Raw genomic sequence first — 56679 nt, forward strand, 5'->3', positions numbered from 1 at the left:
CAATGGCGTTTATCGTGATTCCCCTCACGATCGCCCTTTCTCGACTTGTCGCGAGGGGCGGCCCATCGTTGTTCGTACCGTTGCCGGCGACGTCGATGACCTTTCTGCTGGCTGTTCCGTTGAACGCGGCAAGCAACCGGAGCGATTGCTCGATGGCAAAGGAAATCGAGGTGTCGCCTCCATGGCCTTCAACCCTGCCGTTTCCCGCGATGATCGCAGACGCACCGGCTGCGTCACTCATTCCACAAACCTTTGTCCACGGAAGGATGGTTCGCCCCCGACCGTTGCTCGACCACTCGAAATAGAGAATGCCGATGCAGCCTGCATGGTTGGCGACGATCGCACGAACAACGTCATCGGATTGCAGCGCCCAGGCATGGCTCTCCCGTTGCAGCTTTGCCGTGTCGAGGTCGACTGATGACGAGATGTCCACCGCGAACACGAGCGCAAGGTCTACATCAACATGGGTGGCCGAAGCCGGTACAACGGTCCCGACGCAGACCGCGCAAGTGGCCATCAGACGGGCCAGGCACAACGTCATGATACCGCCCCCCATTGCTTGTGGCCCGGTTGCGGCGGGCAGATGCTGGGTCCACAACCGGGCCTAGCCGGTTCCTCGTCCCCCGGCCAAGTATTAGCATCTTCATATTTGCGATGAATGCAAACGATCGGGACTTGCCAGTTTCGTCGGTGTGAGGAGTAACTGCGTCCAACCTCGCGGCCGAGGAGCAATCGAATGGAATTGGGCTGGCGTCGGGCGTGGGAAGATGTTGAGGACGACTTCGTCTACTGCGACGACACCGGACGGCAGCTAGGCCGGGTGTATCTCGGTCATATGCGCCATTGGCTTTGGTTCTTCGGGGGCTTCGCTCTAGGGCCGCTGGTTGCGGCCAGGCGGGGCAGTGCTATCGTGTCATCAACCTGGCACTGCAAAGGGGTCCAGGTGACGAAATGGGGTACTTTCGAGTGGTGGAGAACTCCGTTCAGCGCCGTCTGGCTGCCATACTTGCAGCCGACGTAGTCGGCTACAGTCGCCTGATGGGCGTCGACGAGGACGGCACTCTGACCCGCATGCGGAACCTCCGCGCCGAAGTGATCGAAACCAGGATCGCCGAGCACCAAGGTCGGCTGTTTAAATCGATGGGGGACGGCTTTCTCGCCGAATTCGCCAGCGTCGTGATGGCCGTTGCCTGCGCAGTTGCATTGCAGAGGGATATGGCAGCACGAAACGCAGAGCTGCCAGAGGACCGAGCCATCCAACTACGCATTGGTGTCAACCTGGGGGATGTGATTGCTGAGGATGGCGATGTTTTCGGTGAAGGCGTGAACGTCGCTGCGCGGATCGAGGGGCTTGCCCCGGCGGGCGGCATTACGGTCACTGGCATGGTTCATGACAACGTGGGAAGTCGCCTCGATCTCTCGTTTGAAGACCTAGGTGATAAGTACCTGAAGAATATCGCCCTGCCGGTCCGAGTCTATCGTATCGGAGCGCCCTTAGGAATATCGTTGCGACCAAAAGCGGTAGCACAAATCAAGCCGTCCATAGCGGTACTGCCATTTACCAACATGAGTGGTGATCCAGGGCAGCAGTACTTATCTGACGGTATCACCGAGGATATCATTACAGAACTTGCCCGCTTTCGCGGCCTTTCCGTCATCGCTCGCCACGCGTCGTTCCATTTTGCCAATACGGGAAAGAGTCACATCGAAGTAGCACGGGAACTGGGGGTTCCCTATGTAGTCGAAGGCAGTCTGCGTAAACTGGGCGAACGTATTCGCATAACAGTTCAATTGATCGATGCCAGAACCGGCAATCACGTCTGGGCCGACCGCTACGATCGCGATGTTCAGGATATCTTCGCCATCCAAGACCTCGTCGTGGCCGCTATCGTAACGATGCTCGAGGGTCGCATGCACGCTGCGGAAGCGGCAATAGCGCGTGCAAAACCCACTACCAGCTGGTCGGCTTATGACTGTCTGCTACAGGGTCGCGATCTATGTGACCATCAGCGTGATGCCGAAGCCGTACCGCTACTTGGGCGCGCTGTTGCCATCGATCCGCATTTTGCGGTTGCCCATGCCTGGCTGGCGATAGCTCTTACCATGAGCAATGTCATTCTCCGCGATGACGATCAGATGGCCAAGGCTGAGAACGCTTCTAAACAAGCTCTGGAACTAGATGCCAACGATGCCACCTGTCATTGGGCAAGAGCGTTATACTACCTTTGGACGGGCAACCATGATCGCGCACGATTCCATTTTGAAAGGGCTCTAACACTCAATCCGGCCGATATTCAGATAAAGGGCGACTACGCGAACTGGCAGCGCGCCAGTGGCAAGCCGGTCGATGCGTTAGCCACCATCGATGCTGCGCTAGGCTTGGGCCCGTTCGTGCCCGAGTGGTTTGCATCGGTTCGCGGCCTGACGCTCTTTGACCTCGCTCGATATGCTGAGGCAGTCGAAGCGCTTGAGAGTGTACCAGTAGAGCGCTCTAGTGGTTACTTGTACTTAGCGGCTGCGCGCGCGCAGTTAGGCGACTTAACTGGAGCCAGTGAGGTGATCGCGAAGGTGAAGCTGCTGAAGCCTGATTTCTCGCTTCGGAATGTTATCAAGGTACTGCACTACTCGCGCCCTGAAGCGCAGCAACACTTGATCGACGCCCTCCGGAAGGCTGGTCTGCCGTAGCAATATCTACGCCCTTACTGGCAAGTTGAGTGAACTTCCGCTGGTGGCCCATTGTTTCGCTTACCCTCACTGCAAGCGTTGTTCGCTTTCGGTGTATAGCGAACGCCGGCAAGTCGTCAGCTCGGCGGACCAATGGGTTCGAGACCTAAACTGACGGCTCCCATATGCCATTCAACTGGGACGCCTCGTGGTCACCAGGCCAAGGCGGCATTGCGATACATATGAACGTGAGTGGATGGTCGCCGATATTTCGATACTGAAAGGCCGTTCCGACTGGTATGTCGATAGAAACCCCCGAAACAAGGCGCGTGACGCGTTCTTCTGCTTGGTCCTTTCTCCAGATTTCCCCTTCGCCCTCAAGCACGTACCAGAATTCACTAACTGTGGAATGAATCGTTGCCCTGTTTATTTGCATCGGTGGAACCGTGCTGTGGATCATGTTCCCCGCTTCACCATCCACGAGGTATCGGATATCCGCACCAGCAGGGGATCTTGCATCAGGCTCTTTGGGCAATCGCGCTTCTTTCATGGCTACCTCCAAAATGCTCCGTTGCAGACTTTCGGCGACGATGCTGTTGTGCCCGATAAATGCGAACTCGTTGACTCCCCGGCGGTCGCAGCCTCAATATTAGCTGAGCGGAATATTTCCTGCGGTGTCAGCCATGCCAGTTCGAAAAGCAGGCGAGACCCTTTCGGCAAGCACTCCCGACTACGACCTGATCATCGTTGGCGGCGGACTTGGTGGCGCTTCGCTCGCCATCTCGCTGGCTGGTTGCGGCGCAAGAATACTTATAGTCGAACGCCAAGGAGAATTCAGAGACCGCATTCGCGGCGAGGTTCTCATGCCGTGGGGCAGTCTAGAAGCCCAACGCCTGGGTATCTACGACGTGCTTCTCAGCAGTTGCGCTATCGAATTGCCATACTATTCGAGGTTCAGGAGCGGCGCACCACCCGCAGTCCGGGACCTGCATGCGACGACGCCCTGCCAGACCTGCTGCATGACATTTCCGCATCCTCAGATGCAAACGGTATTGCTGCTCCATGCAGAACGTCTGGGTGCCACGATCCGGCGAGGCGATATCGTCTCCGCGGCGATCCCAGGAGACGTGCCGCAGGTCTACATCGGCGGCGACAGCAAGGGCGTTTCTGCGCGCCTTGTCGTTCTTGCCGACGGCCGGGATTCGCGGCTCCGCTCACTAGTTGGCTTTGAAGTCAGGCATGACCCCGAGCAACTCATCACAGCCGGCATGGTCTTGGAGGGGGACGTCGATTGCTCCCAGTTTCTGGCCGACGGCGCGCCGTCACCTGCGGGGACGGTCAATCTTTTCTACGATCCCAGAGCCGGTCGGATGGCAATCGCGATGCGCATTGCGCCAGGCAGGAACCGGATCTACCTGATCTATCACAGGGACGTGCTGCAGAAGCGTTTGTCTGGTCGCCATCAGGTCGACGAAATGATCAGACAGCTTCAGGCGACGGGCGCACCGGGCCATTGGTTCGATCAGGCGACACAGGCGGGTCCATTTGCCAGTTTCGACGGATCACACCGGTGGGTTGAAAGACCGTATCGCGACGGCATCGTACTGGTCGGTGACGCCGCCGCTGCAACCGATCCAGCGTGGGGCAGAGGGCTGTCGCGCACGCTTCGTGATGTCCGGCTGCTGCGGGACCGTCTGCTTACGAATACCGATTGGAGATCGGCGGCGGACGCCTACGCCGCTGACCACGACGAGTTCTACCACCGAATGCGTCGCTTGGAAGCCATGGAAACCGCACTTCTGTTCGAACGAGGTGAAGCGGCTGACCGGCGGCGTGACCATGCTTTCGCACTTTTCGCCACCGATCCGACCCGAATTCCCGACGCAACGGGGTTGGGACCCGAGGCGCCCTCGGACGACCGCGCGCGCGCCCGATACTTCGGGGAAGATTGAGTGCTGATCACCCTGCCAGCTTGCTGACAAGTTTGATTGCCGCATTCTCAGAGAGACCCCGACGATGAACCAGCAAGTGCCACGTCTCGAAGTCAAGCGCTAGGGCGAGCCCGGCCTCCAGTACCGGGCGTTCTCCACGAGGTGGATCAAAAGGCCGTGCCAAAACCTCTGCCGCGCGGCGCCAGTGGGGCACGAGACCCGGTTTGGACAGCTAGACGACCTTAGGCAGCCGGCCGGATGTTCTGGTTCAGACTAAAGAAGTTCTTTGGATCATAGCGCGCCTTGAGTTCTCTTAGTCGCTGCAAATTGGGACCGAAAGCCGCCTGGATTGCCTCCTCCTCCCCTGCAGATAGGTAATTCAGCAGATATCCGTCAGACGCAAATGGTTGGATCGCTTGCCACGCCGACTGGGCCCAGGCAATCTGTGCCTGGTCTTCTGCCGGGTCTTTCCATTGCGGCATGAAGCCAATGCAGAAATCGGACTGCCGCTGTGCAAAGGCGTTCTGGTGCGCATCCTTTCGGCCGCCGGCACCGCCGTAGTATTCGACCAGAAGCCCCGACAGCGGCGATGTCATTCCCTTGGCCTGCTCTTCGATTACGTCGATGGCTTTGTCCGGCAGTCCTTTGACAAATGCCGATTTCCAGTAGTTGCGCGTTCCAGAAGGAAACGCGTCGTCGAGGATCGATTGCATAGCGGGAAATGGCATCGGTTGCACCGCTACCATCATCGGCACGTCAAGGCTCATCAGTGGCTCGATGAGCATTTCACCTTTTTTCAGATCGGCTCCGCTCCAACATGGGATAATAGCGGTTGCTGGCGTCCCATCAGGGGTGCAGATCAGTCCGGCATAGACCGTGAGGTCTTCCGGCGCCGAGGCCATGAATTCCCTGTAGCCTCTGAGGACCTTCCCGGCCGCAGAACGGGGATATACGATCAGGCCCCCCAGGACCTGCGAAATCGGATAGGCTTGGTATAAGAACGACGTAACAATTCCGAAGTTGCCGCCACCACCGCACAGGGCCCAATAAAGGTCTGGATTCTCTTCACTGTTTGCCGTTTTTACCGTGCCGTCAGCTTGAATCACCTCCATTTCGAGAACGTTGTCGCAGGTGGGACCGTACTTTCGCACCAACCAGCCGACGCCGCCTCCCAAGGTCAGCCCTCCAACACCAGTCTTCGAAATAACGCCCAACGGAACCGCGAGCCCGAACAAATGCGTTTCGCGGTCGACGTCTCCCAAGGTGGCGCCTCCCTGTACCCGGACAGTGCGTGTGTTGGGATCAACGTGAACTCCGCGCATTTCGGAAAGATCGACGACGAGACCATCGTCGCAAATTGCGCGGCCCCCAACGTTGTGCCCGCCACCGCGTACAGCAAGGATCAGATCGTTCTCCCGCGCAAAATTCACCGCTTCGACCACATCCGCCGCCCCACTGCACTTGACGATGAGACCAGGCTTCTTGTCGATGAGGGCATTCCAGATATGTCGGGCGTCTTCATAGGCGGCGCCCGATGGTTGAATCATCTCGCCGCGAAGGTTCTTGCCCAGAGTCTCGATCTTGTCGTGAGGAATGCTTTTTCCCGCGCGATCTTTCAACGTGGTGGATGCCATGTCGATGTTCTCCCATTTCCCGTTGCGGCCGAAGAGACGACATCGATGCTTCGACACACAATGTGGTGACAGGCACGATCAAGAGCTGCCACTATTTCAGGAGCATGTCGCCGAAACGCCCCGTACGTTGCTGTTGAAGCACACGAATGCCAAGTAGCTTCGCTAGATCGCCGCAGAACCTCGAGCGGAAGAAGGAAAAGGGGGAACAATGCAACCATTGCGCCTAACGCGTGAGTTGGTCGAGCGCGTGGTTCAGGCAGCCGGTGATATTTCACCCGCTCCGTTCCCCGCAGGTCGAAGACCGGCAACCGATGCGGACTATGACGCCGCCGTTCGCCAGATCATGGCCGGAGCGCCGTCGGTTAACGAGGTGTGGGTCTTTGCTTATGGCTCACTGATCTGGAATCCAGCATTCGATTTCGCGGAGCGGCAAATGGCGCTTCTAAACGGCTGGCATCGCTCTTTCTGCCTCGGCTGGGACCGGTGGTTTCGGGGGTCAGCGCAAAAGCCGGGTTTGATGTTGGCGCTGGATCGCGGCGGACGATGCAAGGGAGTCGCCTTCAAGCTGCCGCCCTCGGACGTGGAGGCCAATCTCGCGACACTGGTTCGTCGGGAGATTCAAATCATCCCGCATGCGTTTCCTGCCCGATGGGTCAATATCCGAAGCGAAACAGGCCCGGTCCGAGCGGTGACATTTGTCATCGATCGGACGTCCAGCGCCTATGTCAAAGGCTTGTCGCGCGATGAAGTGGCAGACGTGCTGGCATGTGCCGTTGGGCGACTGGGGTCAATGGCTGAATATCTTTACAGCACTGTGGAGCAGCTTGAGGCTCTTGGCCTGCACGACAGTTCGCTTTGGCAGTTGCAGCACATGGTTGCCGAACGCATAGAAAATGCGAGCCCCTAGGCTCAGGAAGCCTGTTCTCTTCGCCACAGCAACGCGCCGAACGCTTGTCGATACCTACGCGCTGATCCGATCGGTAGCCGAAGCGTTGATTCGTGATGACGGACAGTCACGCAGCCTCGTCCCATGAGGCGCGGGCCTTATCGGGACCGATACCGAAGGATCAGGGCCAAGTCGTCCGAATGCGCGTGACCCTCCTTGTCATACATCTTGATTTCGCTTGACCTAGCCTCGCCGATGCGTCCGTCGCGAACCATGGCTGCAAGCACGGCCGCAAAATTCAGCGCTTCATAGTGAACCTTGTTGACACCGATCACAAATAGGGCACCGGGTCGGCAGATGCTCGGCAGCCTTGATAATATCTCGGGTCCCAGGTGCCCATGAGTAAATGTCCCGGCTGACAACAATGCGCCGTAGCCTTTGGCAATCGTTGACAAGTCACCTGTGAGATCAATTTCGTAGAGGGAACCATAGAGCCGCTTCGTGCGGGCAAGGTCGAGCATCTCAGCAGATATGTCCATTCCGTCGATTTGGTTCGGCGGCAATCCCAGTTCGGCCGCTACGGCCCCCGTACCGCAACCAATGTCCGCGATCGGCACGTCGCCGGGTTCGGCTGCCTCTCGAAATACTTCTGCTATCGAGCGTGGATAGGTCCAGCCAAGGCCTTCGGCGAAATCCGTATCGTATCGGTCAGCAACCGCAGCGTAGTAACGAACATTGTCCTCAGGAGTTGATATGCGGTAGGCGTTTTCCAGCAACGCCTTCCCCTTGCTCTGGTCTACCAAGGCGGTCCTCCTGGAAATTGATCTTCTGAAGTTTGCCGCGACAGGCTTGTTGAAGCAATGCGTGCCGCCCAGATGTTCTAAGATTCAGAATCGCAGGTGCAATGCCGCCGATCCCGCCCGATTAGGCGGCCACCTACAGAAGCCCGTCAGGTCCGCCCTGGCGGGCTTTCTTTCGGCGCAGTTGCAAAAATGTTGCCGCTGCGGTGAGGTTTCTCAACGTGAGGGTTTGATGGCCCGGTAGCGGAAACGCGGTCGGTCGGGCTTCGGTCTTTGGCGGCTTTCTGGGAATAATTGAGGACTTCTCGGCGTTGTTCTTGTTGGTCCCAATCAGGGACATTGATGGGAGGTTTCCACGATGATCAGCAAGACCCTTGCCGCTGTCGCAGCGGTTGCCCTGATGGGCACTCCTGCTCTCGCGGCTCACTGCCCGAAGGATGCCGCGGCCATTGACCATGCTTTGACAAAAACCAGCCTCAGCGCGGCAGACAAGGCCGAGGTCGAGAGATTGAAGAACGAGGGGATGGCGCAGCACGAGGCTGGCAATCATCGGGAGTCTGAGGCGCTGCTTGCTGATGCCATGCGACGGCTGCTGCTGGCTGAATAACCAGTTCGCCAGCAAAAAGCCATTCATCGGAATTGTCGCGATCGGCGGTCCGGCTGGGAAACTGGTCGGACTGTTTGTTGTCCCCGAAAATTGGCAGCCCAAAAAGGCCTCTTGCAATGCCCAAAACGCGGTCGCTCGGAGCGCATATTTGACTGTTATTTGACGGGTTTCCCGCCAAGTCCGCTAAGTGTTTGAAAAGAGTGGTACGCCCAAGGGGAATCGAACCCCTGTTACCGCCGTGAAAGGGCGGTGTCCTAACCGCTAGACGATGGGCGCGCCTTGGACGAAGCGCCTTATAGTTGGGTTGCCTCCGGGCGGCAACCCGTCAAACGCACGCCTCACCAACTTTTTGCGGCTGGGGTCCGAAGTCAGCTTCGCGCCGATGGTTGCGGGGCCGGCGTCAGGTCTTGCGGCCGCCGCACTTCCAGTTCCAGTCGCGCTCGGGGCCGATGTCGATGTGGATCGACTGGTGGCAATAGGTTCCGACGCCGCCGCGACCGGGCATCGCGCGAACGTAGCGCGCCAGTTCCCACTTGTTGACGCCGGGCATCTGCACGTCGACGGCGGCGCAATACATGTGCTGCGACTTTTCGGCGCCTCTGACGCGCTTGTTGTAGGCGGGGCTGCGATAGCCGGACGTCACCACCAGCCGCTTGCCGAAATGGCGTTCCACCTGCTTCAGCATGCGCACCAGTTTTGGCTTCAGGCAGGCGGTGTCGACGCTTTCGCGCTGCTTGAGCAGGCCGTTCGGCGCGAGACGGGCGAGCCCTGCCGCCGAGGCGACGTCGTAGGTGCCGACATCCTCGTAGACGTCGATGTCGCTGTCATCGTCGATGCCCGACTTGCGCTTGATCTCGAAAAGATTGGTCTTGCGCACGCCGGGCAGGGCAAAGTCGCCGTCGCCGCTATCGACTCCGTCGTCGGCTGCGCCGAGCGAGGCGAAGCGGACGGCCGCATCCTTCTTGCGTTTTTCCTCGTTCGGGTCCGGCAGCGCGATGACCGGCTTGGCCTGGCGCGGGGCGGCGGCCACGACCGGCTTGGCGTCCGCCGGCGTCGACCCGAAGAAGGAGGACAGGAAACTCTTCTTCTTGGGGGCGATGGGCTGCGACGGCATGGTGCCCGCGGTCAGGATTGGGCCGCCGTTCTCCAGCACCTGGCCGGTCGGCGAGGGCGCCAGCGCGGCGGCTGCCGTTGCAGTCGGCTCCGGCTTTGCCTTGGCGGCGGCAAGCGTGGCCTCGACCGGCTTAGCCTCCTCTTTCGGCGGTTGCGCCGAAGCGGCCGGCTTTGCGTCGGGCTTGGTCTCCGGGACCGTCGCAGCGGCGCTTGCGCCCGTCTTGGCGGCGCCTGTCTCCGACGCTGCAACTGCTTCCAGATCCACCGCCGGCGCACCGGCATCCGTCTGGGCGAATTCCATCGAGGGTTCGGTCGTCGACGAGCAGGAGGCAACGAGCACGGCAAGCAGCGCAGCCAGTGCGGCTGTGCTGCGTCTTCCGCCGGTGAGGCGTGCCCGTGCCTTCAAAACGCTGTCCCCTGCTTGCCCGCGCCGCGCCCCGTCCCGGCTGCGTTGTGCCCCGTGGCGGGGTGGCTTTCGAATGGCCGGCGGCGGTTCGCCGCGCTTGCGCCAAATCGGGCCGTGGTCTGCCCAGTCGAGACCTTTTCGCCCGCTTCGCCCGGGTAGGTCAATCCTCCGGGCATCAAACAATGTTACACGCGCACCTTCACATAGGTGCCGGGCGCATCGCCCAGAACCTTGACGCCCTTGCCCGGCTTCCTCGCCTTCACGCGCCGGGCGTCCTGCGCCAGGAGCCATGTCTGCCAGTGCGGCCACCAGGAACCGGGGGTTTCCGTCGCCGACGCGAGCCAGTCCTCGAGCGTCCCGGTCGGCGGCCCGCCGGTCCAGTACTGGTACTTTTTCGACTTCGGCGGATTGACCACGCCGGCGATGTGCCCGGAGCCGGTCAGCACATACTCGACCTTGCCGCCGAAATAGCCGGAACCGACGAACACCGAACGCGCCGGCGCGATGTGGTCGTCCTTGGTGGCGAGGTTGTAGACGGGGATGGTGACGTCGGCCAGCGAAAGCGTCCTTCCGGCCAGTTCCATCCTGCCCTGGGAAAGCGTGTTCTGCAGGTAGCAGTTGCGCAGGTAGTAGGAATGGTTGGCCGCCGCCATGCGGGTCGAATCGGCGTTCCAGTAGAGCAGGTCGAAGGGCAGGGGGTCCTTGCCGCGCATGTAGTTGTTGACGACGTAGGGCCAGATCAGGTCGCCCGAGCGCAGCATGTTGAACGCCGTCGCCATGCGCGTTCCTTCGAGATAGCCCCGCTCGTTCATCGAGCGCTCGACGGCTGCCACCTGGTCCTCGTCGACGAAGACCTTGAGGTCGCCGGCATAGGTGAAGTCGACCTGGGTCGCGAAGAAGGTGGCGGAGCGGATGCGGTCGTCGCGTTCCTGCGCCATCAGGGCGAGCGCGGCGGCCAGAAGCGTTCCGCCGACACAGTAGCCCACCGCGTTCACCTCGTGCTCGCCGGTCGTCCTCTCGATCGTGTCGAGGCCGTACTGCAGCCCCTCGCGGATATAGGCCTCCCAGTTCTTGGCGCCGTGGCGCTCGTCGGGATTGACCCAGGAGACGACGAACACAGTATGGCCTTGCTCGACGGCCCAGCGGATGAACGATTTTTCCGGGTTGAGGTCGAGGATGTAGAACTTGTTGATCCAGGGCGGGCAGATCAGCAGCGGTCGCTTCAGCACCTTGTCGGTGGCGGGTTCGTACTGGATGATCTCGGCGACGTCGCTCCTGCCGACGACCTTGCCCGGCGTCGTGGCGATGTTCCTGCCGACCTCGAAGCTCGTGTTGTCCGCCTGGCGCAGCTTCAGGTCGCCGTGCCCGGCGGCGATGTCCTCGGCCAGCATCTTCATGCCGCGCACGAGGTTCTCGCCGTTCGAGGCGACCGTCTCGCGGAACAGTTCCGGATTGGTCAGGATGAAGTTCGACGGCGAGATCGCGTTGGAGATCTGCTTGACGTAGAAACTCGCCTTGTGTCGCGTGTGGTCGTCCAGTCCGTCGGCGCGCTCGACGAGGTCGTTGGCCCAGCGCGATGTGACGAGATAGGCCTGCTTCAGGAAGTCGAAGAACGCGTTCCGGCCCCAGTCCGGATCCTGGAAACGCCTGTCGCCCTGGTCGGGCACGATCGCGTCGGGCGGCGGCTCGCCGGTGCGGGCATGGCTGATCGCGTTGCCCCACACGGTCAGATAGCCGGCGAAAAGGCGGGTCTGCGCCTCGAGCGCGCGAGATGGGTCCGACAGCCAGTATTCGGTGACTTTCGAGAAGGTCTTCACCATGTCCGCCATCGGCTCGGCGACGGCGTCGCGGCGCTCGCCCTTCTCGCGCGGCTCGACCCAGGCCGAGGCGGCCTTTCCGGCCTGCTCGACCATGCGGGCGAGGTTCAGCGCAAACCGCTCCGGGTCCTTGACGAGGTACTGGGCGACATCGGGCGCGTCGCCGGTCTCGTCCTTGCCTGGCCCGGTTGCCTTGGCCATGATCGAAGCACTCCTCCCTTTATGCGATATGCTTACAGGCGTTTTCTTGACATATTAACATGGGACGTCCAATGCGTTCCATGTCTCAGCGGTGGACGAAGATATGACAAGTGGTAAACGCAGACGGCTTTTTCCGGGCAGGGTCGCCGCTGCCCTGGCCGGCACCCTGATCGTCGCCGCCTGCTCCACGACCGAGGATGTCGCGGAAGCGCCCGGGCGGTCCGGCCAGCCCGTCAGCACCGACTCCTATCCCAACCTGAACATTCCGCCGAAGGCCGCGACGTCGCAACTGACGCAGGAAGAGACGCAGGCGAAGCTCGCGCACCTGACGGCGCTGCAGCACCGCCAGGACCCCGGCTCGGCAGCGTCGGCGGAAGCGGCGCGCAAGCGTCTGAAGCTCGCGGCCGACGAGCAGGAAGAGACACTGAAGATCATCGAAGGGCAGTAGCCCCCGGCGGCTCAGCTCTCCTGAATTTCGATTGGTCCGGCCGCCAAACCGGTATATATGGCGCGCCGCCAACATCCTCCAGCGCCTGGATTTCGAGATGGAAGAGTTTCACAAGGTCCGCCGCCTTCCGCCCTATGTCTTCGAGCAGGTCAACCGGCTGAAGGCCAGCGCCCGCTCGGCCGGCGCCGACATCATCGATCTGGGCATGGGCAATCCCGACCTACCGACGCCGAAGTCCATCGTCGACAAGCTCTGCGAAGTGGTCCGCGACCCGCGCACCCACCGCTATTCCTCGTCGCGCGGCATTCCCGGCCTGCGCCGCGCCCAGGCCAGCTATTACGCGCGCCGCTTCGGCGTGAAGCTCAACCCGGACACGCAGGTCGTTGCGACCCTGGGCTCGAAGGAGGGCTTCGCCAACATGGCGCAGGCGATTACCGCGCCCGGCGACGTCATCCTGTGCCCTAACCCGACCTATCCGATCCACGCCTTCGGCTTCATCATGTCCGGCGGCGTGATCCGTTCGCTGCAGGCCGAGCCGGACGACGGCTTCATCCCGGCGCTGGAGCGCGGCATCCGTCATTCCATCCCGAAGCCGCTGGCGCTGATCCTGAACTATCCGTCCAACCCGACGGCGCTGGTGGCCAGCCTCGACTTCTACAAGGACGTCGTCGCCTTCGCGAAGAAGAACGACCTCATCATCCTGTCCGACCTCGCCTATTCGGAGATCTATTTCGACGGGAACCCGCCGCCCTCGGTGCTGCAGGTGCCGGGCGCGATGGACGTGACGGTCGAATTCACCTCGATGTCCAAGACCTTCTCGATGCCGGGATGGCGCATGGGCTTCGCCGTCGGCAACGAGCGGCTGATCTCCGCGCTGACGCGCGTGAAATCCTATCTGGACTACGGCGCGTTCACGCCTATCCAGGTGGCGGCATCGGCCGCCCTCAACGGCGACGGTTCCGACATCGCGGAAGTCCGCGAGGTCTATCACAGGCGCCGCGACGTGATGGTGGATTCCTTCGGCCGCGCCGGCTGGGATATCCCGCCACCTGCCGCCTCGATGTTCGCCTGGGCTCCGATTCCCGAACCGTTCCGCCATCTCGGCTCGCTGGAATTCTCCAAGCTGCTGATCGAGCACGCCGATGTGGCGGTGGCGCCGGGCATCGGCTTTGGCGAGCATGGCGACGATTTCGTGCGCCTGGCCTTCGTGGAGAACGAGCACCGCATCCGGCAGGCAGCGCGCAACATCAAGCGGTTCCTTGCCAGTTCGGCGAAACAGCCGAACAACGTTGTGTCGCTCGCCACCAGGCGGTGATTCAACGTCGCGCCGCAACTATCTGACATAAAGGACTTTTCGGCATATGGCTGAGGCATTGCGTGTGGGGATTGCTGGGCTCGGAACGGTTGGCGCGTCGGTGGCGCGCGTGCTCGCGCACAAGACCGCCGAACTGACCCGCCAGTGCGGCCGGCCGATCGAGGTCGCGGCGGTTTCCGCACGCAGCCGCGGCAAGGACCGGCAGGTCGACCTTTCCGCCGCCGCGTGGTTCGACGATCCGGTGGCGCTTGCCGAACAGGCTGAAATCGACGTCTTCGTCGAGCTGATCGGCGGCGACGAGGGGCCGGCGCTGGCGTCGGTGAAGGCTGCGCTCGCGCGTGGCCGGCATGTCGTGACCGCGAACAAGGCGCTGCTGTCGCGGCACGGAGTCGCGCTGGCCGAGATGGCCGAGCAGAAGGGTGTGCTGCTCAATTACGAGGCCGCCGTCGCCGGCGGCATCCCCGTGATCAAGACGATGCGCGAGGCCTTGGCCGGCAACTCGGTGACCCGCGTCTTCGGCATCCTGAACGGCACCTGCAACTACATCCTGACCCGGATGGAAGCCGAAGGCATTTCGTTCGATGATTGCCTGAAGGACGCGCAGCGGCTCGGCTATGCCGAGGCGGATCCGACCTTCGACATCGAGGGACACGACACCGCGCACAAGCTGTCCATCCTGACTGCGCTGGCCTTCGGCACCAGGATTTCCGCCGGCGACATCTACATGGAGGGCATCTCCAACATCAGCCAGGCCGATATCCGCGCGGCGGCGGAGCTCGGCTACCGCATCAAGCTGCTCGGCGTCGCCCAGCGCACCGAAAGCGGCATCGAGCAGCGCGTGCATCCGACCATGGTGCCGACCGCGTCGGTGATCGCGCAGGTGCACGGTGTCACGAACGCCGTGGCGATCGAGACCGACATCCTCGGCGAACTGCTGCTCTCCGGCCCCGGCGCCGGCGGCAACGCCACCGCATCGGCGGTGGTCGGCGACATCGCCGACATCGCCAAGAGCCGGCCCGGCTTCCAGCATGGCCCGGTCTTCGGCTGGCCGGCGAAGCAGCTGAAGCCCTACAAGCGCGCGCTGATGCGCAGCCATGCCGGCGGCTATTTCATCCGCCTGACCGTTCTCGATCGCACCGGCGTCTTCGCCGCGATCGCCAAGCGCATGGCCGACAACGACATTTCCCTGGAGTCGATCGTCCAGCATTCCGCCGGGGCGGACGGCCAGAAGACCGTGATTCTCGTGACGCACGAGACCACGGAGGCGGCGGTCCGCAAGGCGACCGACGGCATCACCAAGGATGGGCACCTGACCGACAAGCCGCAGGTCATCCGCATCGAACGGGCCGGGTGAGCCAGGACTGCCCAGCTTGTTGTCAGTAATGGCTGCAGAGGTCGTTTTCCCGGTTTCAGCCTTTCCGGCGGTCGCCTATCGTCGCCGGGTGGCTGACGGGCGAACATCGACGTGACGGACAAGCGGACCTTTCTCGGCGTCAGGAAATCGGCGACCGGTCTCACCTGGGAACACCGGCTGACCGAGCGCCAGGAAATGGCGGCGCTGACCATTGCGCAGACGTATGGCGTGCCCGACATCGTCGCCCGCGTGCTGGCCGGGCGTGGGGTGACGCCCGAGGAAACCGAACGCTTCCTCGACCCGACGATCCGCAACCTGCTGCCGGACCCGGCTTCGCTGACGGACATGGAGCGCGCCGCCCAGCGCATCGCCGCGGCGATCGGCAACCGCGAGAAGGTCGCCATCTTCGGCGACTACGATGTCGACGGGGCAGCGTCTTCGGCATTGCTCAAGCGTTTCCTGGCCTTCTACGGCGTCGATGCCGAGATCTACATTCCCGACCGCATCTTCGAGGGCTACGGCCCGAACCCTGAAGCCATGCGCGAACTTGCCGGCAGGGGCGCGTCGCTCATCGTCACCGTCGATTGCGGCACCAACAGCGGCCCGTCGATCGACGCCGCCAGGCTCGCCGGGGCGGACGTGGTCGTGCTCGACCATCACCAGGTCGGGGGGCCGCTGCCGGACGCCGTGGCGGTGGTCAATCCCAATCGCGAGGACGACCTTTCCGGACAGGGGCATCTGTGCGCCGCCGGAGTTGTATTCCTGACCCTGGTCCAGACGGCGCGCGTGCTGAGGATCGAGCGGCAGGAGGCGGCGCAGCCCGACCTGCTCGACCTGCTCGATCTTGTGGCCCTGGCGACCGTCTGCGACGTGGTGCCGCTTACCGGCGTCAACCGCGCCTTCGTGGTGAAGGGGCTGGTCGTGGCGCGCCAGCAGAAGAACGTCGGACTGGCCGCGCTGGCGCGGGTGGCGCGCATCGGCGAGCCCATCAACACCTTCCTCCTGTCCTTCCTGATCGGCCCCCGGATCAATGCCGGCGGCCGCATCGGCGATGCGGCCCTGGGGAGCCGGCTGCTTGCCACCGACGATCCCATGGAAGCCGGACAGATCGCCGACACGCTGGATCGCCTGAACCAGGAGCGGCAGGCGATGGAACAGCAGATGCTGGCCGAAGCGCGCGCCGAAGCGGACGCGGAGCTTGCCGGCGGGGCAGGGCCCGCGATCGTCGTAACGGCCAGCAGGGACTGGCACCCGGGCATTGTCGGCCTGCTCGCGTCGCGACTGAAGGAGCATGCGCGTCGTCCTGCCTTCGCAATCGCCTTCAACGCCAACGACGTCGGTACGGGATCGGGTCGGTCGATCGCCGGCTTCAATCTCGGGCGGCTTGTTCGGGAGGCCGCGAGCGAGGGCCTGATCGTCAAGGGCGGCGGGCACGCGATGGCCGCCGGCATCACGGTCGAGCGGGCCAAGCTTGGAGCGTTGCGCGCCTTCTTCGAGGAACGCGCCGCCTCCGACGTCTTCCGCCTGCAGGACGAGGAGGTCCTCGACATCGACGCCGCGCTGTCTGCCGACGGCGCCACGCTTTCGCTGCTCGAAACGCTGGAAAAGGCCGGTCCGTTCGGGGCAGGCCATGTTGCGCCGGTCTTCGTCCTGCCGCGCCACCGCCTCGAGGATGCCAGGCAGGTCGGCGCCAACCATGTGCGGGCGGACCTGCGGTCGGACGGCGGCGGGCGCATCCAGGCCATCGCCTTCCGCGCGGTGGATACGGCGCTCGGCGATTTTCTTTTCGCCAACCGCGGCCAGACGGTGCACGTGGCCGGATCGCTGTCGGGAAGCTACTGGAACGGCAACCGCAAGGTGGATTTCCGCATCGTCGACGCGGCGCTGGCCGTCTAGGCGAGCACGGTCTGCAGGCGCTGCAGGTCGGAAAGTTGCGCCATCGTCGTCTCGTAGCCCACCCGGATCGCCTCGTCGGCGCGGTGGAACTCGGTCAGGCCGATGTGGCCGAGCCGGGGCTGCAGCGACAGGTCCGGCGGGTCGCCGGCAAGGCGCGCGCGCGATATGCGGTCCTGGATGATGTTGAACGCCTCGACCATGACGCCGGTCAGGCCGATGCGTGCTTCCTTCGACCGCGAGTCGGCGTTGAAGCGCGAGGCCGGCGTGGCATCCTGCTCGATCATCAGTTCGCCTGCGCTGTGCTTGATGACGGCGGCCCGCCCGAACAGGTCGTAGTGCAGGTTGACGGCGACGACGAGCGGTTGTTCGTGGGCTCGGCAGACCGATACCGGCACCGGGTTGACCAGCGCCCCGTCAACCAGCGCCCGCCCATTGGCCGAGATCGGCTCGAAGACGCCGGGCAGGGCATACGACGCCCGCATGGCGGTGATCAGGAGGCCGCTCGACAGCCATATCTCATGACCGGTGCGCAACTCCGAGGCGACGCAGACGAAGGGCTTCGGCAGGTCTTCGAACCGCGTACCGTTGAGGTGCTGGCGCAGCTTGGCGTCGAGCTTCAGGCCGCCAAACAGGCCGTTGCCGCCGAAATTGATGTCGAGAAGTCCGAAGATGCGGCGCTTGGTCAGGCTGCGCGCGAACTCCTCGAGTTCATCGAGCTTGCCGGCCAGGTAGCAGCCGCCGACCAGCGCGCCGATCGAGGTGCCGGCGATCATCGAGACCTCGATGCCGGCCTCGTCAAGCGCCCGGAGAACCCCGATATGGGCCCATCCGCGCGCGCAGCCACCGCCGAGCGCAAGCGAGATGGCGGTCCGCTTGGGGGCTGCAGGATCGCCGACGCCGCCCGAAGACGACGGGCCGTTGGCTTCGCGCACGTCGGGCCTGCTGCGAAATGACGCCCAGTCGAGCATCACGATCTCCGTGGTCCCGCGCCCAGCTTATCCGGGCGCCCGTATCGAAATGATGAATCTTTGTGCGGGCAGGGTCAAATTAGGTTCACGTCGCGGTTTGGGTGAATGTCATGCGGCGGACGGCGGCGCGCTGCCGTCGATGGCAAGATAAGCGTTGCCGTCGCTGAACTCCACCGTCCGATAGAAACAGGAACGCCGCCCGGTGTGACAGGTTGCATCGTCGCCGGCGACATTTACACGCAGCCACACCGCATCCTGGTCGCAGTCGGTGCGCATCTCGACAACGTACTGGAAATTGCCGGATGTCTCGCCCTTCTTCCAGAGCGTCCGGCGCGAGCGCGACCAGTAGTGCGCGATGCCGGTCTCAAGCGTCAGGGCAAGAGCCTCGGAGTTCATGTGCGCGACCATCAGGACCGTGCCGTCGCCGGCGTCGGTCACCACCGCGGTCAGCAGGCCGGCGGCGTCGAAGCGGGGCGAAAAGGCGCGACCTTCCTCCAGCACCTTCTTGTCCGGCGAAGGGGTTACGAACTCGATTGGCGTCATCGTTGCTTCCTAGCGCGTGGGGCAGGCCCGGCCGGTGGACGGCCGGACACGCGTGTCAGCTTCCGCCACCGGCCCGAACCATGGTGACGAACCGCACCTGCTCCTCGGGATTGTCCTTGAAGCTGCCGGTGAAGGTCGAGGTGAGGGTGGTCGAGCCCTGCTTGCGGATACCCCGCATGGCCATGCACATGTGCTCGGCCTCGATCATGACGGCCACGCCGCGCGGGTTGAGCACGTCCTGGATGACGCCGGCGACCTGGGCGGTCATCGCCTCCTGGGTCTGCAGGCGGTGGGCGAAGATGTCGACCACGCGCGCGATCTTCGACAGCCCGACCACCTTGCCGTCCGGCAGGTAGCCGACATGCGCCCTGCCGATGATCGGCACCATGTGGTGCTCGCAGTGCGAGTGGAACTTGATGTCGCGCACGATGACGAGGTCGTCATAGCCGGCGACCTCTTCGAAGGTGCGCCCGAGTTCTTCGGCCGGGCACATGTCGTAGCCGTTGAACATCTCGCGATAGGCCTTGGCCACGCGCTGCGGCGTGTCGACAAGTCCCTCGCGGGTCGGATCGTCGCCGGTCCAGCGCAGCAGGACGCTCACCGCCGCCTCTACCTCGGCCTGGGTCGGCCGGTCGGTCACCGGCTTCTCCATGTAGGCCGCGGGCGGCATGATTTTCTTGATGACGGCGTCCATAAGGTGTCTCCCGTAGTTCCCCGCGGAGGAGGAACGAGTTGAACGGATCACAGCCTTGCCTGGGATACGCCAACAGCTGCGAATCGCTGCCGCCCCTGAAGGCGTTGCCTTGTCGAGAGCGGAACCGGAGCATTATATATGCTCGGCTAGTGCGAAAGGAAGGTGCGTCTGCGGCATCCAGTTCCTGACGAGCGGCGACGGGACGAAAAAGAATGATCGACGACGTCTACAACGCGAAAATTCTTGGCTTTGCCGGCAACATCGCGCGGATCGGCCGGCTGGACCGCCCGGACGCGACCGCCACGGCGCACTCCAAGCTCTGCGGCTCCACGGTCACGATCGACCTAAAGATGGACGGAGGCGTCGTCACGGACTTCGCCCATGAGGTGAAGGCCTGCGCGCTCGGCCAGGCCTCGTCCTCCATCATGGCGCAGCACGTGGTCGGCGCGTCCGCCGAGGAACTCCGGGCCGTGCGCGAGACCATGCGCAGGATGCTGAAGGAGAGCGGCGCGCCGCCGGAAGGTCGTTTCGCTGACCTGAAATACCTGGAGCCGGTGCGCGACTACAAGGCGCGCCACGCCTCGACGATGCTGACCTTCGACGCTGTCGTCGACGCTATCGGCCAGATCGAGAAGAATCGGGCAGGGCAGGCGGCGTAGGTTTCCCGGTCCCAGTCCCCGCCTCCGAAAGCAACCAGTCGATGAATGCCTGCGCTGGCTCGCCCATGCGTTCGAAATCGGGGGCAACGAGCCAGTACGTTCCCAGGGGGATGGCAAGCTCGAACGGGCGGAGCAGCCGTCCTGCTTCCAGTTCGAGCGAGTCGAGAAGCGGGTCGCCCAGCGTAACGCCTTGTCCGAGCACCGCCGCACGCGTAGCCATCGCTCCGTCCGGGAACAGCGGCCCGCGCTGAGCCGCGACGCCGACGACGCCCGCCGCCTGGAACCATTGGGGCCAGTAGTCGCGGTTCTCCAGGTGTAGCAGCGTGTAGTGCCCGAGGTCGGCTGGATCCTGCAAGGGCGGGCCGGAGGCCATCAGGGACGGCGCAATCAGCGGCGAGGCGCGACTGTCGAACAGGTATCGCGACTGCGTGCCCGGCCAGGACGACCGCGTGAAGCTGTGTCGAATCGCGAGTTCGTTGCCGGCTCGACGGAGATCGGCGACATTGGTGCCGACGTCGACCGAAACATCGACATCCGGCCTGATCGCATGAAAACGGTTGAGGCGCGGCAACAGCCAGGAATTGGCTAGAAACGGTTCCGTGCTGACCACGACCATGTCGGACGGCGGCCCGGCGATGATCTCCGTGATGCGCCGGTCAATTTCGTCAAAGCTCTGCGTGAGTTGCGACAGCAGCGCCTGCCCGGCGCCGGTCAGTTCGACATTGCGATGCAGGCGCGTGAAGAGCGTCCGGCCGACCAGTGTCTCCAGTTCCCTGATCTGCCGGCTGATCGCGGCTTGCGACACATAAAGTTCTTGGGCGGCCCGGCTGAAGCTCAAGTGCCTGCCGGCAGCCTCGAAGCTGCGCAATGCGGTCAGGGGCAACCGGCCGCGCTTCATTTTTCGCATAACCTCAAGTCATTCGACGTCGAAATTATACTCGTTTGAAGCGAGGCGCCAGCCGCGGTCTACTCCTGCCAACAAGGAGATACGGCCATGAACAACTACCTCGAAATCTTCAGCGACGTCGTCCTGCTCGCCACCTTCCAGCCGAGGCATCGCGAACGGCATCCTTCGCCTCCGGCTATCGACGGCAGCGCGCGCGACCGGCAGCGGACGGTCACTGCCGCGGACAGGCGCTTCCGGGGTCGCATGGGCGCATGAAGGGCATCTGCGGGCGGTGCGTCACGCCAGGAGGTCGCGCACCAGCGGCATGACGCGGGTTCCGTAGAGTTCGATGCTCTTCATCATGTGATCGTGCGGCAGCGTGCCCGACGAGTACTTCATGTCGAAGCGGCTGACGCCGAGCGCCTTGACGGTCTTCGCAATCTTCTTCGCAACCGTCTCCGGCGAGCCGACGTAAAGCGAACCCATGTCGGCCTCGGCGTTGAAGCGGGCGATGCTGGTCGGCCCCCAGCCGCGCTCGCCGCCGATGCGGTCGTGGATCGCCTTGTAGCCCGGCCAAAGCTGTGCGCGGGCTTCTTCGTCGGTCTCCGCCACGTGCCCAGGCGAATGGACGCCCATCGGCAGGACCGGCTTCTGCAACTGGTCGGCGGCGCGGTGATAGAGATCGACGAACTGGCGGAAGCGCGCGGGGTCGCCACCGATGATGGCAAGCATCATCGGCAGTTCGTACTGCACAGCGCGCACCACCGATTCCGGGCTGCCGCCGACGCCGATCCAGGTTTTCAGGAGGCCGCCTTCGACCTGGGGGTAGACCATCTGATCCTTGAGGCCCGGATGGATCGAACCCTTCCAGGTCACCGGTCCCTGCTTGAGGAGGGTCGAGAACAGGTCGAGCTTCTCGGAGAACAGCCGCTCGTAGTCGCCAAGCGAATAGCCGAAGAGCGGGAAGGATTCAGTGAACGAGCCGCGCCCGAGGATAACCTCGGCGCGACCGCTGGAGAGCGCGTCGAGCGTCGAAAAGCGCTGGAACACGCGGATCGGGTCGTCCGAACTCAGCACAGTCACCGCAGAACCCAGATGAATGCGCTTGGTGCGCGAGGCGATGGCGGCGAGCACCACGTCGGGCGCGGAAACCGCAAAATCGTCGCGATGATGCTCGCCGACGCCGATGAAGTCGATTCCGACCTCGTCGGCCAGGATGCCCTCCGCCACGACGTTGCGCAGCACCTCGGACTGCGACAGGAGCTTGCCGTCCTTGTCGACGGTCACGTCGCCGAAAGTGTCTAGTCCGAGTTCTATGTGCTTGTCTGGCATGGGCTCGCTTCGGCTCGAATTCGAGATCGGGGCTTGGGAAGATGAGGCGCGACACTTAGGTAAGGCGCGGTGGTCGATCAATCGGCCATGAAGTGAACAGTCTGTCGGCGAAGTTCAAGAAGGCACCGCGAAGTAACCAAGTGACCGAGCCTGCACCCAGGAAACAGATTCGAAGCGCCGGCCGCAACTGGCCGGGTCCATGGCGCAAGACGCCCGGGCGCGTGCTCGGCACGTCGCTCGTCCGCGTCTACCAGCTGACGCTGTCGGGCTTCGTCGGTAACACCTGCCGGCACCTGCCGACCTGTTCGGAATATACGCATGAAGCCATCGCAAGGCACGGCCTGTGGGCCGGCGGCTGGCTCGGTCTGTTCAGGGTGATGCGTTGCGGCCCCTGGGGAACGCACGGGATCGACCGGGTCCCGGAGGCTTTTGATGGCCGGTACCGCTGGTTCATGCCGTGGCGGTTGTGGTTGGTCGGGCGGCAAAGCTAGGCCGGCGCTACTCCCGTCTTGCAGCCGCCTCGACCTAGTGGCTTCGCGCCATCATGCGAAGAGCCCGTTCCGAAGCGGGCTTCAATGACTTCCATTGGAGATAGGTCGTCTCGACGTCGAGATCGTCCGCCCAGGCCTGAGTCAGCACCGCGCGTTCGAGCCCGGTCGAAAGGCTCGACTTTCCTGCTTTCATCGGCCACTTCGACTTGGTTTCGGAGGGTACGACCAGCCCGCCTGCAACAGCTATGGCGTATTCGCACGAGTTCGGATCACAGTGTTCGTCGACCAACGCAACCAACGCAATGACGGACAGTGACACGAAGAGCCCCACGACTTCATGGTCGGCTGACTTTCGTACAAAATAGGCTTTCAACGACAAAGGGACCGAACCCAAAAATTTTTTGTGGTTGACGGGTGGAGCGCCATCAGGTCGGGAGCATGCTTTGATTTGGATTCCGAAAGCGCGCGCCGCGAGATTCCAATTCCCCTATATTAGCCATCTCGCTAACACAGTCCACCTGCGATGTGGCCAAAATTCAGGCGGACGAGGCGAGACTACAGCAGGGCTCGGTCCGTTCATGCTGTCATTGAACTTTTGCTTGTCGGGGGAGGCTCGGGCTGGCAGGTTCGCGACTCTATTGACGCGCACAGGAGAGGGAGGCCCGGACATGGCTCACAAGTTCGAGATCTGGAAGGACAAGAAAGGCGAGTTTCGCGTCCGCTTCAAGTACAACGAAGAGGTCATGTTCTCGACGGAAGGATACACCTCCAAGGCGAGCGCGCAGAACGCCATCGACTCGATCAAGAAGAACGGCCCCAAGGCCGAGGTCGAAGACAACAGCTGACGCCTGCGGCCGGCGCCTGGCCGGCTGGCAGAACGGACTTTACCCGCAGCGGCCCGGAGCTTATGAAGCGGCCGGCCGTTGCGTTGGCGACAGATTGCCCGGCGGCCAGATCCAAATCACCACCCGCGCTCGTTTGCGGGACTGGATAGGAGCAGACGCTTGGCACAGGTATCCCTGAAATTCCCCGATGGTTCCGCGCGCGACTACGACGCCGCCTTGACTGGCGCCGCGCTGGCGGAATCGATCTCCAGATCGCTGGCGAAGAAGGCCGTTGCCTACACGATGGACGGCGTCCTGCGCGACCTGTCCGACGAACTCGGGCGGTCCGGCAGCATCGAGATCGTGACCCGCGACGACCCGCGCGCGCTGGAACTCATCCGCCACGACACGGCCCATGTGCTGGCCGAAGCGGTGCAGGAACTCTGGCCGGGCACGCAGGTGACGATCGGCCCCGTGATCGAGAACGGTTTCTACTACGACTTCGCCCGCAACGAGCCGTTCACGCCCGACGACTTTCCCGTCATCGAGAAGAAGATGCGGGAGATCATCGGGCGCAGCAGGCCGTTTACCAGGGAAGTGTGGGATCGCGACCGCGCCAGGAAGGTGTTCCGCGAGAAGGGCGAGGCCTACAAGGTCGAGCTGATCGACGCGATCCCCGAGGACCAGGACCTCAAGATCTATTTCCAGGGCGACTGGTTCGACCTCTGCCGGGGGCCGCACATGGCTTCGACGGGCCAGATCGGTTCGGCGTTCAAGCTGATGAAGGTGGCCGGCGCCTACTGGCGCGGCGATAGCAACAACGCGATGCTGACGCGCATCTACGGCACCGCCTGGGCCACTCAGGAACAGCTCGACAACTACCTGCACATGCTCGAGGAGGCCGAGAAGCGCGACCACCGCAGGCTCGGCCGCGAGATGGACCTGTTCCATTTCCAGGAAGAGGGGCCGGGCGTCGTGTTCTGGCACGCCAAGGGCTGGAAGATGTTCCAGAACCTGATCTCCTACATGCGCCGCCGCCTCGGCGACGACTACCAGGAGGTCAACGCGCCGCAGATCCTGGACAAGTCGCTGTGGGAGACGTCGGGCCACTGGGGCTGGTATCAGGAGAACATGTTCGCGGTTAAGTCCGCGCATGCCTTCACGCATCCCGACGATCCCGAGGCCGACCAGCGCATCTTCGCGCTGAAGCCGATGAACTGTCCGGGGCACGTGCAGATCTTCAAGCACGGGCTGAAGTCCTACCGCGACCTGCCGATCCGGCTCGCCGAGTTCGGCAACGTGCACCGCTACGAGGCGTCGGGCGCGCTGCACGGACTGATGCGCGTGCGCGGCTTCACGCAGGACGACGCGCACGTGTTCTGCACCGAGGACCAGCTCGAGGCGGAGATCCTCAAGATCAACGACCTGATGATGTCGGTCTATGCCGATTTCGGCTTCGACGAGGTCGTGGTCAAGCTGGCCACCCGCCCCGAGAAGCGCGTCGGCACCGATGCTGCCTGGGATCACGCCGAGGACATCCTGCGGCGCGCGCTCGACCGCATGGCGCGCGAGGACAGCCGCATCAAGACCGGGATCAACGAGGGCGAGGGCACCTTCTACGGCCCGAAGTTCGAGTACACTCTGAAGGACGCCATCGGCCGCGAATGGCAGTGCGGCACGACGCAGGTCGACTTCAACCTGCCCGAGCGGTTCGGCGCCTTCTACATCGGCTCGGATTCTGAGAAGAAGCAGCCGGTCATGGTGCATCGCGCGATCGCCGGCTCGCTCGAGCGCTTCCTCGGCATCCTGATCGAGAGCCATGCCGGCCAGATGCCGCTATGGTTCGCGCCGGTGCAGGCCGTGGTGACGACGATCACCTCGGATGCCGACGACTACGCGCGCGAGGTCGCCTCGAAGCTGAAGGCTGCCGGGCTGGGCGTCGAGACGGACCTGCGCAACGAGAAGATCAACTACAAGGTTCGCGAGCACAGCCTTGCCAAGGTGCCCGTGATCCTCGTCTGCGGCAAGCGCGAGGCGGAGGAGGGAACCGTCAACCTGCGCCGCCTGGGTTCGCGCGACCAGCAGTCGATGACGTTGGACGCGGCGATCGCAGCGCTTGTCGACGAGGCCACGCCGCCCGACGTCAGGCGAAACCGCGCCGGCAATTGACGGAACGCGCCAGGGCGCGTTCCACCCACGGCGCAGGCGTCAGCAGCCTGTGCCGTACTGCTGCGGGCGGCACCTGGGCTTCAACACCGGCACCTCGATGCGGGGCTGGCGCTGGATCGCCAGGCTGTCGAGCTCGCGATTGAGCTGCTGGCGCTGCTGGAAGTTCTCCCGCTGCCTCTGGCTTTGCAGCGTCTGGTAGTCGCCGGGACGGAGCTGTGGCACGATCAGCTTGGTGTCGTTTGCCAAAGCGGATCCTGCCGCAAGCAGCGCGAGCGTCAGCGCGGCTGCTGTAGGCAAACGGCGTCGAACCTGTTGCGTGTATCCGGTCATGTCGCTCAGGTAATGCGCCTCGGGTCAAAACCCAAGAGGTGCCCGATCGGCCGTCGGGCCGCGCCTCGCCCAGCTCAGCACTTGCCGGCGTCCTGCAGCCTTGCCGTGCAGCTGATCGGGTTGCCGTAGCGGCGCGCATAGTAGCCGTCGCGATAGCCGTCACGATATCCCGCCCGGTAGTTTGAGCCCGGCGGATAGTAGATCCGTTCCGGCTCATAATATCGAGGCTCGTAGTAGCGCGGCTCATCGTAGCGCGGGTAGTAGCCGGGGCCGTAGTAGGCGCCGCTGTAGGCGATCGCGCCGCCGATCAGGGCGCCGGCGACGAAGGCGCCGCCCGGGTACCACCAGCCGTCATAGTAGCTGTAGCCCGGCCGATAGCGGGGGTAGCCCCGGTACCCGTTGTACCAGCCGCGGCGCCAGCGCACGCCGTCGCGAACCTGCACGACGCCGCTCTGGCCGGCCACGGCCGCCGCCTGCGGAACCATGGGCGGCGCGGCGTCGGCCGGCGCTATGCCCGTCGATGCGAGTGCCGCAACGGCGAGGGTGGCGGCAAGAGCAATCCGAACCCTGTGCATGGCGAAATCCTTTCCGGTCCCGCGCCCTGCAATAGAACGACGCAAGGGCGTGCGTTGTTCCCGAGGCCGATCGCCCGCAGCGCGGTCCTTCGCGACCGCGGAGCAGGGCACTGCCTCCGACGGGAGCATGCGCCCGATGGCGCGCGGCCGCAAGGGTTCGCCGACCGGCGCTCAGGCCGGTTCGAATGGAGCGACGATCTCCATCTGCGGCACCAGCACCAACCCCTTGTCGGTGATGCGGATCTCCGGGATGACGGAGAGCGGGATGAGGTTGAAGCCCATGTATGGGATGGAGCAGCCCGCCGCCTCCCACTCCTTCTTCAGCGCCTTGACCTCGTCTGCCACTGCCGTCACGCGCTTGTCCGAGAGCAGGCCGGCGATCGGCAGTTCGACCATCGCCGTGACGGCGCCGTCGACCACCACGCAGACGCCGCCCTGCGTCTTCTCGATGGCCTCCAGCGCCACCTGCATGTCGGCCTCGTTGACGCCGGCGATGATGATGTTGTGGCTGTCGTGCCCGACGGACGAGGCCACCGCGCCGCGCTTCAGTGTGAAGTTGCTGAGCAGGCCGTGTGCGACGTTGCCCGCCGACTTGCCGTGCCGCTCGACGACGGTGACGAAGCAGAGCCCGTGGCGGTCGAAATGGGTCTGCCAGTCGTTGGCGGGCTCGAGCGTGATCTTCTCGTGGCCGAGCGTGATGCCGGGCAGTTCGGTGCGGATCGTGTTCGCGACCACCTTTTCGGTCGGCAGGTCGGGTGTGAGCTTGACTTGCCTTGGCAGCTTGACCGTGCGGTAGGCGGCGTCCGGGTACCGGTACCGGTCGGACAGCGCGGCGTCGAGCTGGGGCGTGATCTTCCTGTCGTCCACGACAAGCTCGCCGCCATACCATGTGCTCAAGGGCTTCAGGCTATCGTCGAGCAGCACGAGGTCGGCGCGGCGGCCGCCGCCCATGCCGCCGATCTCGCCCTCGACGCCGAAGCGCGTCGCCCCGTGCAGTGAGCCCATCGCCCATGCCTCTTGCGGGCTCATGCCCGCCGCGACCGCTTCGCGAACGACCCAGTCGAGCCCGAAGGTGAGGAGATCGTCCGCGTCGCGGTCGTCGGTGCAGACGGCGATGCGCTTGTGCGAGGCGCCGAGTTCGGTGACTGTCCTGATTGCCTGCGGCAGGCTGTGCCAGGGGGTCGTCGGGGGGCCGCCGCGCAGGAACAGCCAGATGCCGGCCTCGAGCAGGTCGTCGGCGATGTCGCGGTCGATCGCCTCATGCGTGTCGGTGACGCCGGACGCCGCGTAGGCGGAGACGAACTCGCGTCCGTAGACGTGGCCGGATACGGGCCGTCCCCGCTGCAGCGCCGCGGCGAGGATCGCGTGGCTGCGCTCGTCGCCCATCGCCACCTGCACGAAGTCCATCTTCTCGCCGAGCGCCAGGGCTTCCGGCCATTTGTCGAAAAGCGCGCCGATCTTCTCGGCGGTCAAGTCGCCGCCGGCCGTTTCCAGTTGCGGCGACGTCGCGGGCACGGTGCTCGGCACCGTCAGGAAGATCGACAGCGGCGCGCGCCGCGCATCCTCCAGCATCGCCTCGATGCCGGCGACATCCATGACGTTGCCGATCTCGTGACTGTCGCAGAAGATCGTGGTCGTGCCGTTGAGGAGGGCCGCCTCGGCATAGGCGCAGGCAGTGACCATGCTGGATTCGATGTGGATGTGCGGATCGACGAGGCCCGGCGCGATGATGCCGCCTTTGGCGTCATAGGTCTTTGCCGAGCTGCCGCGATAGCTGCCGGCCGGCTTCACCGCCGCGATGCGGCCGCCGGACACCCAGACCTCGCGGCCGGGCAGGACACGCTCCGAATAGGTGGACAGGACGCGGGCGTCGCGAATGACCAGGTCGGGTTCGGCGCGCCCCGAGGCGACGCCGGCCAGGCGCTGCGTCATTGTCGAAAGCGGCTTTACCGAGAAGCGTGTGAGCGTGCCCATGTTCGAATTCCTTCATTGCCGCGCGTCGACGGTTGCCGAATCGCCCGGCCTGTCGTGGCCGGAAAGGGGGGTAGTGGTGTTGTGGCCGGCCGGAAAATGCGCGCCGACGCGCGGCCTGGCCAGTCGGTGGAGTCGCGATGATGGCCACAAGAATCGGCCGACCGCAAGCCACCGCCGCGCTGCAACCACAACGCGATCGGCCGGGTGAACTTTTCAATCGATCTTATTCCGCCGCGGCTTTGCAGGGCCGGTGGAAAGGCCGGCCGATCCGCGGAAAACCGGGCAAAAACCGAACATTATCTTGACGTTCGCCGGGGTCTTTCGCATAAGCCGCATCCGAGAGGCCGGAATCCGTCCAGCGGTGCCGGTCTCCTTCCATCGGTCCGGGAGGGGAACACATCGGACCATCAATCGGGGAATTTGGCATGACCATGCTTTACGTCGTCATCGCCTGCGGCCTGCTTTCAGTCCTGTACGCCATCTGGGCGACGCAGTCGGTCCTTGCGGCCGACCAGGGCAATCAGCGCATGCAGGAAATCTCAGCCGCCATCCGCGAGGGGGCCCAGGCCTATCTCGCCCGCCAGTACACCACGATCGCCATCGTCGGCATCGTCGTGCTGCTGCTTGCCTGGTGGCTTCTCTCCTTCACCGCCGCCCTCGGCTTCCTGATCGGCGCGGTGCTGTCGGGCGTGGCGGGCTTCATTGGCATGCACGTGTCGGTCCGCGCCAATGTGCGCACCGCGCAGGCCGCTTCGAACAGCCTCGCGGCCGGGCTCGACATCGCCTTCAAGTCGGGCGCGATCACCGGCATGCTGGTGGCCGGCCTGGCGCTGCTCGGCGTCGCCGTCTACTACTGGGTCCTGATCGGACCTATGGGCTACGCGCCCGCTGACCGCGCCGTCATCGACGCCCTGGTGGCGCTCGGCTTCGGCGCATCGCTGATCTCGATCTTCGCGCGTCTCGGCGGCGGCATCTTCACCAAGGGCGCCGACGTCGGCGGCGATCTCGTCGGCAAGGTCGAAGCCGGCATTCCCGAGGACGATCCGCGCAACCCGGCGACCATCGCCGACAACGTGGGCGACAATGTCGGCGACTGCGCCGGCATGGCCGCCGACCTGTTCGAGACCTACGCGGTGACCGTCGTCGCCACCATGGTGCTCGCGGCGATCTTCTTCGGCGGCACCGCGGTGCTCGGCTCCGTCATGCTCTACCCGCTGGCGATCTGCGGCGCGTGCATCATCACCTCGATCATCGGCACTTTCTTCGTCAAGCTCGGCTCCAACGGCTCGATCATGGGCGCCCTCTACAAGGGCCTCATCGTCACCGGCGTCCTGACGATCGGCGGCCTCGCCATCGCCAACCAGCTGACGATCGGCTGGGGCGACCTGACGCTGGCGAACAACACCGTCATCAACGGCACCAACCTGTTCACCTGCGGCCTGATCGGCCTCGTCGTGACCGCGCTGATCGTCGTCATCACCGAGTACTACACGGGCACCAACAAGCGCCCGGTCAACTCGATCGCGCAGGCGTCGGTCACCGGTCACGGCACCAACGTGATCCAGGGCCTCGCCGTCTCGCTCGAATCGACCGCGCTGCCCGCCATCGTCATCGTCGGCGGCATCATCGCGACGTTCCAGCTGGCCGGCCTGTTCGGCACGGCGATCGCCGTCACGACGATGCTCGGCCTTGCCGGCATGATCGTGGCGCTCGACGCCTTCGGGCCGGTCACCGACAACGCCGGCGGCATCGCCGAGATGTCGGGACTGCCGCCGGAAGTACGTCACTCCACCGACGCGCTCGACGCGGTCGGCAACACCACAAAGGCCGTCACCAAGGGCTATGCGATCGGCTCGGCCGGTCTCGGCGCGCTGGTGCTGTTTGCGGCCTACAGCTACGACCTCGAGTACTTCCGGGCCAATGCGACGCAGTATCCGTACTTCGCCGACCTTGGCGACGTGTCGTTCTCGCTGTCGAACCCTTATGTCGTTGCGGGCCTGATCTTCGGCGGCCTGATCCCGTATCTCTTCGGCGGCATCGCCATGACCGCGGTCGGCCGCGCTGCCGGATCGATCGTCGAGGAGGTGCGCAGGCAGTTCCGCGAGGATCCCGGCATCATGGCCGGGACGTCCAAGCCGAACTATGCGCGCGCCGTCGACCTGCTGACCAAGGCCGCGATCAAGGAGATGATCATCCCGTCGCTGCTGCCGGTGCTGGCGCCGCTCGTCGTCTATTTCGGCGTGCTGCTGATCTCCGGTTCCAAGGCCTCGGCCTTCGCCGCGCTCGGCGCGTCGCTCCTCGGCGTGATCGTCAACGGCCTGTTCGTGGCGATCTCGATGACCTCGGGCGGCGGCGCATGGGACAACGCCAAGAAGTCCTTCGAGGACGGCTTTGTCGACAAGGACGGCGTCAAGCACCTGAAGGGGTCCGAGGCCCACAAGGCGTCGGTGACCGGCGACACCGTCGGCGATCCCTACAAGGACACCGCCGGCCCGGCCGTCAATCCGGCGATCAAGATCACCAACATCGTGGCGCTTCTGCTGCTGGCCGTGCTCGCGCACGGCTGACAGCGGCCAACGCAACAAAAAGCCCGCGGGAGCGATCCCGCGGGCTTTTTTGTTGCCTTCCGGCGGGGCTGCTACTGCTGGCCGCCGCCGAGAATGTTCTTCGCTGTATTGGCGCCGACGTTGCCGATGCCCGACATCATCTGGCCGAGGAAGTTGAGGTCCTTGCCGCCGGTCGGCGTGGTGCGCGAGATGAAGTCGAAAATCCTGCCGTCCTTCAGCCCGTAGTTGGCGATGTTGTCGACGCGGCCCTCGTCGTTGAAATAGACCGCGAGGATGCGCTGGTCGACGATCTTGGGGTTCATGAACGCGACCGGGCGCCTGCGCGTCTGCGAGATGTAGTAGAACACCTCGTTGTCGAAGGTGGCGGTCGTCGACGGACTGCCGAGCGTGAGCAGCACCTGCTCGCGGCTGGATCCGACCGGGACCAGGTCGATCGACTGCTGGTCGATCACATATCCCTGCGTCAGCGTCTCGCCGGGCTTGAGGCCGGCGAAGGTCTTGGAGGTGTTGCAGCCGGAAATCACCGTCGCCACGGCGATCAGCGAAAGGCCGGCGCTCATGGAGAGCGAACTGGACTTGAATTTAGGCGCCTGCAACAACAACTCCCTCGAATTCACGCTCGAACCTGTGCGTCCGGCGCCCCTTGCCCCGAACTTGCGCGGCGCGGCGAAACCGGTAAACCAGCTTCGGCGGCGATGCAACATACCGGGCAGACCCGCCAGGAGACCAGTTTCATGTTCCAACGCCTGTTCCGTCGCGACCGCAACGCGGACGTTGCCATCACAGAGGCGCTTTACGCGTCAATCGTGGCAGCCGCGCGGCAGGAAGTCTTCTATGCCGACTGGCAGGTGCCGGACACTCCGCTTGGCCGCTTCGAGATGGTTTCGCTTCACATGTTCCTGTTCCAGCACCGCATGCGGCTGGAGCAGGGGGCTCCGCGCGACATCGCGCAGATCCTGATCGACGAGTTCTTCAAGGACGTCGACCATTCGCTGCGCGAACTGGGGGTAGGCGACATGGGCGTGCCGAAGCGCATGAAGAAGCTGGCACGAATGTACTACGGGCGTACTGCCGCCTATTCGGACGCGCTCGAGCGCGACGACCGGCAGGCGCTGGGCGCGGCGCTGGCGCGCAACATCCGGCCTGATTCCGGCGCCTGGCCGCAAGCCGCCCAACTGGCCGATTACGTGGCTGGCGCCAATGCGGCGCTGGCTGCGCAAAGCGCGGAAACGATCAGCGGCGGGTCGATCAGCTTCCCCGCGCCGCAGGCAGCGTGAGGCACGACGATGCTCGAAGACGAAGAGGTCAGCCCCGTCTCCTTCAAGGCTTTCGTCACGCGCCTGCCGCAGAAGGGCATGCCGGTCGTCATCGATGCGAATGAAGGCCAGCGCATCGCGCTTGCGGCCGCGCACGATCTGGTTTCGGTCGAGCGGTTCCGCGCCGAACTGCTGGTCGCGCCATGGAAGCGCAACGGCGTCAGGGTTTCGGGCCGCATCGTCGCCGACATCACGCAATCCTGCGTCGTGACGCTCGAGCCGCTGAAGGCGACGATCGACGAGGACGTCGAAGGCCTGTTCCTGCCGGCCGATTCGAAGCTCGGCCGACTTGGGTTTGAAGGCGGCGGCGAAATCCATGTCGATGCGGAAGGCCCGGACAGCCCCGAAACCTTCACCGGGGACACGATCGACGTCGGTGCCCTGGCCGAGGAGTTCTTCGCGCTCGGGATCGATCCTTATCCGAGGAAAACCGGCGTGCAGCTGACGTCGACGGACGCCGACGATGCCCCGCCTGAACCCGACGGGCCGCTGCAGGAGAAGCTGCGGCAGTTGACGCGGAAAACGTGAAGGGCAGGCTTCGCCGACGAAATGCCGGTTGTGCGGCGGGCCAAAACCGCTATTTTGCGCCTGCTTTCGCTACCCGCCTGAATGGGGCGACAAGCGCCCCGGACTGACGCCATTCCTGGCCGAAACTCGAACGGATCGTGACTTCTTGATCAGAATCTCAATCGACGTGATGGGGGGCGACCACGGTCCTTCCGTTGTGATCCCGGGACTGGCGAAGGTCGCCGAGCGTCGGACCGACGTGCGTTTCCTCCTCTACGGAAAGTCGGAGGAAGTCCGTCCGATCCTGGAGAAGCACCCGAAGCTCGCCGCGATCAGCGAGTTCGTTCATTGCGACATCGCCGTCCGGATGGACGACAAGCCGAGCCAGGCGCTGCGGCACGGTCGCTGGAAGTCGTCCATGTGGAAGGCCGTCGAGGCCGTCAAGGCCGGCCAGGCCGACTGCTGCATCTCCGCCGGCAACACCGGCGCGCTGATGGCGATGTCCAAGTTCTGCCTGCGCACCATGGTGACGATCGACCGCCCGGCGATCGCGTCGATCTGGCCGACGATGCGGGGCGAGAGCATCGTGCTCGACGTCGGCGCCACGATCGGCGCGGACGCGCACCAGCTCATCGACTTTGCAATCCTGGGCGCGGCGATGTCGCGCGCGCTGTTCGGGATAAACCGCCCGACGGTCGGCCTGCTCAACGTCGGCGTCGAGGAGATCAAGGGCCAGGAAGAGGTCAAGGAGGCGGGTCAGTTGCTTCGCGAGGCCGAGCTCATGTCGATGAGCTACCACGGCTTCGTCGAGGGCGACGATTTCGGCAAGGGCACGGTCGACGTGTTCGTGACCGAGGGCTTTGCCGGCAATATCGCGCTCAAGACGGCGGAAGGCACCGCGCGCTTCATCGGCTCGCTTCTGAGGGAAGCCATGGGCCGCACGACCATGGCGAAGATCGGCTACATGTTCGCCAAGCGCGCCTTCGATCGGCTGCGCGAGAAGATGGACGTGCGCAAGTCGAACGGCGGCGTGTTCCTCGGCCTCAACGGCATCGTGGTGAAGAGCCACGGGGGGACCGACGACGAGGGCTTTGCCGCCGCCGTCGAGCTGGGCTACGACATGGTCAGAAACGGACTGCTCGACAGGATCGAGGCCGACCTCGATCTGTTCCACGCCCGGCACCCGAAGACGATGGCGGCGCGCGCCGCAGCGGAAGACGACAAGGAATAGTTGCTTTCATGATAAGATCAGTCGTGCGCGGGATCGGTTCCGCCTTGCCCCGCCGCATCATGACGAATGCCGACTTCGAGGGCATCGTCGATACCTCCGACGAATGGATCGTCCAGCGCACGGGCATCCGCCAACGCCACATCGCCGGCGATGACGAGACCACGGCGTCGCTCGGCGAGGCGGCTGCGCGGGCGGCGCTCGGCAATGCCGGACTGACCGTCGACGACATCGACCTCATCCTGGTCGCGACCTCGACGCCGAACAACACCTTTCCGGCGACCGCGGTCGACATCCAGAACCGGCTCGGCATGCGGCACGGCTTCGCCTTCGACATGCAGGCGGTGTGTTCCGGCTTCGTCTATGCGATCACGACGGCCGACCTCTACATCCGCGGCGGACTGGCGAAGCGTGTCCTGGTGATCGGCGCCGAGACGTTCTCGCGCATCCTCGACTGGACGGACCGCAGCACCTGCGTGCTCTTCGGTGACGGCGCCGGCGCGCTCGTGCTCGAGGCGTCGGAAGGCGAGGGGACGATCGCCGACCGCGGCATCCTTGCGTCCAGCCTGCGCTCCGACGGCGCGCACAAGGACAAGCTGTATGTCGACGGCGGACCCGGTACGAGCGGGAAGGTCGGCCATCTCAGGATGGAAGGGCGCGAGGTGTTCAAGCATGCCGTCGGCATGATCACCGACGTCATCGAAGCGGCCTATGCCGGCGCCGGCGTCACGTCGGACGACATCGACTGGTTCGTGCCGCACCAGGCCAACAAGCGCATCATCGACGCGTCGGCGAAGAAGCTCGGCATCGCCGAGGAGAAGGTCGTCACCACGGTGCATCTGCACGGCAACACCTCGGCTGCCTCGGTGCCGCTCGCCTTGTCCGTGGCCGTCGCCGACGGCCGCATCAAGAAGGGCGACCTGGTCCTGCTCGAGGCCATGGGCGGCGGCTTCACCTGGGGCGCGGTGATCCTGCGCTGGTAGCGAGTTGCCAGGCGCATTCCGGGCAGAGCGGGCCGAACGGCAACACTTTGCGCGCGTAGCTTGAAGCGCTGGGTTCAGTCCTTGACCTAGTGTGCCCAATTCCATAACGTTCCGGCGTTTGTATCGTTATTTTTGTTGTCTGAGGGGATGGTTGTAGGGTCGCATGGGAGGAAAGACACTTACTCGCGCCGACCTAGCCGAAGCTGTCTATCGTAAGGTGGGCCTGTCTCGCACCGAATCCGCAGCGCTCGTCGAGTCCGTTCTCGATGAGATCTGTGAGGCGATCGTGCGCGGCGAGACGGTGAAGCTCTCCTCCTTCGCCACGTTCCATGTGCGCTCCAAGAACGAGCGCATCGGCCGCAATCCCAAGACCGGCGAAGAAGTGCCGATCCTGCCGCGGCGGGTGATGACCTTCAAGGCGTCGAACGTCCTGAAAAGCCGCATCCTGCGCACCCACCAGAACAGCAAGTCGAAATCCGAAAAGTGAGCCCGGAACCGCGTCGCGTGACGCGATCTGGTGCATAAGCCTCGGCGCCACATAGGCCGCGGCTTGAATATTGGCGCGCAAATCGCTGGAATACGTAGCGATTCGGACTTTCACGAAAGGGCCGCGCCATGGACAAGAGCCCAGACGCCTTCCGCACGATCAGCGAGGTAGCCGAAGACCTCGACCTGCCGCAGCATGTGCTGCGCTTCTGGGAAACGCGCTTCAACCAGATCAAGCCGATGAAGCGCGGCGGCGGTCGCCGCTACTACCGGCCGCAGGACGTCGACCTGATCAAGGGCATCCGCCACATGCTCTACGACCAGGGCTACACGATCAAGGGCGTGCAGAAGCTGCTGCGCGAGAACGGCAACCAGTTCCTCATCGCGATCGGCAGCGGCGACCGTGCCGCCGTCGAGGCGATCGCGCAGCGCAAGCAGGCCGAGGCGGAGGCGCCGCTGACATCGGCCGCGCAGCCGCGCGACGACGAGATGCTGGTCGGCGAGGCCAAGGCAAAGCCGCGCCGCTTCTTCGGCCTCGGCAAGCCGGACGACGACGGTCCCGTCCAGCCCGGCGACGGCAAGCTCTCGCGCGACAACAGGGCGCTGCTGCAGGAGGCGCTGTTCGACCTCCTGGAATGCAAGCGCCTGCTCGACCAGGTGCGCTGACCGTCATCAGCGCCGCATCGTTCAGCTATTGCCGGGCCGGGCTGCAAGGCGCGGGACGGCGTCGACCAGGGCGCGCGCCGTCGGCGAACTCGGATTGGCGACGACGTCGCTAGCCGAACCCTGTTCCACGACGCGCCCGGCGTCCATCACCGCGACCCGATGCGCGATGGCGCGCACGACGGCGAGGTCGTGGGACACGAAGACGTAGGCGATTTCCCGCTCGCGCTGCAGGTCGACGAGCAGTTCGAGGATCTTGGCGCGAACCGAGACGTCGAGCGCCGACACGGCCTCGTCCAGCACGATCAGGTCGGGGCCTGTCGCGATGGCGCGTGCGATCGCCACCCGCTGCCGCTGCCCGCCCGAGATTTCGTGGATCGTCCTGGAGGCCAGGGCCGGGTCGAGGCCGACGCGTTCGAGCAGGCCGGCGGCGATCGCCTGCCTGCCTTCGCGGCCGCCCATGCCGTGGATGCGCAGCGGATCGTCGAGCGCGCTGGCCACCGTCGCGCGCGGGTTGAAGGCGGCAAGCGGGTCCTGGAAGACCATCTGGATGCGCCGCCGGGTCCGGCGCAGCCTCTCGCCACGCTGCGCCAGCAGGTCGGCGCCGTCGAAATCGATCGTGCCGGCATCCGGCTCGATCAGGCGAAGCAAGACGCGCGCCAGCGTCGACTTGCCGCTGCCGGAAGGGCCGACGAGGCCGAGGGTCTCGCCGCGCATCACCGCGATCGAGGCGTTGTCGAGGGCGGCCACGCGCCGGCTTGCGCCCGAATAGGTCTTGGAGATGCCGGCGGCAGAGAGGAGCGGCGCGTTCATGCCGGACCCGCGGAGACGAGGGGCGGCGTGTCGAGATCGATGTGGTTGGCGATCAGCGACGCGGTGTAGGGCTGCGCCGGATGCGCGAGCGTGTCGAACGTGCTCCCCGCCTCGACGAGCCGCGCCTTGTGGAAGACGGCAATGCGATCCGCGAACCCGGAGGCCAGCGCAATGTCGTGTGTGATGAACAAGAGCGTCATGCCGTCCTCACGGACCAGTTCGTCCAGCAGCGAAACGATCTCGGCCTGCACCACCATGTCGAGCGCGCTGGTGGGCTCGTCGGCGATCAGCAGCTTCGGCCGCGCGCAGATGGCCGCCGCGATGCACACGCGCTGGCGCTGGCCCCCCGACAACTGGTGCGGATAGGCGCCGAGCGCGGCGTCCGGGTCGGGAATGCGCACGCGCTCCAGAAGCTCTCGCGCGCGGCCGAACGCCTCGAACCAGCCGACGCCCAGATGCCGCTCGGCGACCTCGGCGATCTGCTCGCCGACCGTCAGGACCGGGTTGAGGCTTGCGCCGGCGTCCTGGAACACGAAGCCGTAGTCGCGGCCGGGCAGCGGTGCCTTGCCATAGGCCGGCCAGTCGATGCGGCCGTCGACGACGGCGCTGCGCGGCAGAAGGCCCGCGACGGCCAACGCCAGCGTGCTCTTTCCCGATCCGCTCTCGCCGATGATCGCCAGCCGCTCGCCGGCGACGATGTCGAGGTCGATGCCGTCCAGCGCCGGAGCCGCGTCCCGATCGGCCCGATAGGAGACGGACAAGCCGGATATGCGCGCAAGCAGCGGGGTCATGTCCTGGCCTTCCGCCCGGCAAGCGCCTGTCCGAGACCTTCGGAGAACAGATAGACACCGAGCACGGTCAGCATCAGGGCGATGCCGGGGACGATCGACAGGAAGGGAGCGGACCGCAGCACGTTGCGCCCTTCGGCGATCATCGAGCCCCAGGTGACGATGTTGGGGTCGCTGAGCCCCAGGAAGGACAGCGCGGCCTCGATCAGCACCGAGCTCGCGACGATCACGGAGCTCAGCGCCAGCACCGGCGCGAGCGCGTTGGGCAGGACTTCGCGCAGCGCGATCTCCAGCGGCCGCATGCCGATGACCCGCGCCGCGGCGACATAGTCGCGTTCGCGAATGGAAAGCACTTCTGCGCGGGCGAGACGTGCGGGCGCCGTCCACGCGCCGAGCGCGATGGCGAGCACCACGACCGGCAGTGAGGCGCCGGCGACGCTGACGAAGGCAAGCGCGAGCAGGAAGGCCGGAACGACCTGGAAGGCGTCCACGATGCGCATCAGCGCTTCGTCGATCAGTCCGCCGGCGAAACCGGCGAGCGTCCCGACAAGAGCGCCGACGACCAGCGCGACCGCCGCCGCCGCGATGCCGACCATGAGCGAGGCGCGCGATCCATGCACGAGTTCCGCCAGCACGTCGCGGCCAAGCCGGTCGGTACCGAGTGGAAACGCCATGTCCGAAAAGGGCGGCACCAGGGCCGGCCCCACGATCGACAGCGGGTCGCGCGGGAAGAAGGCGCCCGCTGACATCGCGGTGGCCGCGAGCAGGCAGAGGATGGCCAGCCCGATCGCGCCTTCCGGAGAGCGCAGGAGGCGTTGCAGGACGCTCATGCCGCCGCATCCGACGCGCCGACGCGTGGGTCTAGCAGCGCATAGGCGATATCGACGAGCAGGTTGACCAGGACGACGAGCACCGCGCTGACGACGATGATGCCCGTCAGCAGCGGCGCGTCGCGGCCTGCGACCGCTTCCTGCGCCAGGCGTCCGAATCCCGGTATGGCGAATACGTTCTCGATGACCACGCTGCCACCGAGCATTGTCGCCGCCTGCAGGCCGAGCATGGTGACGAGCGGCAGAAGCGCGTTGCGCGCGACATGGCGCAGGACGATGCGGCGGCGCGCCAGCCCCTTGGCGCGGGCCGCAAGGACATAGTCCTGCCGCCACGCCTCGGCCATGCCGGCGCGCATCATGCGCAGGAAGAGCGCAAGATAGACGAAGGCCAGGGAGGCGACCGGCAGCACGAGATGCCAGGCGATGTCGAAGGCCCGGGCAAGTCCCTGCTTGCCCGAGGCGATCGTCTCGATGCCGGAGGTCGGAAACCAGCGCAGCTGCACCGCGAAGACGACGCTCAGCACCAGGCCGAGCCAGAAGTTAGGCACCGCGTAGAGCGCCAGCGAACCGATGGACAGCGTGCGGTCGGCGCTACTTCCCGGCCGCGCGCCGGCGACGATACCGAGCAGGGACCCAAGCCCGAAGGCGAGGGCGGTGGCGCTGCCCATCAACCAGAGCGTGTTGGGCAACCGTTCCAGGATGATGTCGAGCACCGGCCGGCCGAATATGACCGACCAGCCCAGATCCAGGTGCAGGAGGGCCGTGACATAGAGCCAGAGCCTTGCTGCGACCGACTGGTCGAGCCCGTAGCTTTCGCGCAGCGACTGGACGAGCGCGGGGTCGCCGCCGCCGATCGAAAGGAGGTAGGCGTCCACGGCATCGCCCGGAGCCGCCTCAAGCAGCAGGAATGCGCCGACGATGACGATCAGCAGGACGGGAATGCTGCTGATCGCCCTGCGTCTGACGAGAAGGAATGCGCGTCTCAAACCCGATGGTACCCTGGAGCAATCTCCGGTTGTCTATCATGATTCCAGCGCGGTATCCGCCCAGTTGGAGACGGCCCACCGCGGATTGTTCGAGACGTTCAGCACGCTGTCGCGAGCGACCGTGATGAAACCCCATTCCGCGACGTTGATGAGCGGCAGGTCTTCGGCGACGCGCTGCTGGAATTCGTTGAACAGCGCCGTGCGCGCGGCGACGTCCACCGTCTCGTTGGCCTTCGCGATCAGCGCGTCGAGCGTCGGGTTCGCGTAGCCGCCCTGGTTGGAGAAGGGGACCCCGGCCGGCGTGCCGCTCGCGACGAGAATGGTGGTGGAGATAGCTGGATCGCCGCGGAAGACGGTCGGTGCGATCGCCAGGTCGAAGTCGTGGTCGGCATAGACCGCCTTGATGTGCGCGGCGGGGTCGTTGTTGACCACCTGGGCGTCGATGCCGACTGCGGCAAGCGCCTGGCGCAGATAGTCGCCGAACTGCTTCGTCTCGGAGAAATAGGGCGCCGGAAGAAGCTTGAGCACGAAGCGGTTGCCGTCGGCTCCCCGCGGATATCCCGCCTCGTCGAGCAGCGCGTTGGCCTTGGCGACGTCGAACGCGTAGGTGGGCACGTCCGCATTGTAGAACTCGGGCGCGTTGTGCGGAACGATGCCGGTCGATGGCCTGGCGTAGCCGAGGAAGATCGTCTTGACCACGAAGTCCTTGTCGATGGCGTGGGCGATCGCCTGGCGCACCTTGAGGTCGGCGAGTTCCTTGCGGCGATGGTTGATCTCGACGGTGAGCTGGTAGGTCAGCCCCTCGTAGCCGGTCGAATAGACCTTGATGCCATCCACCTTGGAGATGCGGTCGAGGTCGGCGAGCGGCACCTGGCTGAACGCGGCCAGCTGGATTTCGTCGGCTTCCAGCGCGCCGGCCGCCGCGGCCCGGTCCGGCAGCACGCGATAGATGATCTCGTCGAGCACCGGCTGGCCTTCACCCCAATAGGCTTCGTTCTTCGTCAGTCTGTAGTACTCGCCTGGCTTGTGCTCGGCGAACTTGAAGGGGCCGGTGCCGGTCAGCGCCGTGTTCGCGGGATCGGCTGCGATGTCAGGGCTGTTCTCGTAGACGTGCTTGGCCACCACGGCGGTCACCGCCGGCAGCGCGTTGCGGATAAGCTGGAACGGCGTCGGCTTGCTGAACCGGAAGATCGCGGTCGCGTCGTCCGGCGTGTCGACGGCTTCGAGGTTGGCGAAGACGAGGCGTCCGAGGTTTTGCAGCGGCTTCCAGACGTTGAGCGCGGAGAACGCGACATCGGCCGAGGTGAACGGCTTGCCGTCGTGCCAGGTCACGCCCTCGCGCAGCTTGAACGTCACGGAAAGTCCGTCCCCCGATCCCTCCCAGCTCGTCGCCAGGCGCGGCGCAAGGCCGTCCTTTCCGTCGAAGGAAGCTTCCGCCAGCGGCTCGACCACCTTGCTGGAGATGAAGAAGACGCCGTTCGAGGCGACGATCGCCGGGTTGAGGCTCTTCGGTTCGGAATCGGCGGCGACCACCAGCCGTCCCCCCGATTGCGCGAAGCCGACGGAAGGCAGCACGGATGTGGCCGCGATCACGGCGCTGCTCTGCAGCAGCGCGCGGCGGGTCAGGGACAGGCGGGAGGTCGGTCTGGACATGGTCGGCTCCGTGAAGTCGGGGGCTGAAGGCGAGGCGGGATAGCAGGACCTAGATTGCTATCCTGCGCAGCCTAGCGCGAGACATTCATTTTTGCATGGAGCCACGAATGTGAAAATCCATGTCAGCGCCTGCGCAAGCAGGAGCAATCGCGTGGCTAAGGGCTGAACGGAGGCCGGCGCCCAATGGGTAAGTTGCCTGAGGGACGCCGGCCGGACGGTCCGTGAGGTCCGCCGCGGCACAGATGACCATGACCGGGAGACGAGTCGCTATTCCGCTATCGCGGAATAACATGCTCCGGCAAGCGCTGTGTCCGGGGAAGGGTGGGCCGGCGCTCTGGGGCGTGGGGCTGGGTTAGGGCGCCGGCCAAGGCGGGTGGGTGGTCCCGCTGCCGATCAATCCAGCATGCACCGCGTCTGCACGCTATTCCGTGATCGCGGAGGTTTGGAGCACCGTGGCCTGCGCGCGAGGAGGGTCAGGTCCTCGCCTCCGCCGTCCGCAATGCGGTCCATTGCCAGAACAGGACCGCGGCGATCAGCGCCGCGCCGATCAGCGTCGAGTAGAGTTCCGGCGCCACCAGGAGCATCGCGGCAATCACCAGGACGACGCGCATGGCCGCGTTCAGCGGTCCGACGAAATAGGCCGAGAATGCCGCAGACAGCGCGGTGATGCCAAGCACCGCGCCGCCGGTTGCCAGGAAGAAGCTCTGCCAGGAGAAATCCTTCACGACGATCAGCATGGACGGCGAGAAGACGAACACGAACGGCACGAGAATCTTGCCGACGCCGAGCCGGAACGCGGTGTTTCCGGCCTTGAACGGATTGGCGTTGGCGATGCCGGACGCCGCATAGGCGGCGAGCGCCACCGGTGGCGTGATGTCTGCGAGTACGCCGTAGTAGAAGACGAAGAAATGCGCGACCAGCGGCTCCACGCCGAGCATGACGAGGATCGGCGCGGTCACGGTGACCATGATCAGGTAGTTCGCCGTCGTCGGGATGCCGCAGCCCATCAGGATGCAGACGACGCCGGTCAGGATCAGCGTGAACAGCAGGGTGAGCGTCGCCAGCGACATCAGGTCGAACGGGATCAGCGGCTGTATGGCTGCAGCCCAGGCCGTGGCGTTGGAGGTGACGATGTAGGACACCTTGAAGCTGACGCCGGTCAGCGTCACAACGCCGATGACGATGCCGACCGTGGCCGCCGCGGCGCCGACCGACAGCGCATACTTCGCGCCGATCACGAAGGCGTCGAAGATGTCGCGCGGCGACAGCCGGTTGCGCGGATTGAGGAAGCCGATGACGATGCAGGCGGTGATGCCCCAGAACGCGGCGAGGTAGGGCGTGTTGCCGTTCAGCAGCACGCCGACCAGGATGAACAGCGGAAAGAGCGTCGGCCAGTCGTGCCTGAGCACCAGCCATACTTTCGGCAGTTCGTCGGGGCTGAGGCCGCGCAGGCCCTGTCGCTTGGCCTCGAAGTGCACCTGCAGCAGGACACCGAGGAAATGCATGCAGGCCGGCACCAGGGCTGCAAGCAGGATGTCGGTGTAGGGAATGCCGAGGAATTCGACCATCAGGAACGCGGCGGCGCCCATCACCGGCGGGGTGATCTGGCCGCCGGTGCTGGCGGCCGCTTCGACGGCGGCGGCGAAATGCCTGGGATAGCCGATGCGCACCATGGCGGGGATGGTCAGCGAGCCGGTGGTCACTGTGTTTGCGATGGACGAACCGGAGATCGAGCCGAGCAGCGCGGAGGATAGCACCGATACCTTTGCCGGACCGCCGGAATAGCGGCCGGCGAGCGCCGAGGCCAGGTCGATGAACAGCTTGCCGAGCCCCATGCGCGTCGCGAGCACGCCGAACAGGACGAAGTGGAAGACATAGGTCGCGACGACCCCGACCGGCAGGCCGTAGATGCCCTGGCTGGTAAGATAGAGATGGTTCACGACGGTCGGCCAGTCGGCGCCGGGATGGACGAGCAGGCCGGGCGCCGAGCGCCCGTAGACGGCGTAGAGCATGAACAGGATGGCGATGACCGGCAGCGGCCAGCCCATCGAGCGGCGCGTCGCCTCGAGCAGGACGACGATCATCACCGTACCCATGATCACGTCGATCGGCAGCGGGTTGCCGACGCGGAAGGCGAGATCCTGGAAGACGTAGGGAACGTAGAGGGTGGCGACCACCGCGGCCGCGGCCAGCAGCCAGTCGATCAGGGGCAGGCCCGCCGGGCGCAGGAGCGACGGCGCGTAGAGCGTCTTCTGTCCCTTTGGCGTCGCGGCGAAGACCAGGAAGATCAGCGCCAGCACGAACGCCATGTGCACGCCGCGATGGGTGACCTCGCGCAGCAGGCCGAAGCCGGCCGTGTAGTAGTGGAACATCGACAGCGAGAACAGCATGCCGGCGGTGATCCAGGTCGCGGCCGGCCCGAGCGGGCGGAAGCGGACCTCGGGATCGAATTTTTCCTCGAGCCTGCGCGCCGCGGCTTCGTCGAATTCGATTTCGTCGCTGCTCATGGATCCACCTCGCCGAAAAGAAAAAGGACCGGACGGCGGCGCGCCGCCCGGTCCCCTGCCGCCGCTGCGCGGCCTATTTCAGGACGCCCGCTTCCTTGTAGAAGCGCTCGGCGCCCGGATGGAGCGGAATGCCGACGCCGTCGAGCGCCGTCTCGAGCGTGATCGACTTGCCCTTGGCGTGGCCGCTGTCGAGCAGGGCGCGGGTGTTCTTGTTCCACAGCGCCTTGGTGATCTCGTAGATCAGCTCGTCCTTCTGGTCGCTGCTGGTGATCCACTGCGCGCCGACGCTGACTGTCTGGGTGTCGGCGTCGATGCCCTTGTAGGTGCCGGCCGGCACGATGTGCTTGGCGAAGAACTGGTACTTGCCCAGCAGGCCGTCGGCCTCGGCGCCGGCGATCGGCACCAGCGTGATGTCCAGCCCGGTGGCGAGCTCGGTGATCGCGCCGGCGGGATAGCCGCCGACGAAGAAGAAGGCGTCCATGTTGCCGTCGCGCATGAGGTCGGCGGCCTGGTTCGGCTTCAGGTACTCGGCCTCGACGTCGTCCTCCTTCAACCCGTATGCCTCGAGGATCAGGCGGGCGTCCACCAGCGTGCCAGATCCGGGCTCGTCGAGCGAGACCTTCTTGCCCTTCAGGTCGGCGACGGAGGCGATGCCCGAACCGGCGCGCGCGACGAGATGGATGCTCTCGGGATAGAGGTTGGCGATCGCGCGGACCTTCTCGACCGCGCCCTTCTCGGCGAAGATGCCGGTGCCGGTGTGGGCCCAGTAGGCCACGTCCGACTGCGAGAAGCCGGATTCGATCGAGCCGCCGGCAATGCCGTTGACGTTGGCGACCGAGCCGTTCGACGCAACCGCGGTGGCGACGAGGCCGGGCACGCCGCAGCTTCCGCCTTCCTCGCAGGCGCGCGATCCCGGCGGGTTGGAGATGGCGTTGGCAATCAGCCCGCCGATCGGGAAATAGGTGCCGGCCGTGCCGCCCGTGGCGATCCGGAAGAACTGGATATCCTGCGCTGCCGAGACGCCGGCGGCGAGCGTTAGTGCGGCGGCAGCGGCCGCGGCCGCCCTAGCGAGTTTACCAAACTTCATCCTCAGTCCTCTCTGAGTTCGTGACCAGCAGAATGCAAAAGTCATGCGGCGATCTTAGCGGCTATCGACGGCGAGGCAAACCGCTGCGGCCGTTGCCGCAGGGGGATGCCGCGGCGGCCGGTCACCTCAGGCCGGCAAGCCGCAACCCCTCGACGAACACCTCCATGTCCTCGGCAAACTTGTTCGGGGGCACCTTGCGCCATTTTTCGATGGTGAAGTTCGGATGCACCTCCAGCAGCGCCCGCGCATGCCGGCCGGCTTCCTCGGTATTGCCGAGCAAGGCGTAGCTGGCCGCCATCAGGCGATGGCCCTCGGAGCCGTCGCGCATCTTCTGCAGCGTCTCCACGGTCTTGGTGTATTCGCCCAGGTGGAAATAGGCGTCGCCGAGATACCAGAGGTAGGAGTCGGGAAAGTAGGGGTTGAGCCGCATCGCCCTTTCGAGCAGCTTCACGGACCGGTCCGCCTGGCGCACATAGACCAGGCAGTCGCCCATCTCCGCCAGCAGGTCGGCGTCGTTGGGATTGAGCTGCAGCGCGCGCTCATAGGCAGCGATGGCCGGCTCATGCTCCTTCTTGTAGAGGTGCGCCAGACCCATCTCGGAATAGCCACGCGCATCGAGGTCGTCGTTCTCGACGGCCATGTTGGCGAGGTTCAGCGCCTCGTTCAGCGCGCCTTCCGGGTTGTTGCTCCAGGCGTAGCGCCATTCCACATTGTAGGTGCGCGACATCGCGGCATAGCTGCGCGCATAGTGGGGATCGAGGTCGCGCGCCTGCTCGTACAGGCGCCGAGCGTGCCAGTTGCTTTCCGGGCGGAAGCGGAAGCTCAGTTCCTGGCCGCGCAGGATCAGGCCGTAGGCGTGCACGTTGGGGTGGTTCTGCGCGGTGAGCCGGCGCTTTTCGGCCATGTCGATATGCACCGCCAGCCGCGACGCGGTGGTCGCGGTCACATCGTCGAGGAACGAGAAGATGTCGCCCATCTCGCCGTCGTAGCGCTCCGACCAGATGGTGTTTTCGGTCTGCGCCTCGATGAGGTCGACCGCGACCCTCAGCCGGTCGCCGGCGCGACGCAGGCTGCCCGACAGCAGGTAGCGCACGCCGAGCTGGTGGCCGATCTCCCGCAGCGATTTCGCATGCGCCGTCACCGCCATGCTCGAATGCCTGGCGATGACCATCAGGTTGCGGAAGCGGCACAGATTCGAGATCAGGTCCGCCACGACGCCGTGGCAGAGGTGAAGGTCGGCCGGGTCGCCCGACACGTTCTCGAGCGGCAGCACCGCCAGCGAACAGTCGGGCGTTTCCTCGATCGGGGCCGGGGGCGCCGGCACCGGCAGGGACGGTGGCCTCGGCTCCGGCTGGGTCTGGTTGAAGTCGACGACAAAAACTTCGGTTTCCTCGTCGATGTTCTTCAGCTTCTGCTTGCCGAGCGAACGGAACGACGACTCCGGCTGGTTGCGGACGAACTGGTGGACCGAGTGGGCGATGCAGATGCCGCCGGGCGGCGCGAGGCTCTGGATGCGGGCCGCCATGTTGATGCTGTGGCCGTAGACGCCGCTTTCGCCGGAAATCGTGTCGCCGATGGTGATGCCGATGCGGTAGGTGATCGGCTCCTGGCCGCCGGCCCAGACGGCTTCCTGCGCCATTTCCCGCTGCATCTCGACGGCGAAGTCGAGCGCCAGCGCGGCGCTCGGGAACAGCGCGACAAGCCCGTCGCCCGCCGTGTTGACGACCGATCCGCCGTAGTCGACCACGAGGTTGCGGATGAGGCTGAGCGAGCGCGTGAGACGAACGACAGTGCCCGCCTCGTCGCGATCCATCAGGCGGCTGTAGCCGTGCACGTCGGCGAAAAGAATGGCCGACAGCTTGCGATTGAGTGCCTCGGTCCGTGCGATGGCTGTTCTCCTCGTTCGCCCTGTTCGCAGCCGCAAAGGAAAGGATGGGCGATGCAACATAGCATGGGTCGGCGGCCGTCCGCAGCAAAAGAAGGGGATGTAGATTAAAGAAGTGGATTAGGGATTTTTCTCAGGAAAATTTGAAGTATAGTCCGCGCATGAAGCAGTGTCCGGACTATGTCCTGAGACCCGCCAGGCGCGAAGACTTCGCTTTCGCCGCCGCGATCTACATCGACTCGATGCGCCCGCTGATGCAAAGGCTGGCGCGCTGGAACGAGGAGGAACGCCGCGCGGCGCTGCGCCGCTCCTTCAGGGCCGCGGACACCAGCGTCATCATCCTCGACGGGCGTGACATCGGCTGGATCCAGGTCACGGAGCGCGACACCGACTACAACCTGGCGCAACTGCAGCTGCTGGACGACTATTGCGGGCTCGGCATCGGCACGCGCCTGATCGGCGCGCTGCTCGACAAGGCGTCGCGTGAAGAGAAGACAGTCTCTCTGTCGGTCGTGCGCAACAACCGCGCGATCGCGCTCTACGAACGGCTGGGCTTCCGCATCGTCGATCCGGGCGCGACGCCGATCCTCGACATGGTGTGGGGCGAGGGGTAGTCCCCGCCGGATCGGACGCGCCTCCCGTCAGTCGCTGTTGCCGCCGCCACGCGCATTCATGCCGCGTGCGTTCATGCCACGTGCGTTCATGCCGCGTGCGTTCATGCCGCGGGCATTCATGCCTCGGGCGTTCATGCCTGCGGAATCCATGCCACCTGGCCCGCCGCCGAACATGGCCGCCAGCAGCACGTCCTCGAACATGCCAGTCTCGACGTCCATGCGGATCGTGTAGTCGGCCTTGTCGTACGACCAGACCCGCAAACCGTCCGCAAAGTCGAAGTCGGCTGCCGCGAGGCCAGTAAGTGACGTCGGACTAGGCGATCGGGCAGGGCCGAACGATCCCAGATCCTCAGAGACAAGATCTCCATCGCCGTGAACCAGAAATACAATTGGCCTCGGAAGATCGTAATACGTTCCTTCAAAACTAAATCCATATATCCTTGCGAACCTGCCTTTTTCAAATTGATCTTCAAGTAATTTGTTAGCTCCCATCCTTCTACCAGCGCCAGGCCTACGATTTTTATCGCCGATATATTCAAATCCATCTTCTCGTTTTTTGAAATATCCTTTATATTTACTCCCTTTCTCTACGTCAAATATATCATCTGTATTTGTATCTTGTTTGTCCCAGGCATCGGTGTCACCTTTTACCAAGTAGATCTCATTGGCTTCGGGGTCGTTTTGCTTCCAAACTAAAACTTTATCGCCCGCCGTAACAGGCACCCCATTTACGGTAATATGCTTGGCTAAAGTTTTTATTTTTCGACGTGAGGCCACTGTTATTGAAGTGGCACCCGAAAAGTTCGTTAACATAATATCGATTACGGGGTGTCCGAAAAGATTGATGTTAGAAATACTTAACAAGCTTTCTACCATTTTCATCTCCTCCGAATGGTTGCATTTGCCCTATTTAGGCGTGACAATTTGCCTAGAGCTGATAACAATATATTTCTCATCGCTACTATTGAATATTATGCTTAATACTGTAATAGAATTGTCGATACCGAGTTTGTCAAGGTACGCTTCTAGAAGACCAACATCATTTGATATGTCTTTCACGGTGTATTTCACGGTGTTCATATTATGCTTCTCCTGTGAGAATTGCCGAAGCCGAAATAGTAGATCTACCGAAAATGAAAAACGTACGGTAGCGTATCTGATGAGGCAGTTGAGTGCCTATACGCCGCGCGATGCGGATGCCGCCCTTTACAACAGCTGCCCCGCTTTGCCGGAACAAACACTCGAGGTAAGTTGAAATGGTCACCCGGCCCCGGTGGCCTTAACCTCGGCCCCGCATCGACAAAGCCGATCGAGCGCCGCCTCAGGTTCACGTCGATGATCGTGCGCCAGCGCCCGCCGGTCATCATCTGGTCGACCATCCGCAGCGTCGCGCCGACTGCCGCGTAGCTCAGGTCGTCGGGTTGCAGCCTGCGCCAGGTTTCGGCGAGCAGCATGCCGAGTTCGTCGCGCGAGGCGACCAGCGCGTCGCGAAACTCCTCCGGCGCCGCTTCATAGGCCTCGTCGAAGATCGGCTGGATCACCAGGAAGTAGTCGAGGCTGTCCTCCAGCCGGTCGGACAGGTCCTCCTGGCTGTGTGTGATCAGCCCGCGCGCCACCAGTTCCTCGTGGAAGAGGTCGACGAAGATGTCGAACATGGCGCCGGTCAGCGGCTGCGCCAGCGCGTGCTCGTCGCGCCAGCCGCCGGCGAAGTCGAGCATCGACAGCGGGTTGGCGGCGAGCCTGATCTGGCTGTTGCCGGAGAGCTCGGCGATCCGGTTGGCGAGATTGCGCGTGTAGAGGTTGCCGTGGCTGGTCTCCAGCAGTTCGTCGACGACGGAATCGAAGTGCAGCGCGGCGATCAGCGCCGTCAGGTCGGCGGCGGATTCGTGGAAGCCGTAATATTCCGAGCCCGCCGTGCCGGGGTCCGGCACGCCGATCACCGAATAGACGATGCAGTGGCCCACCTCGTGCGCGATGACGTCGAAATTCAGGCTGAAGGGCTCCACGCCGCCGTCGGCGGTCTCGTGGATGCCGACCTCGAGGAAGCCGTAGCCCATGAAGGCGTTTTCGCGGAGGTTGCGCTGGATCACCAGTTCCAGCCGGTCGAGGTCGCGCCTGAAATGCCAGTCGATCGGGTGGCCGAAATACTTTTCCCAGACGTCGAGCGTGAAGCGGACCGAGCCGTAGAGATGGGCCGATTCGAACTCAGGGTCTTCCGGCGCAAGGTAGTCGAAGTGCCCGTCGCGGTCGGGCAGGGCAGGCGGGTAGACATCGCCGGGCCAGGGCGGCATCAGGTAGAGCGGATCGCCCCGCAGGTTTTCCGCAAGGCCGTAGGCGAACCCCTTGCCGATGGGGTCGACGACATACATGCGCTCGTCGCCGGGGCCGGGACCGACCGTCCCGGCGGGCGAAGACACGACGATGATCTCGGGCTTTCGGAACGGCGTCAGAAACGGCGCCTGGGCAAACAGCCTGAAGCGCGTTCCGCTCCCGCAATATGGGCCTTGTCCTCCAGATGCCACGCTCGTCCCCGCCATTGGACTGAAGCATGCACGTCTTGTCGGCAGCAGCATCGACTGCTGCAGGCGAAGTCATGCTATCGAAGTTTTATCCGCCGCGCCAGTGTCATTCTCCTGTGCGCCCGCCGCCTGGAAAGTATAGTCTAGTGCGACAAGCTCGAAGAACTTGCCGACGCTTGCGAGCCCGAGCGAAGCGGCGTGCTCGGCAAGGTCTTCCGGTACCGGGCGGCCAAGCCGATTTTCGAAGTGCCAGGCAGCCAGGAGCGCGTCCGGCGGGCGGGCTGGCGGCGGCGACCGCGCGTGCCTTTGCCGCGCCTGCGCGCGGTCCCGGCAGATGGCGTAGAGGTCGCGCTCCCTCAAGCGATCGAGGATGCCCCGGCGCAGGTCGGCCTCGCTTGCGCGCGCCAGCGTCGCCACCCGCGCATTGTCCGCCAGCATGCGCTCCAGTCCGGCCGGGTCGGTCCCGTTTTCCTGCGCCCAGCGCGCGACGTCGGCCTGCCGCACCAGCCCCCTCTGCAGGCGAAAGGCGTCCGTCGCCTGCCGGATCGCCTGGCGCTCCGGTGCGGCGCGTTCATCGCTGCGCGCCAGCAGCCTGAGCAGGGCTTCGTCGCGCAGCCGAACATAGTCTCCGCTCAGCCGAAGCTCGTCGAGGATCGCGTCGTCCTCGTCTGTAGCGGCGTCGGTGCCGGTCGGCGCGTCGTTGCGCCATGGGGCGTGATGCCAGTTTTCCGTCCACTCGAAATGGAAGGTCGGCGGATCGGGGCGCGTCCCGCTTCGGATGAACGCATCGACCTCGCCCAGCAGGTCGAGCGCGTCTTCGCGCTTCCGGTCGACCTTGCCGGTCCTGAGCCAGTCGGACAGACGCCGCACCTGCGCGCCGTCGGCGAGCGTCCCCAGGATGTCGGGCCATGTCCTCAGCTGGTAGAACAGGGCCTTGGCCTCGGCCGTCAGGCGGGCTCCCGTATCAGGATCGATTATCCCTTCGGCGACCGCCTTCTCCAGCGTCGCGCGGATGTTCACCATGGGCACGCTGAGTGGAATGTAGCCGGTCTCCGGCGGCCCGTGCAGCAGCGCCACCTCGTCGTCGTCGGTCAGCGCTCCGTCGCGGTACGCCTCGAAGATCCGGCCGACGCCGCGCATTCCGAAACTGTGCAGCTCGGCGGCGCGCAGCGCGCCCATGCTCGACGCACCGAAGACGGCGACGCCGCGCGTCATCGCCCAGAGAATCTCCTTGTGCAGGACGGCCGGCTGGCCGTCGAAATAGCCGTCGACGACGCCGATCGCGCCAGGGCCTTCCCGCGCGGCGGCATGAAGGTCGCCCTGGCGCACCGGCGGCCTGAATTCCATCGCCGCGAAGCGGGCCGTGTCGACGCGCACGAGGCTCGGCCCGCAAAAGATGATCGCCTTCACCCGCGGGCCTCCATCACGCGGCGTGCGCGTTCCCCGGGCATGTAGCCGTCGTGGTCGTCTGGCCCCTCCAGGCCGGGGATCACGATGCGCACGACCGGTAGGCCGATCTCCTCCTTCGAGAGGTCGACCGCGATCACCTCGTCGAGGCCGGCGACGGCCAGCCGATCCAGGAGCCACCTTATGTTCCCGCCCGTTCCGGCTTGCGTCCTCTCCGGCACGACCACCAGTGGCCTCAGCGGCGCATGCTCGGTCCGCAGCCGCTCGGCGATCCTGCGGCGGTTCTCGCGGTGGCTTTCGGAATATTCGTCGGGGTGCAGGTCGTCGCGCGCGCCGGAGACATAGGTGGTGCGAACCTGCGCCGCCTCCACCAGCGCCTTCAGGAGCGCGACTTCGGCCGCCGGATGCGCGGCCGCGCCGATGCCGTGGTGGCCGCTCCGGTCGCGGCTGTCGGCGATCAGGCAGAAGAAGGCCGGCACGCCGGTGTCGGAGGTCGTTTCCCAGGCCGTGGTGTCGAACCCGCCCAGGCTCAGCCTGTCGAGCACGTCCCGGCAGCGGCCGTCGGCCACGCTGTCGAGGTCGAGCCCGGTGGCCCTGCGCTCTGCTGCGCGCATCCTGTTCCACAGCGCCGTCGCGTCGCGTTCGACGATCTCGCAGATCCCGTGCTGCACGGCCTGTCCGTAGGTGCTGCCCGAGGCGAGCCCGTTGCTGCTGCAGTCGAAACAGCCGCTGCCGGTGGGGGCGGGGACGGTGAAGTTAGCGCGCACCGATTCGTACGGCAGCCAGCGCGCGCCGCCCGAGACCAGGTCCTGGCCTTCGATCCACAGGGTCACGCGGTCGGCCGTGTGGCGTTCGCCGGCGACGCGCGCAAGCCGGTCGATCCTGGCGAAGGCGTGCGAAGGCGAAAGTTCGGCCATGCTGCCGAGCCGCAGCGGCTTGTCGATATGCTCGGCATGGAAGAGTTCGACGCTTTCCATCAGTCCCGAGACGGTGGCGCTGTCGAGGTCAAGGCCCTTGCCCTGCGACACTGCGAGCGAGCGCGCGTTCGGCCGGCACACCATCACCACCGGGATGCCGATGCGGTCGAGCCCGGTGACGTTGGCGACCCGCGTGATGCCCATGCGCTGCCAATGCGGCCTGATGCGCGCGATCGTTTCGCGCGCGCCTTCCGCGGGCGACGGCTGTTCCGGCAAGACAAGGGTCCTGGCATCCAGGGGCGACACGGCGATGTCCTCACCAACAGGACGGTGCTGCTGCGCCCATCCTACCGGCTTTGACGCGATCGCGACATGCCCGGCGGTTCGGCCGCCCCGCCATTCGCCGTGGGCGGATCGCGGAGGGGAGGGAACGCTGGGCGGGCGCCGCGCCCGGCGGCGCCAATTTTCCTGGCCGTCCCGACAATTCGCACTTGCGCTCAAACGCCCGCTCTTCTAAGGCTCTCCGCGGTCCGGAGTGTAGCGCAGCCCGGTAGCGCACTTGACTGGGGGTCAAGGGGTCGTGGGTTCGAATCCCGCCACTCCGACCATTTTAAAATAAATGAAAACAACACCTTATGAATCAGGTGTCTTGGAGTGCGTCGATCTCGGCTTCGGGATGGCGATTTGGGCGGCATGGCTACCCTCAGCGCTCCGTGTGTGGAATCACTGTTCGCGGTTCAAGCGAGCGTGATCTCCTGTGTCGCCCTGCTGCGGTCCGTCAGGAAAGCGGGGCACGGACGGACTTTTGCCGTCGGGGCAGGGCTTTGCGCGAAGCTCACGATCGATAACCAGCGATTTTTGTGCAAGGTTGCTGGCGAAAGAGCTGTGGACTGTTGAGTTGCGCGCGATGGTCCGATACCCGCTCGACGGGTATTGAAGACGGGTCAAATTTCACCTTGCGCGGGCGGGTAGCGTAGGACGGAATACAATGCGGTTGGGAATACTCAACGTCCTCTTCGACAATAGCGAAGCCGAACTGGCTCAGTTCTACCGCGCGCTTGATCGTACACGCGCCGAGACGTCGCTCGAGCTCGCGAGCTTCATCCTCGACAACTCCGAGCATGAACTGCGCCATGCAGTTCCTCGTACGGCAACCTATTCACGCACAGGCCGCAATGAGGGGTACACGCGCGGCTGCAACATGCTGATGGAACAAGCCTTTTCCAGAGGGTGCGACGCGGTCGTGACCATGAATGTCGACGGGTTCCCGCTGCCTGGATGCGTTTCGAACTTGATCGCAACTCAGAAGAGCAGCGGTGGCGATGCACTGGTCGAGGCGAGGCAGTTTCCCAACGAGCATCCGCGATACTACGATCCTGTAACTGGCGCGACCGACTGGGTCTCCGGTTGTTGCCTCCTGATTACCCGATCCACGTACGAACGCCTTGGCCCCTTAGATGAGGCAATGTTCCTGTACTGCGAAGACATCGATTACTCCTTCCGAGCCCGTGCCGCCGGAGTTCCCTGCCTCGTCAGCCAGAAGGCGTTCTTCTTCCATCGTGGCAGCGCCTTTCCCTTTGGCCATCTACGCCGAAAGAACATGTTGTTGAGCGCGCGCTACATAGCAACAAAATGGCGCAACCCCGAGAGCCTGAAAATGACGGAAGAATTGCTGCTGGAGGAGGGGTTCTTCGCCTCCGCCAATGAGCTGCCGGTCCTTCCAGACGGAGCTCAAGTCCCGCTTGACGCCACTGTCAGGTGGAACGCCGCCGACCGATTGACCTTTGCCTCGGCCAGGTGGAGCTGATGCGACTGAGCATTCTGGTTCGTTTCCACGAAGGCGCCAACATCAATCTCCTTAGGCGGGCCCTGTACTGCCTGATGGACGAGACCGAACTGACACACGAAGTCGTGGTGATGGTCCAATACAGTAGCGGCGAGGTGCTCGACGCGGTCCGAGAGCTATGCGGTTCGCTCTTTTCGAGCATTCCCTGCCGTGTACAGGGTGTGCAGGTCGAGCCAGGCAGCGACCGCCGCGGCCAGCTGCTCGCCGACGGCATACTGCTCGCCCGTGGCGACTACATTGCTTTCCTTGACTATGACGACATGCTCTTCTTGGGCGGTGTGGCGCGCACTATCGAGATCTGCCAGAGCGAAGAGGCCGATCTCGCCATTGCTCAATGCTATGTCGCCTACGTCGAAGGCATCTTTCCCGCCGATTACGTAGTCACCAAGGAACGCTTCGTCACCAACGTTCCGGCTAACCCCCTCCAACTTCTGGCTCTGAACTTCGCCCCGATCTGCTCATGCGTCGTTTCACGCAGCCTTCTCGTGGAGGAGGAAATCAATACGTCGCCTGATGCAACACGGCTCGAGGACTACGAGCTGATCCTCAAGGCGCTCGGACGGGGAAAGGTAACACTCCGTCCGCTCGCCGAGGGTGTGATCACGGCCCAGTACAACTTCAACGTCGATGCTGGCGGGACAACTCTTCAACTCTGCCTCGATGAGGAGTTGCAGAGGCGCGAGGAGCGAAATTGGGAGTCTGAACGGAAGAGGTTATGGTCCACGGTGCTGCCGGAACTGACGGTCGAGATCGATTTCCTTGCGCTGCGAAACCTGCTTCTTTGCCCTCCCGAAGCGCAGCCGACGGTTGTGAATCTGACGGCATTCGTTCGAAGGATTCGGGATGAGCGCGCGCTGGCCTAGCGCTCTCGCCACGGCGTATGCGCCTTCGGAGCGCGATGGGTTGCCGAACGCGATCTCTACCATCGCGCAAGTTTCGCGCGTCGCCGGGACGCCGTCCCACAGCCCCGAATACTACTGGGCCGTCGCGACCTGGTGGATTAAGTTCGGCGCCGCGCAGTTCGGCGCTTCCACCGCGCCATTCCTGGATGCGTTGTCGGCCGAGAAGTTCGCGTTCGACCGGCTGCATGTGCCTCTGCCGAGTGGCAAGGTTCTTTCGTTGCCGGCGGGTCTTTCTCTTATCAATCCGCTTCCGGAGGCCAGTCCGGTCACCAGGGCGGCACATGCGATCATGTATTCGGTGCCCGAACTCGGTCTTTTCTCGATCTGCTTCACGGATTCGGAATTCGTCGCCGAAGTGATCCTTGACTTCGATGGCTTTATCGAATGGCTCGGTACGCAGGAGACGAAGCCGGCGCTGGTCGAACTGCTGGCCCGCTATGTCGCCGAACTGATCCGGCGTCGCCCAGCCGGCGTTGATGTCGCGACGGTGGAGACGTCGTATCTCGCCTGGCTCGAAAGCAGTGCCGGGCGGATAGGTGCCCACGGGGTCTCGGCGGCCAGTCGATTGCTTCGCGATCTGCCGGATGCGCCGGTGGCGGCGCGCAGGTCGAACGAGCCAAGTGTCAGAAGCGCCGACATCGACGTCTACGGCTACCTGTCGCATCCCATCGGCATCGGCGAGGACGCGCGCTTCGCGGCCCAGGCGCTGGAGCATGCCGGCTACCGCGTCAATCGAATCGTGCTCGACGATATCAACACGCTCCCGCCACCGCGGTCACCGATCGGCTTATGGGCGGTGCCGGCGCCAAATCTTGCGATCCGAGAGCTTGGCTTTGCGAACGCACATTTTCAGCAACGCATCATCCTTGCTGCCCCATGGGAGTTCCCGACAACGCCGGCAGCGCTGGAATGGGTCTACCGTGGCGTGGATGAAATCTGCGTCTACTCCTCATTCGTCCAGCAGTCCTTGCCTGCCGCCCTTCGGCCTCGCGCGACGTTGCTGCCGATGGCTTTCAATATTTCTGAACTCGAGGCTACCGCCTCGAACACCGCGAAGGCTCCTGTGTTCACATTCGCGGTCATGTTCGATTTCGGCTCGACGGTGCGGCGCAAGGGACCCCACCGGGCCATAGCAGCGTTCAAGACGGCATTCCCGCGCGATGTAGACGTTCGCCTCGTTGTCAAAAGCACGCATGCGGATCTGAAGCCCGGGGAATGGCAGCACCTGCAGGACCTGGCCGCAAGCGACGACCGTATCAGGTTGATCGATGCGAAGTGGGATGCTGAAGCGGTTCGCAACTGGCTCGCGGAGGCGCATGTATACGTTTCGCTTCACGCCAGCGAAGGGTTTGGGCGCGTTCTTGCCGAGAGCATGCTCCTCGACACACTCGTCATAGCCACCGACTATTCGGGATCTCGGGAGGTGTGTTCGGCCGAAACGGCGTTGCTGGTGCCGTTCACCCTCGTCGAACTCGCGCCAGACGACTATCCTTTCGGCGATGGCCAGGTCTGGGCGGCGCCGGACATCACGGCCGCGGCCGCTGCGATGCGAGACGCCCATGCAAACTGGAACTCTCCGCGACTCGCCACGCTCCGCAACTGCGGGCGAGCCTTGGTGCGGGAGCGGTTCACCGTCGACCACCTTTCGGCAGCCCTGG

Annotated in this window: 52 protein-coding genes and 2 tRNA genes (2 of these 54 only partly in view); 25 read left to right on the forward strand and 29 right to left on the reverse strand. The window is 64.5% G+C overall.

Annotated elements, in window-relative coordinates; translation table 11 throughout:
• A protein-coding gene (locus ABUE31_RS04865; RefSeq protein WP_367722356.1) for a DUF1194 domain-containing protein crosses the window boundary here: on the reverse strand, positions 1-541 show its 5' portion. It extends 290 nt beyond the left edge of the window; the window shows 541 of its 831 coding nt (coding positions 1-541); the start codon lies at positions 539-541; its stop codon lies beyond the left edge, outside the window.
• 410 nt (positions 542-951) lie between these two features.
• On the opposite strand from ABUE31_RS04865, the gene ABUE31_RS04870 reads away from it, so the two are divergent.
• Complete coding sequence (locus tag ABUE31_RS04870) at positions 952-2685, forward strand: adenylate/guanylate cyclase domain-containing protein (RefSeq protein WP_367722357.1); 1734 nt, start codon at positions 952-954, stop codon at positions 2683-2685.
• Between the two features lie 145 nt (positions 2686-2830).
• Here the strand turns inward: ABUE31_RS04870 and ABUE31_RS04875 are convergent, their stop codons facing one another.
• Positions 2831-3214 (reverse strand): cupin domain-containing protein, encoded by a 384-nt coding sequence (locus ABUE31_RS04875; protein ID WP_367722358.1) that lies wholly within the window; start codon positions 3212-3214, stop codon positions 2831-2833.
• A gap of 133 nt (positions 3215-3347) precedes the next feature.
• Between ABUE31_RS04875 and ABUE31_RS04880 the strand changes: the two genes are divergently transcribed.
• Entirely contained in the window at positions 3348-4616 is a 1269-nt protein-coding gene (locus tag ABUE31_RS04880) for an FAD-dependent oxidoreductase (protein WP_367722359.1), read from the forward strand.
• A 221-nt stretch (positions 4617-4837) separates the two neighbouring features.
• Here the strand turns inward: ABUE31_RS04880 and ABUE31_RS04885 are convergent, their stop codons facing one another.
• The gene (locus ABUE31_RS04885; protein WP_367722360.1) at positions 4838-6229 is read right to left on the reverse strand and encodes an FAD-binding oxidoreductase; all 1392 of its coding nucleotides are present in this window, start codon (positions 6227-6229) and stop codon (positions 4838-4840) included.
• 208 nt (positions 6230-6437) lie between these two features.
• On the opposite strand from ABUE31_RS04885, the gene ABUE31_RS04890 reads away from it, so the two are divergent.
• Positions 6438-7136, forward strand: coding sequence for a gamma-glutamylcyclotransferase (locus ABUE31_RS04890; protein ID WP_367722361.1), 699 nt, complete (start codon positions 6438-6440; stop codon positions 7134-7136).
• A gap of 137 nt (positions 7137-7273) precedes the next feature.
• Here the strand turns inward: ABUE31_RS04890 and ABUE31_RS04895 are convergent, their stop codons facing one another.
• On the reverse strand, positions 7274-7918 hold the full coding sequence (locus ABUE31_RS04895; RefSeq protein WP_367722362.1) for a class I SAM-dependent DNA methyltransferase: 645 nt from the start codon (positions 7916-7918) through the stop codon (positions 7274-7276).
• Between the two features lie 355 nt (positions 7919-8273).
• On the opposite strand from ABUE31_RS04895, the gene ABUE31_RS04900 reads away from it, so the two are divergent.
• Positions 8274-8522, forward strand: a complete 249-nt coding sequence (locus ABUE31_RS04900) for a PA2433 domain-containing protein (protein WP_367722363.1) — start codon at positions 8274-8276, stop codon at positions 8520-8522.
• 201 nt (positions 8523-8723) lie between these two features.
• Here the strand turns inward: ABUE31_RS04900 and ABUE31_RS04905 are convergent.
• The 3 genes from ABUE31_RS04905 to phaC all read right to left on the reverse strand — a co-directional run bounded on the left by ABUE31_RS04905 (position 8724) and on the right by phaC (position 12059).
• A tRNA-Glu gene (locus ABUE31_RS04905) sits at positions 8724-8798 on the reverse strand.
• Positions 8799-8922: 124 nt separating this feature from the next.
• The gene (locus ABUE31_RS04910; RefSeq protein WP_367722365.1) at positions 8923-10041 is read right to left on the reverse strand and encodes a YcbK family protein; all 1119 of its coding nucleotides are present in this window, start codon (positions 10039-10041) and stop codon (positions 8923-8925) included.
• 185 nt (positions 10042-10226) lie between these two features.
• Positions 10227-12059: a class I poly(R)-hydroxyalkanoic acid synthase gene (gene phaC / locus ABUE31_RS04915; RefSeq protein ID WP_367722366.1), complete on the reverse strand. Its 1833-nt coding sequence runs from the start codon at positions 12057-12059 to the stop codon at positions 10227-10229.
• Positions 12060-12162: 103 nt separating this feature from the next.
• Here phaC and ABUE31_RS04920 point away from each other — a divergent pair, with 103 nt between their 5' ends.
• From ABUE31_RS04920 to recJ, 4 genes are all read left to right on the forward strand, one after another.
• Positions 12163-12507 (forward strand): hypothetical protein, encoded by a 345-nt coding sequence (locus tag ABUE31_RS04920; RefSeq protein WP_367722367.1) that lies wholly within the window; start codon positions 12163-12165, stop codon positions 12505-12507.
• 97 nt (positions 12508-12604) lie between these two features.
• Positions 12605-13822, forward strand: coding sequence for an LL-diaminopimelate aminotransferase (locus ABUE31_RS04925; RefSeq protein ID WP_367722368.1), 1218 nt, complete (start codon positions 12605-12607; stop codon positions 13820-13822).
• 46 nt (positions 13823-13868) lie between these two features.
• Complete coding sequence (locus ABUE31_RS04930; protein ID WP_367722369.1) at positions 13869-15176, forward strand: homoserine dehydrogenase; 1308 nt, start codon at positions 13869-13871, stop codon at positions 15174-15176.
• 111 nt (positions 15177-15287) lie between these two features.
• Complete coding sequence (recJ, locus tag ABUE31_RS04935) at positions 15288-17072, forward strand: single-stranded-DNA-specific exonuclease RecJ (RefSeq protein WP_367722370.1); 1785 nt, start codon at positions 15288-15290, stop codon at positions 17070-17072.
• On the opposite strand, the gene ABUE31_RS04940 is transcribed toward recJ, so the two are convergent.
• The 3 genes from ABUE31_RS04940 to folE form a co-directional block, all read right to left on the reverse strand.
• Positions 17069-18040 (reverse strand): patatin-like phospholipase family protein, encoded by a 972-nt coding sequence (locus tag ABUE31_RS04940; RefSeq protein ID WP_367722371.1) that lies wholly within the window; start codon positions 18038-18040, stop codon positions 17069-17071. The two genes, recJ and ABUE31_RS04940, sit on opposite strands and share 4 nt — an antisense overlap.
• A gap of 108 nt (positions 18041-18148) precedes the next feature.
• On the reverse strand, positions 18149-18583 hold the full coding sequence (gene hisI, locus ABUE31_RS04945; RefSeq protein ID WP_367722372.1) for a phosphoribosyl-AMP cyclohydrolase: 435 nt from the start codon (positions 18581-18583) through the stop codon (positions 18149-18151).
• A gap of 55 nt (positions 18584-18638) precedes the next feature.
• A complete protein-coding gene (folE, locus tag ABUE31_RS04950; RefSeq protein ID WP_367722373.1) occupies positions 18639-19277 on the reverse strand; it encodes a GTP cyclohydrolase I FolE in 639 nt (212 codons plus the stop codon).
• Between the two features lie 212 nt (positions 19278-19489).
• Here folE and ABUE31_RS04955 point away from each other — a divergent pair, with 212 nt between their 5' ends.
• A complete protein-coding gene (locus ABUE31_RS04955; RefSeq protein ID WP_367722374.1) occupies positions 19490-19936 on the forward strand; it encodes an iron-sulfur cluster assembly scaffold protein in 447 nt (148 codons plus the stop codon).
• Here ABUE31_RS04955 and ABUE31_RS04960 read toward each other — a convergent pair.
• Positions 19893-20834, reverse strand: coding sequence for a LysR substrate-binding domain-containing protein (locus tag ABUE31_RS04960; protein ID WP_367722375.1), 942 nt, complete (start codon positions 20832-20834; stop codon positions 19893-19895). The two genes, ABUE31_RS04955 and ABUE31_RS04960, sit on opposite strands and share 44 nt — an antisense overlap.
• Before the next feature lie 96 nt (positions 20835-20930).
• Here ABUE31_RS04960 and ABUE31_RS04965 point away from each other — a divergent pair, with 96 nt between their 5' ends.
• The gene (locus ABUE31_RS04965) at positions 20931-21098 is read left to right on the forward strand and encodes a hypothetical protein (RefSeq protein ID WP_367722376.1); all 168 of its coding nucleotides are present in this window, start codon (positions 20931-20933) and stop codon (positions 21096-21098) included.
• Positions 21099-21119: 21 nt separating this feature from the next.
• Here the strand turns inward: ABUE31_RS04965 and ABUE31_RS04970 are convergent, their stop codons facing one another.
• Entirely contained in the window at positions 21120-22154 is a 1035-nt protein-coding gene (locus ABUE31_RS04970; protein WP_367722377.1) for an LLM class flavin-dependent oxidoreductase, read from the reverse strand.
• Between the two features lie 140 nt (positions 22155-22294).
• Here ABUE31_RS04970 and yidD point away from each other — a divergent pair, with 140 nt between their 5' ends.
• Complete coding sequence (yidD, locus tag ABUE31_RS04975) at positions 22295-22645, forward strand: membrane protein insertion efficiency factor YidD (protein ID WP_367722534.1); 351 nt, start codon at positions 22295-22297, stop codon at positions 22643-22645.
• Between the two features lie 34 nt (positions 22646-22679).
• On the opposite strand, the gene ABUE31_RS04980 is transcribed toward yidD, so the two are convergent.
• Entirely contained in the window at positions 22680-22838 is a 159-nt protein-coding gene (locus ABUE31_RS04980; RefSeq protein WP_367722378.1) for a hypothetical protein, read from the reverse strand.
• Positions 22839-23313: 475 nt separating this feature from the next.
• Here ABUE31_RS04980 and ABUE31_RS04985 point away from each other — a divergent pair, with 475 nt between their 5' ends.
• Entirely contained in the window at positions 23314-23490 is a 177-nt protein-coding gene (locus tag ABUE31_RS04985) for a YegP family protein (RefSeq protein WP_367722379.1), read from the forward strand.
• 159 nt (positions 23491-23649) lie between these two features.
• Positions 23650-25638, forward strand: coding sequence for a threonine--tRNA ligase (thrS, locus tag ABUE31_RS04990; protein ID WP_367722380.1), 1989 nt, complete (start codon positions 23650-23652; stop codon positions 25636-25638).
• Between the two features lie 39 nt (positions 25639-25677).
• On the opposite strand, the gene ABUE31_RS04995 is transcribed toward thrS, so the two are convergent.
• From ABUE31_RS04995 to ABUE31_RS05005, 3 genes are all read right to left on the reverse strand, one after another.
• Entirely contained in the window at positions 25678-25968 is a 291-nt protein-coding gene (locus ABUE31_RS04995; protein ID WP_367722381.1) for a hypothetical protein, read from the reverse strand.
• Between the two features lie 74 nt (positions 25969-26042).
• A complete protein-coding gene (locus ABUE31_RS05000) occupies positions 26043-26543 on the reverse strand; it encodes a BA14K family protein (protein ID WP_367722382.1) in 501 nt (166 codons plus the stop codon).
• 171 nt (positions 26544-26714) lie between these two features.
• On the reverse strand, positions 26715-28517 hold the full coding sequence (locus ABUE31_RS05005) for an adenine deaminase (protein WP_367722383.1): 1803 nt from the start codon (positions 28515-28517) through the stop codon (positions 26715-26717).
• A gap of 425 nt (positions 28518-28942) precedes the next feature.
• On the opposite strand from ABUE31_RS05005, the gene ABUE31_RS05010 reads away from it, so the two are divergent.
• Entirely contained in the window at positions 28943-31084 is a 2142-nt protein-coding gene (locus tag ABUE31_RS05010; protein WP_367722385.1) for a sodium-translocating pyrophosphatase, read from the forward strand.
• A gap of 71 nt (positions 31085-31155) precedes the next feature.
• Here ABUE31_RS05010 and ABUE31_RS05015 read toward each other — a convergent pair whose 3' ends face one another.
• Positions 31156-31680: an outer membrane protein assembly factor BamE gene (locus ABUE31_RS05015; RefSeq protein WP_367722386.1), complete on the reverse strand. Its 525-nt coding sequence runs from the start codon at positions 31678-31680 to the stop codon at positions 31156-31158.
• A gap of 138 nt (positions 31681-31818) precedes the next feature.
• On the opposite strand from ABUE31_RS05015, the gene ABUE31_RS05020 reads away from it, so the two are divergent.
• From ABUE31_RS05020 to ABUE31_RS05045, 6 genes are all read left to right on the forward strand, one after another.
• Positions 31819-32361 carry a ubiquinol-cytochrome C chaperone family protein gene (locus ABUE31_RS05020; protein ID WP_367722387.1) on the forward strand — a complete coding sequence of 181 codons (543 nt, stop codon included), beginning with the start codon at positions 31819-31821 and terminating at the stop codon, positions 32359-32361.
• Between the two features lie 9 nt (positions 32362-32370).
• Positions 32371-32928 carry a YceD family protein gene (locus tag ABUE31_RS05025; RefSeq protein WP_367722388.1) on the forward strand — a complete coding sequence of 186 codons (558 nt, stop codon included), beginning with the start codon at positions 32371-32373 and terminating at the stop codon, positions 32926-32928.
• A 145-nt stretch (positions 32929-33073) separates the two neighbouring features.
• Positions 33074-34138: a phosphate acyltransferase PlsX gene (gene plsX, locus ABUE31_RS05030; RefSeq protein ID WP_367722389.1), complete on the forward strand. Its 1065-nt coding sequence runs from the start codon at positions 33074-33076 to the stop codon at positions 34136-34138.
• Between the two features lie 8 nt (positions 34139-34146).
• A complete protein-coding gene (locus ABUE31_RS05035; RefSeq protein ID WP_367722390.1) occupies positions 34147-35118 on the forward strand; it encodes a beta-ketoacyl-ACP synthase III in 972 nt (323 codons plus the stop codon).
• 163 nt (positions 35119-35281) lie between these two features.
• Complete coding sequence (locus tag ABUE31_RS05040) at positions 35282-35605, forward strand: integration host factor subunit alpha (RefSeq protein ID WP_367722391.1); 324 nt, start codon at positions 35282-35284, stop codon at positions 35603-35605.
• A gap of 128 nt (positions 35606-35733) precedes the next feature.
• Complete coding sequence (locus tag ABUE31_RS05045) at positions 35734-36270, forward strand: MerR family transcriptional regulator (protein ID WP_367722392.1); 537 nt, start codon at positions 35734-35736, stop codon at positions 36268-36270.
• A 21-nt stretch (positions 36271-36291) separates the two neighbouring features.
• Here ABUE31_RS05045 and ABUE31_RS05050 read toward each other — a convergent pair whose 3' ends face one another.
• The 8 genes from ABUE31_RS05050 to ABUE31_RS05085 form a co-directional block, all read right to left on the reverse strand.
• Positions 36292-37080: an ATP-binding cassette domain-containing protein gene (locus tag ABUE31_RS05050; RefSeq protein ID WP_367722393.1), complete on the reverse strand. Its 789-nt coding sequence runs from the start codon at positions 37078-37080 to the stop codon at positions 36292-36294.
• Positions 37077-37871: an ABC transporter ATP-binding protein gene (locus tag ABUE31_RS05055; protein ID WP_367722394.1), complete on the reverse strand. Its 795-nt coding sequence runs from the start codon at positions 37869-37871 to the stop codon at positions 37077-37079. Before ABUE31_RS05055 ends, ABUE31_RS05050 begins: the two co-directional genes overlap by 4 nt.
• Positions 37868-38698, reverse strand: coding sequence for an ABC transporter permease (locus ABUE31_RS05060; RefSeq protein ID WP_367722395.1), 831 nt, complete (start codon positions 38696-38698; stop codon positions 37868-37870). The genes ABUE31_RS05055 and ABUE31_RS05060 overlap by 4 nt, the downstream gene beginning before the upstream one ends.
• On the reverse strand, positions 38695-39684 hold the full coding sequence (locus tag ABUE31_RS05065; protein WP_367722396.1) for an ABC transporter permease: 990 nt from the start codon (positions 39682-39684) through the stop codon (positions 38695-38697). The genes ABUE31_RS05060 and ABUE31_RS05065 overlap by 4 nt, the downstream gene beginning before the upstream one ends.
• A gap of 36 nt (positions 39685-39720) precedes the next feature.
• On the reverse strand, positions 39721-41337 hold the full coding sequence (locus ABUE31_RS05070; protein ID WP_367722397.1) for an ABC transporter substrate-binding protein: 1617 nt from the start codon (positions 41335-41337) through the stop codon (positions 39721-39723).
• Between the two features lie 473 nt (positions 41338-41810).
• Complete coding sequence (locus ABUE31_RS05075; protein ID WP_367722398.1) at positions 41811-43844, reverse strand: TRAP transporter permease; 2034 nt, start codon at positions 43842-43844, stop codon at positions 41811-41813.
• A 73-nt stretch (positions 43845-43917) separates the two neighbouring features.
• Positions 43918-44931: a TAXI family TRAP transporter solute-binding subunit gene (locus ABUE31_RS05080; protein WP_367722399.1), complete on the reverse strand. Its 1014-nt coding sequence runs from the start codon at positions 44929-44931 to the stop codon at positions 43918-43920.
• Between the two features lie 121 nt (positions 44932-45052).
• Positions 45053-46879, reverse strand: a complete 1827-nt coding sequence (locus ABUE31_RS05085) for an adenylate/guanylate cyclase domain-containing protein (protein WP_367722400.1) — start codon at positions 46877-46879, stop codon at positions 45053-45055.
• Positions 46880-46977: 98 nt separating this feature from the next.
• Here ABUE31_RS05085 and ABUE31_RS05090 point away from each other — a divergent pair, with 98 nt between their 5' ends.
• Complete coding sequence (locus tag ABUE31_RS05090; RefSeq protein ID WP_367722401.1) at positions 46978-47430, forward strand: GNAT family N-acetyltransferase; 453 nt, start codon at positions 46978-46980, stop codon at positions 47428-47430.
• Positions 47431-47457: 27 nt separating this feature from the next.
• Here the strand turns inward: ABUE31_RS05090 and ABUE31_RS05095 are convergent, their stop codons facing one another.
• The 4 genes from ABUE31_RS05095 to ABUE31_RS05110 all read right to left on the reverse strand — a co-directional run bounded on the left by ABUE31_RS05095 (position 47458) and on the right by ABUE31_RS05110 (position 52579).
• The gene (locus ABUE31_RS05095; RefSeq protein ID WP_367722402.1) at positions 47458-48306 is read right to left on the reverse strand and encodes a hypothetical protein; all 849 of its coding nucleotides are present in this window, start codon (positions 48304-48306) and stop codon (positions 47458-47460) included.
• 248 nt (positions 48307-48554) lie between these two features.
• Complete coding sequence (locus ABUE31_RS05100; RefSeq protein WP_367722403.1) at positions 48555-49847, reverse strand: gluzincin family metallopeptidase; 1293 nt, start codon at positions 49845-49847, stop codon at positions 48555-48557.
• 174 nt (positions 49848-50021) lie between these two features.
• On the reverse strand, positions 50022-51359 hold the full coding sequence (locus ABUE31_RS05105; RefSeq protein ID WP_367722404.1) for a TfuA-like protein: 1338 nt from the start codon (positions 51357-51359) through the stop codon (positions 50022-50024).
• Positions 51356-52579: a YcaO-like family protein gene (locus ABUE31_RS05110; RefSeq protein WP_367722405.1), complete on the reverse strand. Its 1224-nt coding sequence runs from the start codon at positions 52577-52579 to the stop codon at positions 51356-51358. The genes ABUE31_RS05105 and ABUE31_RS05110 overlap by 4 nt, the downstream gene beginning before the upstream one ends.
• Positions 52580-52804: 225 nt before the next feature.
• Between ABUE31_RS05110 and ABUE31_RS05115 the strand changes: the two genes are divergently transcribed.
• The 4 genes from ABUE31_RS05115 to ABUE31_RS05130 all read left to right on the forward strand — a co-directional run.
• Positions 52805-52881 (forward strand) — tRNA-Pro (locus ABUE31_RS05115).
• A 380-nt stretch (positions 52882-53261) separates the two neighbouring features.
• On the forward strand, positions 53262-54080 hold the full coding sequence (locus ABUE31_RS05120) for a glycosyltransferase family 2 protein (RefSeq protein ID WP_367722406.1): 819 nt from the start codon (positions 53262-53264) through the stop codon (positions 54078-54080).
• A complete protein-coding gene (locus ABUE31_RS05125) occupies positions 54080-54982 on the forward strand; it encodes a glycosyltransferase (RefSeq protein WP_367722407.1) in 903 nt (300 codons plus the stop codon). Before ABUE31_RS05120 ends, ABUE31_RS05125 begins: the two co-directional genes overlap by 1 nt.
• Positions 54963-56679 carry the 5' portion of a glycosyltransferase gene (locus ABUE31_RS05130; protein ID WP_367722408.1) on the forward strand. Its footprint extends 38 nt past the window's final position, so only the first 1717 of its 1755 coding nucleotides appear in the window; its start codon is at positions 54963-54965; its stop codon lies off the right edge, out of view. The genes ABUE31_RS05125 and ABUE31_RS05130 overlap by 20 nt, the downstream gene beginning before the upstream one ends.

Origin of the sequence: Mesorhizobium marinum (assembly GCF_040813675.1) — a bacterium.
Classification (GTDB): Bacteria; Pseudomonadota; Alphaproteobacteria; order Rhizobiales; family Rhizobiaceae; genus Mesorhizobium_K; species Mesorhizobium_K marinum.

Coding starts and splice junctions, on each gene's coding strand:
- ABUE31_RS04870 (WP_367722357.1), top strand. CDS start 952: ATGGGGTACTTTCGAGTGGTGGAGAACTCCGTTCAGCGCCGTCTGGCT.
- ABUE31_RS04875 (WP_367722358.1), bottom strand. CDS start 3,214: ATGAAAGAAGCGCGATTGCCCAAAGAGCCTGATGCAAGATCCCCTGCT.
- ABUE31_RS04880 (WP_367722359.1), top strand. CDS start 3,348: ATGCCAGTTCGAAAAGCAGGCGAGACCCTTTCGGCAAGCACTCCCGAC.
- ABUE31_RS04885 (WP_367722360.1), bottom strand. CDS start 6,229: ATGGCATCCACCACGTTGAAAGATCGCGCGGGAAAAAGCATTCCTCAC.
- ABUE31_RS04890 (WP_367722361.1), top strand. CDS start 6,438: ATGCAACCATTGCGCCTAACGCGTGAGTTGGTCGAGCGCGTGGTTCAG.
- ABUE31_RS04900 (WP_367722363.1), top strand. CDS start 8,274: ATGATCAGCAAGACCCTTGCCGCTGTCGCAGCGGTTGCCCTGATGGGC.
- phaC (WP_367722366.1), bottom strand. CDS start 12,059: ATGGCCAAGGCAACCGGGCCAGGCAAGGACGAGACCGGCGACGCGCCC.
- ABUE31_RS04920 (WP_367722367.1), top strand. CDS start 12,163: ATGACAAGTGGTAAACGCAGACGGCTTTTTCCGGGCAGGGTCGCCGCT.
- ABUE31_RS04925 (WP_367722368.1), top strand. CDS start 12,605: ATGGAAGAGTTTCACAAGGTCCGCCGCCTTCCGCCCTATGTCTTCGAG.
- ABUE31_RS04930 (WP_367722369.1), top strand. CDS start 13,869: ATGGCTGAGGCATTGCGTGTGGGGATTGCTGGGCTCGGAACGGTTGGC.
- ABUE31_RS04940 (WP_367722371.1), bottom strand. CDS start 18,040: ATGCTCGACTGGGCGTCATTTCGCAGCAGGCCCGACGTGCGCGAAGCC.
- hisI (WP_367722372.1), bottom strand. CDS start 18,583: ATGACGCCAATCGAGTTCGTAACCCCTTCGCCGGACAAGAAGGTGCTG.
- folE (WP_367722373.1), bottom strand. CDS start 19,277: ATGGACGCCGTCATCAAGAAAATCATGCCGCCCGCGGCCTACATGGAG.
- ABUE31_RS04955 (WP_367722374.1), top strand. CDS start 19,490: ATGATCGACGACGTCTACAACGCGAAAATTCTTGGCTTTGCCGGCAAC.
- ABUE31_RS04960 (WP_367722375.1), bottom strand. CDS start 20,834: ATGAAGCGCGGCCGGTTGCCCCTGACCGCATTGCGCAGCTTCGAGGCT.
- ABUE31_RS04965 (WP_367722376.1), top strand. CDS start 20,931: ATGAACAACTACCTCGAAATCTTCAGCGACGTCGTCCTGCTCGCCACC.
- ABUE31_RS04970 (WP_367722377.1), bottom strand. CDS start 22,154: ATGCCAGACAAGCACATAGAACTCGGACTAGACACTTTCGGCGACGTG.
- ABUE31_RS04980 (WP_367722378.1), bottom strand. CDS start 22,838: ATGAAAGCAGGAAAGTCGAGCCTTTCGACCGGGCTCGAACGCGCGGTG.
- ABUE31_RS04985 (WP_367722379.1), top strand. CDS start 23,314: ATGGCTCACAAGTTCGAGATCTGGAAGGACAAGAAAGGCGAGTTTCGC.
- ABUE31_RS04995 (WP_367722381.1), bottom strand. CDS start 25,968: ATGACCGGATACACGCAACAGGTTCGACGCCGTTTGCCTACAGCAGCC.
- ABUE31_RS05000 (WP_367722382.1), bottom strand. CDS start 26,543: ATGCACAGGGTTCGGATTGCTCTTGCCGCCACCCTCGCCGTTGCGGCA.
- ABUE31_RS05005 (WP_367722383.1), bottom strand. CDS start 28,517: ATGGGCACGCTCACACGCTTCTCGGTAAAGCCGCTTTCGACAATGACG.
- ABUE31_RS05010 (WP_367722385.1), top strand. CDS start 28,943: ATGACCATGCTTTACGTCGTCATCGCCTGCGGCCTGCTTTCAGTCCTG.
- ABUE31_RS05020 (WP_367722387.1), top strand. CDS start 31,819: ATGTTCCAACGCCTGTTCCGTCGCGACCGCAACGCGGACGTTGCCATC.
- ABUE31_RS05025 (WP_367722388.1), top strand. CDS start 32,371: ATGCTCGAAGACGAAGAGGTCAGCCCCGTCTCCTTCAAGGCTTTCGTC.
- ABUE31_RS05035 (WP_367722390.1), top strand. CDS start 34,147: ATGATAAGATCAGTCGTGCGCGGGATCGGTTCCGCCTTGCCCCGCCGC.
- ABUE31_RS05040 (WP_367722391.1), top strand. CDS start 35,282: ATGGGAGGAAAGACACTTACTCGCGCCGACCTAGCCGAAGCTGTCTAT.
- ABUE31_RS05045 (WP_367722392.1), top strand. CDS start 35,734: ATGGACAAGAGCCCAGACGCCTTCCGCACGATCAGCGAGGTAGCCGAA.
- ABUE31_RS05050 (WP_367722393.1), bottom strand. CDS start 37,080: ATGAACGCGCCGCTCCTCTCTGCCGCCGGCATCTCCAAGACCTATTCG.
- ABUE31_RS05055 (WP_367722394.1), bottom strand. CDS start 37,871: ATGACCCCGCTGCTTGCGCGCATATCCGGCTTGTCCGTCTCCTATCGG.
- ABUE31_RS05060 (WP_367722395.1), bottom strand. CDS start 38,698: ATGAGCGTCCTGCAACGCCTCCTGCGCTCTCCGGAAGGCGCGATCGGG.
- ABUE31_RS05070 (WP_367722397.1), bottom strand. CDS start 41,337: ATGTCCAGACCGACCTCCCGCCTGTCCCTGACCCGCCGCGCGCTGCTG.
- ABUE31_RS05075 (WP_367722398.1), bottom strand. CDS start 43,844: ATGAGCAGCGACGAAATCGAATTCGACGAAGCCGCGGCGCGCAGGCTC.
- ABUE31_RS05080 (WP_367722399.1), bottom strand. CDS start 44,931: ATGAAGTTTGGTAAACTCGCTAGGGCGGCCGCGGCCGCTGCCGCCGCA.
- ABUE31_RS05085 (WP_367722400.1), bottom strand. CDS start 46,879: ATGTTGCATCGCCCATCCTTTCCTTTGCGGCTGCGAACAGGGCGAACG.
- ABUE31_RS05090 (WP_367722401.1), top strand. CDS start 46,978: ATGAAGCAGTGTCCGGACTATGTCCTGAGACCCGCCAGGCGCGAAGAC.
- ABUE31_RS05095 (WP_367722402.1), bottom strand. CDS start 48,306: ATGGTAGAAAGCTTGTTAAGTATTTCTAACATCAATCTTTTCGGACAC.
- ABUE31_RS05120 (WP_367722406.1), top strand. CDS start 53,262: ATGCGGTTGGGAATACTCAACGTCCTCTTCGACAATAGCGAAGCCGAA.
- ABUE31_RS05125 (WP_367722407.1), top strand. CDS start 54,080: ATGCGACTGAGCATTCTGGTTCGTTTCCACGAAGGCGCCAACATCAAT.